Origin of the sequence: Candidatus Cardinium sp. TP, from assembly GCF_025215055.1 — a bacterium.
Lineage (GTDB): Bacteria > Bacteroidota > Bacteroidia > Cytophagales > Amoebophilaceae > Cardinium.
In genome coordinates, this window is record NZ_JANAVR010000001.1 from 57672 (window position 1) to 111418 (window position 53747).

The 53747-nt window shown below is 40.0% G+C and carries 40 protein-coding genes, 1 other RNA gene and 1 pseudogene (1 of these 42 only partly in view); 18 read left to right on the forward strand and 24 right to left on the reverse strand.

What is annotated here, in order from left to right:
* The 3 genes from NLX65_RS00280 to NLX65_RS00290 all read left to right on the forward strand — a co-directional run.
* Positions 1 to 85 carry the final stretch of a ComEA family DNA-binding protein gene (locus tag NLX65_RS00280; RefSeq protein ID WP_260535894.1) on the forward strand. 551 nt of this gene lie to the left of the window's left edge, so 85 of the gene's 636 nt are visible here — the last part of the coding sequence; its start codon lies beyond the left edge, outside the window; it ends in the stop codon at positions 83 to 85.
* A 128-nt stretch (positions 86 to 213) separates the two neighbouring features.
* Positions 214 to 1644: a sodium:solute symporter family protein gene (locus tag NLX65_RS00285; protein WP_260535898.1), complete on the forward strand. Its 1431-nt coding sequence runs from the start codon at positions 214 to 216 to the stop codon at positions 1642 to 1644.
* A 546-nt stretch (positions 1645 to 2190) separates the two neighbouring features.
* Positions 2191 to 5763 carry a sodium:solute symporter family transporter gene (locus tag NLX65_RS00290; RefSeq protein ID WP_260535901.1) on the forward strand — a complete coding sequence of 1191 codons (3573 nt, stop codon included), beginning with the start codon at positions 2191 to 2193 and terminating at the stop codon, positions 5761 to 5763.
* Positions 5764 to 6500: 737 nt separating this feature from the next.
* Here the strand turns inward: NLX65_RS00290 and NLX65_RS00295 are convergent.
* Positions 6501 to 7187, reverse strand: coding sequence for an ankyrin repeat domain-containing protein (locus NLX65_RS00295; RefSeq protein WP_260535903.1), 687 nt, complete (start codon positions 7185 to 7187; stop codon positions 6501 to 6503).
* Positions 7188 to 7794: 607 nt separating this feature from the next.
* On the opposite strand from NLX65_RS00295, the gene NLX65_RS00300 reads away from it, so the two are divergent.
* The 3 genes from NLX65_RS00300 to NLX65_RS00310 all read left to right on the forward strand — a co-directional run bounded on the left by NLX65_RS00300 (position 7795) and on the right by NLX65_RS00310 (position 11619).
* On the forward strand, positions 7795 to 8097 hold the full coding sequence (locus NLX65_RS00300) for an iron-sulfur cluster assembly protein (RefSeq protein ID WP_260535905.1): 303 nt from the start codon (positions 7795 to 7797) through the stop codon (positions 8095 to 8097).
* A 56-nt stretch (positions 8098 to 8153) separates the two neighbouring features.
* A complete protein-coding gene (locus tag NLX65_RS00305) occupies positions 8154 to 10556 on the forward strand; it encodes an FtsK/SpoIIIE family DNA translocase (protein WP_260535907.1) in 2403 nt (800 codons plus the stop codon).
* Between the two features lie 172 nt (positions 10557 to 10728).
* Entirely contained in the window at positions 10729 to 11619 is an 891-nt protein-coding gene (locus tag NLX65_RS00310; protein ID WP_260535909.1) for a hypothetical protein, read from the forward strand.
* A gap of 22 nt (positions 11620 to 11641) precedes the next feature.
* Here NLX65_RS00310 and tsaD read toward each other — a convergent pair whose 3' ends face one another.
* Both tsaD and NLX65_RS00320 read right to left on the reverse strand, forming a co-directional pair.
* The gene (tsaD, locus tag NLX65_RS00315; protein WP_260535911.1) at positions 11642 to 12694 is read right to left on the reverse strand and encodes a tRNA (adenosine(37)-N6)-threonylcarbamoyltransferase complex transferase subunit TsaD; all 1053 of its coding nucleotides are present in this window, start codon (positions 12692 to 12694) and stop codon (positions 11642 to 11644) included.
* Between the two features lie 179 nt (positions 12695 to 12873).
* Positions 12874 to 13482 carry a C2H2-type zinc finger protein gene (locus NLX65_RS00320; protein ID WP_260535913.1) on the reverse strand — a complete coding sequence of 203 codons (609 nt, stop codon included), beginning with the start codon at positions 13480 to 13482 and terminating at the stop codon, positions 12874 to 12876.
* 502 nt (positions 13483 to 13984) lie between these two features.
* On the opposite strand from NLX65_RS00320, the gene lepB reads away from it, so the two are divergent.
* The 4 genes from lepB to NLX65_RS00340 all read left to right on the forward strand — a co-directional run bounded on the left by lepB (position 13985) and on the right by NLX65_RS00340 (position 18216).
* Positions 13985 to 15088, forward strand: coding sequence for a signal peptidase I (lepB, locus tag NLX65_RS00325; protein WP_260535915.1), 1104 nt, complete (start codon positions 13985 to 13987; stop codon positions 15086 to 15088).
* 8 nt (positions 15089 to 15096) lie between these two features.
* Positions 15097 to 15488: RNase P RNA component class A (gene rnpB, locus NLX65_RS00330), an RNA gene on the forward strand.
* Between the two features lie 23 nt (positions 15489 to 15511).
* Complete coding sequence (gene proS, locus NLX65_RS00335; protein WP_260535917.1) at positions 15512 to 16984, forward strand: proline--tRNA ligase; 1473 nt, start codon at positions 15512 to 15514, stop codon at positions 16982 to 16984.
* 2 nt (positions 16985 to 16986) lie between these two features.
* Positions 16987 to 18216 carry an ABC transporter permease gene (locus NLX65_RS00340; RefSeq protein WP_260535919.1) on the forward strand — a complete coding sequence of 410 codons (1230 nt, stop codon included), beginning with the start codon at positions 16987 to 16989 and terminating at the stop codon, positions 18214 to 18216.
* A gap of 238 nt (positions 18217 to 18454) precedes the next feature.
* Here NLX65_RS00340 and NLX65_RS00345 read toward each other — a convergent pair whose 3' ends face one another.
* From NLX65_RS00345 to NLX65_RS00355, 3 genes are all read right to left on the reverse strand, one after another.
* Complete coding sequence (locus tag NLX65_RS00345; protein ID WP_260535921.1) at positions 18455 to 19072, reverse strand: hypothetical protein; 618 nt, start codon at positions 19070 to 19072, stop codon at positions 18455 to 18457.
* Between the two features lie 41 nt (positions 19073 to 19113).
* Positions 19114 to 19317, reverse strand: a complete 204-nt coding sequence (locus tag NLX65_RS00350) for a hypothetical protein (protein ID WP_260535923.1) — start codon at positions 19315 to 19317, stop codon at positions 19114 to 19116.
* A 142-nt stretch (positions 19318 to 19459) separates the two neighbouring features.
* Entirely contained in the window at positions 19460 to 21070 is a 1611-nt protein-coding gene (locus NLX65_RS00355) for an ABC-F family ATP-binding cassette domain-containing protein (RefSeq protein WP_260535925.1), read from the reverse strand.
* Between the two features lie 224 nt (positions 21071 to 21294).
* Between NLX65_RS00355 and lipA the strand changes: the two genes are divergently transcribed.
* A complete protein-coding gene (lipA, locus tag NLX65_RS00360) occupies positions 21295 to 22161 on the forward strand; it encodes a lipoyl synthase (RefSeq protein WP_260535927.1) in 867 nt (288 codons plus the stop codon).
* A gap of 373 nt (positions 22162 to 22534) precedes the next feature.
* Here the strand turns inward: lipA and NLX65_RS00365 are convergent, their stop codons facing one another.
* The 6 genes from NLX65_RS00365 to NLX65_RS00390 all read right to left on the reverse strand — a co-directional run bounded on the left by NLX65_RS00365 (position 22535) and on the right by NLX65_RS00390 (position 30885).
* Entirely contained in the window at positions 22535 to 23827 is a 1293-nt protein-coding gene (locus NLX65_RS00365) for a hypothetical protein (protein WP_260535929.1), read from the reverse strand.
* Between the two features lie 217 nt (positions 23828 to 24044).
* Positions 24045 to 24368 (reverse strand): MerR family transcriptional regulator, encoded by a 324-nt coding sequence (locus NLX65_RS00370; RefSeq protein ID WP_260535931.1) that lies wholly within the window; start codon positions 24366 to 24368, stop codon positions 24045 to 24047.
* A gap of 120 nt (positions 24369 to 24488) precedes the next feature.
* Positions 24489 to 25388 carry an Rpn family recombination-promoting nuclease/putative transposase gene (locus NLX65_RS00375; protein ID WP_260535933.1) on the reverse strand — a complete coding sequence of 300 codons (900 nt, stop codon included), beginning with the start codon at positions 25386 to 25388 and terminating at the stop codon, positions 24489 to 24491.
* A gap of 112 nt (positions 25389 to 25500) precedes the next feature.
* Complete coding sequence (locus tag NLX65_RS00380) at positions 25501 to 26472, reverse strand: M23 family metallopeptidase (protein ID WP_260535935.1); 972 nt, start codon at positions 26470 to 26472, stop codon at positions 25501 to 25503.
* 219 nt (positions 26473 to 26691) lie between these two features.
* Positions 26692 to 28608 (reverse strand): molecular chaperone DnaK, encoded by a 1917-nt coding sequence (gene dnaK, locus NLX65_RS00385; RefSeq protein ID WP_260535937.1) that lies wholly within the window; start codon positions 28606 to 28608, stop codon positions 26692 to 26694.
* 165 nt (positions 28609 to 28773) lie between these two features.
* The gene (locus tag NLX65_RS00390) at positions 28774 to 30885 is read right to left on the reverse strand and encodes a MutS-related protein (RefSeq protein WP_260535939.1); all 2112 of its coding nucleotides are present in this window, start codon (positions 30883 to 30885) and stop codon (positions 28774 to 28776) included.
* A gap of 171 nt (positions 30886 to 31056) precedes the next feature.
* Here NLX65_RS00390 and NLX65_RS00395 point away from each other — a divergent pair, with 171 nt between their 5' ends.
* The gene (locus NLX65_RS00395; protein ID WP_260535941.1) at positions 31057 to 32553 is read left to right on the forward strand and encodes an NTP/NDP exchange transporter; all 1497 of its coding nucleotides are present in this window, start codon (positions 31057 to 31059) and stop codon (positions 32551 to 32553) included.
* Between the two features lie 363 nt (positions 32554 to 32916).
* Here NLX65_RS00395 and mnmA read toward each other — a convergent pair whose 3' ends face one another.
* The 6 genes and pseudogenes from mnmA to NLX65_RS00425 all read right to left on the reverse strand — a co-directional run bounded on the left by mnmA (position 32917) and on the right by NLX65_RS00425 (position 38738).
* Positions 32917 to 34029: a tRNA 2-thiouridine(34) synthase MnmA gene (mnmA, locus tag NLX65_RS00400; protein ID WP_260535944.1), complete on the reverse strand. Its 1113-nt coding sequence runs from the start codon at positions 34027 to 34029 to the stop codon at positions 32917 to 32919.
* A gap of 660 nt (positions 34030 to 34689) precedes the next feature.
* Complete coding sequence (gene tsf, locus NLX65_RS00405) at positions 34690 to 35523, reverse strand: translation elongation factor Ts (RefSeq protein ID WP_260535946.1); 834 nt, start codon at positions 35521 to 35523, stop codon at positions 34690 to 34692.
* A gap of 190 nt (positions 35524 to 35713) precedes the next feature.
* Positions 35714 to 36439 (reverse strand): annotated as a pseudogene (gene rpsB / locus NLX65_RS00410) (30S ribosomal protein S2); the annotation flags it as partial.
* Between the two features lie 36 nt (positions 36440 to 36475).
* On the reverse strand, positions 36476 to 36865 hold the full coding sequence (rpsI, locus tag NLX65_RS00415) for a 30S ribosomal protein S9 (protein WP_260535949.1): 390 nt from the start codon (positions 36863 to 36865) through the stop codon (positions 36476 to 36478).
* A gap of 10 nt (positions 36866 to 36875) precedes the next feature.
* Positions 36876 to 37325 (reverse strand): 50S ribosomal protein L13, encoded by a 450-nt coding sequence (rplM, locus tag NLX65_RS00420; protein ID WP_260535951.1) that lies wholly within the window; start codon positions 37323 to 37325, stop codon positions 36876 to 36878.
* A gap of 156 nt (positions 37326 to 37481) precedes the next feature.
* Positions 37482 to 38738, reverse strand: coding sequence for a M16 family metallopeptidase (locus NLX65_RS00425; RefSeq protein WP_260535953.1), 1257 nt, complete (start codon positions 38736 to 38738; stop codon positions 37482 to 37484).
* 381 nt (positions 38739 to 39119) lie between these two features.
* Between NLX65_RS00425 and NLX65_RS00430 the strand changes: the two genes are divergently transcribed.
* Entirely contained in the window at positions 39120 to 39815 is a 696-nt protein-coding gene (locus NLX65_RS00430) for a ComF family protein (protein WP_260535955.1), read from the forward strand.
* Between the two features lie 22 nt (positions 39816 to 39837).
* Here NLX65_RS00430 and NLX65_RS00435 read toward each other — a convergent pair whose 3' ends face one another.
* Positions 39838 to 41049 (reverse strand): formylglycine-generating enzyme family protein, encoded by a 1212-nt coding sequence (locus NLX65_RS00435; RefSeq protein ID WP_260535957.1) that lies wholly within the window; start codon positions 41047 to 41049, stop codon positions 39838 to 39840.
* A gap of 158 nt (positions 41050 to 41207) precedes the next feature.
* Positions 41208 to 41789, reverse strand: a complete 582-nt coding sequence (locus NLX65_RS00440) for a hypothetical protein (RefSeq protein WP_260535959.1) — start codon at positions 41787 to 41789, stop codon at positions 41208 to 41210.
* Between the two features lie 345 nt (positions 41790 to 42134).
* Between NLX65_RS00440 and rpmH the strand changes: the two genes are divergently transcribed.
* From rpmH to fabG, 4 genes are all read left to right on the forward strand, one after another.
* Positions 42135 to 42293 carry a 50S ribosomal protein L34 gene (rpmH, locus tag NLX65_RS00445; RefSeq protein WP_260535961.1) on the forward strand — a complete coding sequence of 53 codons (159 nt, stop codon included), beginning with the start codon at positions 42135 to 42137 and terminating at the stop codon, positions 42291 to 42293.
* 24 nt (positions 42294 to 42317) lie between these two features.
* Entirely contained in the window at positions 42318 to 42719 is a 402-nt protein-coding gene (gene rnpA / locus NLX65_RS00450) for a ribonuclease P protein component (protein WP_260535963.1), read from the forward strand.
* A gap of 150 nt (positions 42720 to 42869) precedes the next feature.
* Positions 42870 to 46208, forward strand: coding sequence for an HD domain-containing protein (locus NLX65_RS00455; protein WP_260535965.1), 3339 nt, complete (start codon positions 42870 to 42872; stop codon positions 46206 to 46208).
* Between the two features lie 768 nt (positions 46209 to 46976).
* Positions 46977 to 47723, forward strand: coding sequence for a 3-oxoacyl-[acyl-carrier-protein] reductase (fabG, locus tag NLX65_RS00460; RefSeq protein WP_260535967.1), 747 nt, complete (start codon positions 46977 to 46979; stop codon positions 47721 to 47723).
* Between the two features lie 465 nt (positions 47724 to 48188).
* Here fabG and fabD read toward each other — a convergent pair whose 3' ends face one another.
* Both fabD and trhO read right to left on the reverse strand, forming a co-directional pair.
* A complete protein-coding gene (gene fabD / locus NLX65_RS00465) occupies positions 48189 to 49064 on the reverse strand; it encodes an ACP S-malonyltransferase (protein WP_260535969.1) in 876 nt (291 codons plus the stop codon).
* Positions 49065 to 49101: 37 nt separating this feature from the next.
* Complete coding sequence (gene trhO, locus NLX65_RS00470; RefSeq protein ID WP_260535971.1) at positions 49102 to 49905, reverse strand: oxygen-dependent tRNA uridine(34) hydroxylase TrhO; 804 nt, start codon at positions 49903 to 49905, stop codon at positions 49102 to 49104.
* An 899-nt stretch (positions 49906 to 50804) separates the two neighbouring features.
* Here trhO and NLX65_RS00475 point away from each other — a divergent pair.
* Entirely contained in the window at positions 50805 to 51374 is a 570-nt protein-coding gene (locus NLX65_RS00475) for a DDE-type integrase/transposase/recombinase (protein ID WP_260535977.1), read from the forward strand.
* Positions 51375 to 51558: 184 nt separating this feature from the next.
* Here NLX65_RS00475 and NLX65_RS00480 read toward each other — a convergent pair whose 3' ends face one another.
* Together NLX65_RS00480 and NLX65_RS00485 are read right to left on the reverse strand one after the other, a co-directional pair.
* Positions 51559 to 52767 carry an HD domain-containing protein gene (locus NLX65_RS00480; RefSeq protein ID WP_260535973.1) on the reverse strand — a complete coding sequence of 403 codons (1209 nt, stop codon included), beginning with the start codon at positions 52765 to 52767 and terminating at the stop codon, positions 51559 to 51561.
* Between the two features lie 129 nt (positions 52768 to 52896).
* Entirely contained in the window at positions 52897 to 53532 is a 636-nt protein-coding gene (locus NLX65_RS00485; RefSeq protein ID WP_260535975.1) for a hypothetical protein, read from the reverse strand.
* Positions 53533 to 53747: the final 215 nt, after the last annotated feature.

Genomic DNA, 53747 nt, shown 5'->3' on the forward strand with positions numbered 1-53747 from the left:
GTTTACCGCTCTAGCGGCTATTCAAAGATTACCCGGTTATCGCTCCGATTGGCGAGATAAAATCATGCCTTACCTCATGCTTTAATATGGGAAAAATATGGCTAGGCCTACTTTTTTCTTCGACCTATTTGTTGCATTTTTAAATAAAAATTCTTAAAATAAGTACTTGTGTATGAGCCATATAGCTCTTTTTTAGCTTAACGACTTAATTTTATGATTTCCTTTGATGCCCCCCTATGTATACTCTCCGCTTTCTTATTACTCACCTTGGTTGTAGGTATTCACTTTAGTAGAAAAAAAAACACCTTTCGCACCTATGCAGTAGGGAATAAACAGTTTGCTACCGCTACCTTGGTGGCTACAGTATTGGCTACTGCTTATAGCGGAGGTGGGTTGGCCCGTAATGTAGAACAAGTACATGAACTTGGGCTTTATTGGATTATCGTATCCATTTTAGGAGATTTAGGTTTGTGGGTTGTGGGTTGGCTAGCACTACGTATGGGTGCATTTATGCATAACCTCTCTATGGCAGAAACCATAGGCAGCATCTATGGCAAGTGCCCCAGGGTTATTGTGGCGCTTTGCAGTATCGGTTCGTCCGTTACAATGGTTGCGATGCAAGTGCATGTAATGGCTTCATCTATTGGTATATGCATACATACAGTTGACCCTAAGCTCATTACAGTCTGTTCTACTTTAATCTTGATTTTCTATTCCTCTTTTGGAGGTATACGTACCGTTGTCTTTACCGATGTGGTACAATTTATGACTTTTGCTGTGATTCTACCTTTTTTTTCTTGGTTTATATTTATGAAGTTGGGCAAACCATTTTCAGAAATTTTTCCACTTTTACAGGAACAAGATACATTTCAACTCAGTACCATATTCCATTACGATATGAATCTAATCGCCATGGTTGCGCTGGTTTTATCTATCCTTGCATCTTATATCGACGCACCTATTTTACATAGGGTGTATATGTCTTCTGGACCCACACAGGCTAGGAATGTTTTCCGGTATGCTGTTTTTTTTGGGATATGCATCAATATGGTTATATGCTTGATTGGATTATTTATTTTTATAGGTGCACCAGAGGCCTCAGCAGTCAAGGTTTGGGACTATATCATGACAGATATTCCACCCGTGTTTAAAGGATTGCTTTCTGTTAGTTTACTAGCTATGGCTATGTCTACCGCTGACTCTTGTTTACACTCAGGCGCTATTGCAGTTGGTCATGATATGCTAGAATCTATACGTGGTACAAAAACCTATCCTTATCAGCTCCAGTTGACAAGGATTGCGTCAATTTTTATAGGGCTATTTGCTATGGGACTAACCTTTTACTACAGTAATTTATTGGATTTGCTCAAATTAAATCTTGGGCTTTATCTACCTATAACCGTTGCCCCCTTCATCTTAGCTGTTTTTGGTTTTCGGGGTACATCCCATACAGTTTTAATCGGTATGGCTTCAGGTGTACTCACTATTTTAGCTTGGAACAAATGGGTTGAACCATCAACAGGGATAGACGGTTCTTTCATTGCTATGGCAGCCAACGGCTTGACTATGGTAACCGTCCACTATCTACTTAAAATAATGAGGAAGTACAAATTAAGTTGTGCCAAAGCAACAAACTATCTATAATGACTTGCTCACCCTGCCACCCCCAAGCAACAACCGGATGCTATGGTGCCATTCCATATTAAGTTATAGTATCTGTTCAAGTCACTGGTTTTTTGCGTTAAAAGAACAACGCCCGTGTAAAATGACACTTTCAGCCGCTTTTTGCCCGGGGCTGCATTTTTTGTCCACTTTTTTATCAAGAATAAAGTAAAAAACGTGAGTTTTGGATTAGATTATTTTTTAATTTAAAAATCAATTATAAAATAATTAACAAAATTTATTTTGTATATAGTTTTATAAAGCATACTGATATATGAATTATTCTGGTTATCAGATTTTTATGTTGTATATTACTTGATTTTATCAAGTAATATAGCTGATTTTTTAGTAAAAATATCAATAAAATACTGTGTTAAAATTCCTGTAAATCAATTAGATAAATCCAGAACTCACGTTAAAAATAAAACTGCCTTACCAACCACTGTCGTGAATAGACACTTATTTTGAATTTTAGTTAAAAAAACTTATTATAATAGATATTATTATAATTTTTTAACCACTTTCGCTATGCTTTGTTTCAACATCTCCCTATTTATAGTGGCCGCTTTTTTATTGCTAACCTTGGTTGTAGGTATTTACTTTAGTAGAAAAAAAACCACCTTTCGAGAATATGCAGTGGGAAATAAACAATTTTCTACAGCTACTTTAGTAGCTACTGTGTTGGCTACTGCTGTTGGAGGAGGCGCCTTGATACGGAACGTAGAGTGTGTACATGCATTGGGCTTATGGTGGATAATTGTTAGAATTTTCGATTGCTTTGGTTTGTGGGTTATCAGTAAGTTAGCATTACGTATGGGGCCATTTATGCAACACCTCTCTATAGCAGAAACGATAGGCAGTATCTATGGTAAGTACCCGCGAGTTATCGCTGCGCTAGTCAGTATTTGTGGTTCTATCATTGCAATTACTGCTCAAATCACCGTAATATCCCAGGCGATTAACATGTGTATTGGCTTAGATAATCATGCTGGCACTACTATCCTTGCCACTTTACTTCTTATTTTCTATTCCACATTTGGGGGGATTCGTGCCGTTACCTTTACAGATGTATTACAATTTGTAACCTTCTCGGTTATCATTCCTCTTTTGACTTGGTTTATGTTTGCAAAGGCAGGTAAACCATGTGCAGCAATCGTTCCCATCCTACAAAGTCAAAGTAAGTTTCAATTTAGCAACCTATTCCATTTTAATACTGAGCTAATAGCTCTCTTGTTCCTTGTACTAAGTAACTTAGTGTCCTATATAAACCCGCAAATTATACAACGGGTCTATATGAGTTCTGGTCCTACTCAAGCCCAAAAAGTTTTTACATATTCCACCATTTTTGCCATTATCATTAAAATTCTTGTGATTCTAATTGGCTTATTTGTTTTTATAGAAGCACCAGGCTTACTAAAATCTGAGGTGTGGAGGTATGTAATGACCCATATTCCCCCTCTTTTTAAGGGATTTATTTCCATTAGTTTAATCGCTATGGCTATGTCTACAGCTGATTCTTGTTTGAATGCCTGTTCTATTATGGTCAGCCATGACATCGTAACAGGACTACAGAGTAAACAAAAAATGGCAGACACATGCCAACTTAAAATAGCCAGATGGACTACACTCATAGTGGGCTTATTTGCTATGGTAGCAGCTTTTTACTGTAAGGATCTCTTGAAACTAATGTATTGGTCCCTTGATTGCAAAATACCTATACTGCCTGCTCCGTTGATCTTAGCCGTTTTTGGCTTTCGAGGCACCTCCCGAACGGCTTTGATGGGTATGGCTACAGGTGTACTCGTTATTTTAAGTTGGAACAAATGGGTCAAACCTGAAACAGGAATGGATGGTTCTTTTATTGCTATGGTAGCCAATGGCCTAGCTATGATGGTCGCGCACTATCTCTTCAAACAGCCAAAAGAGATAGGTTGGGTGGGGCCAGATCCACATTTTAAACAAATACAACAAGCACATGCACGTAAGCAAGCAGAACGAAAAGAAGCGATTAAAAATGGTTGGGCCAATAGAAAAATCACTTTGACTAAACTGGTACCCAACCATACTATCATCGTATGTGCAGGGATTTATGTAGCCATCACTAGTTTGATGGCTTATTTTATAACGCCTATTGGGCATCATGGCTGCTGGCTTATACTGCAACTATTTGGAGCAGCTTGTTGTTTAGGCTATCCATTCCTCTATGATATCTTCCAAAAGATACGGGGCATTCCCAGTTGGTTTATTGGTCTGTGTTGGCTAATGGGATTAGCTGTTTATCTTCCTTTCAATCTATTTGCTACCTGGTGGAATCTGACAGACCCGGTTTTTTCGGCATCTTTGTCTTTGGCCCATTGTGGTGTAATCTTATGGGGATTACCCCTTTATCTAGGAATAGGGGTCACAGCAACTGCATTACTCCTGTCGATTTATCCTATTGCTACTGGGCCCTACTTTCCCCTCCTATCTTCTTTGTTACCGCTATTTATAGTGAGTCTACTACTCCTATTCACTATTATCATTTTATTTAAAGTCAAACAAAATTACTATATTGATCAAATTCTTTACCTAAAAAACCAAGAAAAGATTGCAAGGGATCGCAAACTAAAAGCATCGCTCTATGACTCGGCCATGGTGCCCGTTACTACGACGAACACTGCAAAAGGCTATGGCGCCATTTTAACGCAAGTAATAGGGAAAATTGAGGAATCCATCTCTTTTTTAGATAGCAACGTACCACTTTATAAGCAAGATTTTCAGAGTATTATTAATAAGCTTTATGATTGGGTAACCTATTTCAATAGAAGGGCAAAGGCAAAAAAGCACGCGCTACTACAGCCTACTCAAATTACTTTCGATCAATTGATACGTAAGGTAGAGTTGGCATTATCCCAAGAGGTAGTCGATCCACCTAGACTACTGGTAGAGAAGATAACGCATCCTAATGGGGGACCATGCCCGGGTATGGTATGCGATATCAACCAAATCGTCTATTTGCTGGTGCAAGCTGTTTTACGTATTGGTAAGCTAGAGGGTAATACTGTACCCATTGTGAAGATACAACTGCATAGCACCACGCTGCAGTTTAAGCAAGCTGACCCTATTGACAGCAGCTGTCCTGTATACATGCTCTTTCAAGCGACTGCCCTGGTATTCAGTCAAGCTACTACTGCCCCTGAGGCATTGCCTAAAGTGCAGGGTATCTATGACGATGGAGTAGATGCTATAGAGAATCCAGGGGAACAAAAAACGCCACCATTTACAGACCTCCAACAGGAAACCATATCCAGTATTGTTGGAGCCCACTATGGCCATTTGGAAATATGCGATGACAAGCAACAACCCACTATGCTACTGGTACTGCCTAATGATGTGACGGACATACTGAGTAAGATGACCGCTAAGCTACCTTTAGATTGCTTAACCTCAGAAACCCCTGTTTCCCCTAAAGAACAAGCTGATTCCATGATGGCTTTAATGCAGTTCCATGACTATATATGCCAGTCTTCTCATCAATCTGATCCTATTGACATAGGTACGATTTCAGGTTTGATCTTATTACTTCGGAAACACTTTGGCTTTAAGCGACATGCCTCGGGTCAATTATTTTATGTACGCGCAATAGGGATTGCCACGTTAGTAGTAGAATGGGTCTTTCACTCCCCTAAAGTAATTTATGCTGCTTTACTCTATGAGCTGGTGCGACATACCTGCTTGCCGCTTTCTTATGTCAAGGAACATTATAACTTAGGCGTCTATGCCTTTGTATTGAATGTAATAAGTATAGACAAACGCCAAGACTTAGATCACCCTTCCTTGCTTTATGTGCAGAATCGATTGAAAGAAGCGATTAAAGAAGAGCATGTACAACTTTCTGTACTGTTTATTAAGCTAGCCGAACGGCTCTATGACCTACGCCAGGCACCAAATTATATCCATCTAACAGAGGTGCACCATATGGCACAAGAAACCTTAGCGATAGATGTGAAACTAGCCCATACTTACTTGGGTCCAGAGATAGGCGCTGCATTAGAAAATGCAGCTAAAGAGGCACTAAAGATTGAGAAGGATACAGATAGACATAAAAAAAGAAAAAGTTAACAAAAACAAGTAACAAAAAACCCAGGCCCTAAACTGAATCCGCTGTAGTAGTCAAGCTCTAATCTGACAATTTTTAAATTGTAATGGGTTAGAGGATAGATTAGGAACAGGAAAAGATAACGCCAATACCTCGCCCCCCCCTTCACTCAAATCTAATGCTGCTTACATATCGAACACGGCAATTTTCAATAAATGTATTAATATATGTAAAGATAATAAACCAAATTTAAAGTATCTGTTCACGTTACTGGTTAGTAATGAATTTTATCCCACTTTTTTCTTGATAAAAAAGTGGACAAAAAATCAAGCCCTCGGCAAAAAGTCTCTGAAAGTGTCATCTTACAGATGGAGAAACAGGAAGCACCCCCAAAGGGGGCTTCAAAGGAAACTGTTTTTCCTAATCATCTGTAAAATGCCACTTTCTACACCGCGACTTTTTCCAGGGGCGTTGTTCTTTTAACATAAAAAACCAGTAACTTGAACAGATACGTATATTTTATTGATTGTTAGGTATAATGTATCTGTTCGGAACACTAGAAGAACACGTGTTCTTTCCTAGTTTTTTACTAAAAATAGGAATAAAACTTGTGCGTTTTCGATAAAAGAGTGCCATATAAAGATCGCTAAAACAGACCGAAAAGAAAATTCCTGCCACAGTACTGAAAGGAAACACCTACACAGGAAGTGTGCGCTGAACAGATACACCCGTCCAATTATAGTGATCTAATAAGACGCTCTTAGTCCGATTTAAAAGACTTTAAATTGGAGTTTCGCTTACCACTCCCATAGAAACATTTTTTCAATAGGTTTATTGTCTTGGATCTCTTGAACCAATCCATGATCGACCCGCTCTCCTTTTCCCGCTCTTCTTGCACTCTTTTATACATATACTCGTAATCTCCGTTGTCTAGAAACAACATGATAATATCTATCAAGACATCAGAAAACCTTAAACAGCATCTACTCATCCAGTAGCCTCTGTAAGCGAACAAGCGTGCAGTACAGAACAGCTTTTCAAATCGTTTCTTATCATTAGTAAGAAGGCTTGGGTTCACCCCACATTCTAATAAATATTTTATCATAGTATATATATTATCAAACCTCATCAGTGGATTCTCATCATTCATGCTGATATATTCATATTTCATAATTATTGTATCCATGACGTCTTGGAATAGAAGCTCCTTTTTGACACGCTCTAATATACATCCCACAACCTCACTATTCCTGTTTTCTATGGCTATTTCAAAATAATTGTATGCTGAGGGGGAATTACGATGCACCGGATTTGAGCCAGCTTCTAGATAACGCTTAACGGCTTCTACATTACCTTGAAATGCTGCTACTAGCAAAGTGTCATCTAGACTAACCTCTATAGACTTTACATCATTGCCGTGGGAACCAGTTCCAAAGATTATTGTCATTAATTTTTTAGAGGATGACACTCCTAATTCCTTACAAGGCCGCACTCCTAATTCCTTTAGATTTGCTTTAGTATCCGATACACGTATTTTATCATCGCTAGCTTTAGACTGAAAATTTGATCGGTTGAAACTATTACAAGCCATTGTTATCAATAGTATAAGACTACCACACAGCATGGTTATTATCTGTTTAATAGGTCATTTTCTATTGCCTTGCTGCGCTGTTATTGTACAATCTAATTTTACCATAATCATTATTAAGTTATAATGGCTACACTCTATTGCTATTATGCTAACAAATAGAGCACAGTAACCAAAAACTGCTCCAATTTAGGAGAACTTTAAACCATAGGCTTAAAGTATTATCACTTGTATACTAGCTTATTTTTTATACAAAAGCAATGACTAATGATTGTTATAAGCCGTTCAGATTAAAGAATGTTTTAATTAAAACAACCTATCTATTCAGACTATAACCTAATAGGGCAAGATAAACCCATCTAAAACTCGAACAGACCATTTTTTTGTTCCTTATTGCAATGACCTTAAGTTGATAGTCTTATTTTTGGTTATATTACAACCAATTAACCACTCAAAGCAACCAGCTATGATTCAAAAAGAACAGGTCATAGAAGCCATTAAACAAGTTTATGATCCAGAGATACCAGTAGATATCTATGAACTAGGGCTGATTTATGACATTACCATTTTACCACTCAATAATATTGAAATCTTAATGACGCTTACTTCTCCTAATTGCCCAGCAGCAGACGTTATACCTAGTCAAGTAGAAGAAAAAGTGAAAGCTATAGAGGAAGTCAATGCAGTAAACGTGCATATTACCTTTGAACCACCTTATACGATAGATCGAATGTCTGAAGCAGCTAAATTAGAATTGGGATTTGCTTAAATTTACCTTGCTTAACCATACCTACTTGAGATTCTTTATTTTTTTATATTGATGCAATGGCCCCAAATAATTATAAAGTTCAGCCAGATACGCCTAAAAAACCAGCGGCACGTAACCCATGGATATTGGATCAACGTACCAAAATAACCATTGGATTTTTACTACAGGGGATCAGTATTTTTCTAGCATGTGCCTTCTGTTCGCATCTTATGCATAGCCATAAAGATCAGGCCATTATTGAATCTGCACGCACATTAGGGATCAAAGCATCTGGTATGGCCATCTGCAACTGGTTGGGTTTTGCAGGCGCTTTTGTAAGCTATTATTGTGTATATATGTGGTGGGGCATTACTGCCTTTATCTTTTTGCCTGGCCTATTTTTAATCGGCCTCAAAATGATCACACAAAAAATTTGGCCGAACCTTTCCTTATTAAAAGTGATGATGGCCTCCATCTTTCTTGTATTATGGTCTAATGTTTTACTGGGCTATCTAGCCACCCTCTACCCGACCGCTACGCTGCTGACCAACCAGCTGGGAGGCGTTGGCTATACGCTTGGTACCTGGTTTAAAGAACTGCTGGGCTATGGTACATTTATCTTGCTTTGTACTACTTTGATCATCTTTGCGGTCGTATGCTTGAATATTACCTCTTTACCGACCATACGCCTATTTGTAGGTAAAAAAGCCAAAAAAGATGCGGTATGCTTGGGTGATCAGGAAATGAATAGGAAGCCATTGGACGCGGAAAGTGGGGAACTCTCTAGTAAAAAAAAAACGAATCATAGCGCAACCACCACAGATGTCCATCATACCCACACGCCACCTGCTATAGAAGCTACAAAGAATGTTGACTTTGAAGTAGTGGCTCCACAGGTCCAAAATTTGCCACCAGCAGCCCCCCCTGCACCTCCCAGGCCCATGTCTTTACATCCTATTCGAAGCGAAAACTACGACCCAACTTTAGACCTGTCTACCTACAAATATCCCGCTTTAAACCTATTGGAACGGTATGAACAAGCACAACTATCGGTTACACAAGAAGAATTGGAAATCAATAAAAACAATATTGTACAAACTTTACAAAACTTTAAAATCAATATAGCCAAGATTAAAGCTACAATTGGCCCTACGGTTACCCTCTATGAAATCGTACCCGAAGCAGGCGTAAAAATTTCTAAGATTAAAAACCTAGAAGATGACATTGCCCTAAACCTGGCAGCACTAGGCATCCGCATCATTGCGCCCATACCGGGCAAAGGGACCATTGGCATTGAAGTACCCAATAAAAATAGGGAGGTCGTACCGCTTCAGGAGGTACTCACCTCTGAAAAGTTTTTAAAAGGGAAAATGGATTTACCTATTGTATTAGGCAAATCCATCTCCAATGAGCTGTTTATCGCAGACTTAGGCCGCATGCCGCATCTACTGATTGCAGGTGCTACCGGTCAAGGCAAATCGGTGGGGCTTAATGTGCTCCTGACCTCTTTGATTTATAAAAAACATCCCTCCCAATTAAAACTGGTATTGGTAGATCCTAAAAAGGTAGAACTCTCATTGTATAATAAATTAGAGCGTCATTTTCTAGCGAAATTACCCATTAGTGAAGAACCCATTATTACAGAAACCAAAAAAGTAATCCATACCCTGAATTCCTTATGCATTGAAATGGACCACCGCTACGAATTATTAAAGGAAGCCGGGACGCGTAATATTAAGGAATACAATCAGAAATTTATAAAAAGAATCTTGAATCCTCAAGAAGGTCATCGGTTTCTACCCTACATTGTATTGGTGATAGATGAATTTGCGGATATGATGATGACCGCAGGCAAGGAAATAGAAGTTCCCATTGCACGGCTGGCCCAATTGGCACGTGCCATTGGCATTCATCTTGTATTGGCTACACAGCGGCCTTCTGTAAATGTGATTACAGGGATCATCAAGGCCAATTTTCCGGTTAGGATTTCCTATAAAGTAAGTTCACGCATTGACTCTAGAACGATTCTAGATGCCAGTGGTGCGGAACAACTGGTCGGCAATGGGGATATGTTGCTCTCCATGAACTCTGATATCATTCGGTTACAAACGCCTTTTTTAGATACCGCAGAAGTGGAACGGGTCTGTAGCTATATTGGGGCGCAACAAGGCTACCCATCTGCCTATCTATTACCTACTTATGATGAGGAAGACAAAGAAGATAACACAACCGTAGATCTGCAATCAACCGATCCCTTATTTGAAGAAGCAGCCAGATTGATTGTATTGCATCAACAAGGCAGCACTTCCCTGATCCAACGCAAACTGAAGCTGGGCTATAACCGTTCTGGAAGACTTATAGATCAATTAGAAGCGGCAGGCATTGTAGGGCCCTTTGAAGGCAGTAAAGCAAGAGACGTATTGGTATCAGATGAAGCTGGTTTAAATGAAATCTTAGAGAGATTGCAGCAAAAAGGCTGAAATCCATACACCAATCAAGAAGATAATTTTGATAAATATATTTTTTATAGTAGATGTCAAGACATATTAATATTTTTGTGCATTAAGCCGTACAGCCATTTATTTAAATCCGTTCAACCTACTATTATGAGCAATATCCTATTAAAAAACCTATCCTCATCTAAGGTCTGTTATGCTATATGCTTGTGCTTACTATATATCTGTTTTTCAAACTGCAGCCTATAGAAACTTTATGCACGGAAATGATATACCAACACGATGCAATGCAGCCACAAACCATGCTCAGGAAACTTCTTTAACTATTGAAAAGAATAACACCATGTTAGTATGTTTTGATGTTGATTATTCTATACTAGAGGGGCATATGCATAATGCACTAACAGTAATAGGCAGATGTAAACCTTACGCGTCAGATAATGGCCTTTGGGTAATCGAAAAGGGTCAGATACAACTACAAGATGATGGAGCGCAAACTAATCCAAAATATAATCCAGATCATGTGAAAAACATGGCTGAACTCTTGTTCTTGTTTAACAAGATTCCGATCCGTGATCAAGAGGGTCTAAAAAGCCTTATTGCTAAGTTATTGGATGAAGGACACCAGGTTGTTATTACCACTTTTAGCAGCTACCCTGATTCAATAAAGGTACTCCTACAACAATTAGGACTTGAGCAAGAACAAATAAACCGTATACCTATAATAGGGGACTTACCTAAAATGGATTTCAAGGACCCTAATCGTAAAATGGAACACATAGAAAAAGCTAAGGCGTCAACTGGTATAAGTTGTAATAGTAATGTCATACTAGTAGATGATAGCAAGGATAATATTAACGCAACAGTGAAAAAAGGTGTTACAGGTATCGATGTAGGCGATAACTTCTCGTGGATTCAAATAGAAAACGAAGCAAATAATTTAGTCGCTTCACTTGATGCACAATGCCATGACCAAATGCCTACCACTTCACGCAATGAAGATGATCAGAAAACTCCGGGGACGCAATCAGGAGACAAGTTGAGTAACCTATGGCAGGCGCTTGAGTTCACCACATGTCTACTCTAGGTATAAGTAACACAAAAACGCCTTATCCAATTGGATACCTAGGCAACGATTTAATACTCAAATCAGCAAATTCATTCAACTGATATTTATAATAAGCCGCTATAGCTACCATAGCAGCATTATCTGTACAATAGGGCATAGCGGGTATAAAAATATGCCAATGGTGTTGCTGTGCCAGCGTCTTGAGCTGCTGCCGCAAATAGCTATTGGCGGCTACCCCTCCAGCCAATGCAACGGTGGCAATACCACTCTTTTGAGCCGCCTTGGTGAATTTATCCAATAACATACGCACCAGAATAGCTTGAATGCTGGCACAGATATCGGCCCGATGGGCCAACAGAAATTCAGGTGTCTGCTTGCGCATAAACAGCGCAAAAGCGGTTTTGATGCCGCTAAATGAAAAATCAAACCCGGGCATATGGGTAGCTGGAAAAGCAAATGCTTGGGGATTACCTCCTTGGGCATAGTGATCTATTAAAGGACCGCCTGGATAACCTAGCCCCATTAAACTGGCTATCTTATCAAAGGCCTCTCCTACAGCATCATCTTGGGTCTCTCCTAAAACCTCCATAGAGAAATAATCTTGCACTAAGATAATTTGTGTATGCCCCCCACTAACGGTCAAACAGAGAAAAGGGAACGTGGGCTTAGGATCATCAATAAAATTAGCCAATACATGTGCTTGAATATGATGGACAGCTATAAGCGGTATACCCAGCGAAAAAGCAAATGATTTGGCAAAACAGCTGCCTACCAAAAGTGGACCCAATAACCCTGGACCTTGTGTAAACCCAACGCCATCTAATGCACACTTTTGTATGGCGGCCGCTTCAAGGGCAGCGGTTACCACAGGAATCATATTGGTTTCATGTGCCCTTGCTGCGAGTTCTGGAACCACACCACCATATTTTTGATGCATCAACTGGCTCATGACTACATTGCTAACTATCTTGCCACCACGGATTACAGCAGCAGCGGTTTCGTCGCAAGACGATTCAATACCCAAAATGGTTAATGGATGGTTCATTTGAACAGATATGACCTGGTTTTTTGATGCATCCCCCAACTGCAGCATCTATATAATGGAGGGATTGCAACTGATGAATGTTATAGACTACTGCTAATATAAATAGAATAGAGCAATCTACTACAGCGCTCTATGTAATCTTATAGCTTTAGTGGCCCACACGCTATACAAACCAAACCATTGCGCATGTGTACATCACCTTTTCACCTCCCGCAGTAAAGCCATCCTTATACCGGTTTCCGCCCATCTGTTTTTTTATCTATTTCATGTGTTTTTAACTCGAATTTTGTAACGAAACCTTTACTACAGGTAGGACACACGTACGATTTGTCTCCTCTGTGTCTTTTTTCATGGCGGATTAAGTTGCTTTTTTGCAAAAATATTCTACTGCATACACCACATTCGTACTGCTTTTTTCTTGTGTGCGTATTTTGATGTCTTAGGAAGTTACTAGAATCATTGAATGTCTTACCACAAGTCGAACATGCAAACCGGCATCCTTCAGTACGTTTTTGGTTGCATGTGCGCAAATAATTTTTATGCCCCAAACTTTTACCACATAACCCATACGTGTCCCGTTTTTTTTCTGTTGGCCTCTTTTGATAAAATGAGTGATTGGAATGGAGCGTTTCTAATTCTGGAAGCGCCATATAACCTAATTCGGTCACTCCCTCTTGAGTCGATTGAGCTGGATCAGGTAGCGCTGTACCGTCAACTATATATGCTAAACCTTCAACCAGATATTGACCAGATGAATCAATGGTAATTGCACTAGCGATTGCCGTCATATCTACCGCTGCCAAGTCTGGTGGATACCCTACTGAATCTTGAAGCATAGATCCACATTCCTACGGACTGCCTACATACAATGCAGCATAGCCTTCGTGCACTGCACTAGCACCACAACCTGCCTTCACCGCCATAGTATCGTTGTGGTTCAACCTGACGATGGTACTACAGCCGTATATACAACGTACTAAAAACAGATAGCAAAAAAGAACATAAATCCTATTGTTTAAATTTATATTTATGTATATTCCAATAATTTTTTTATTCAAACAACTTGTTGGTTTAAATAGCTGTTCCAAGCCAACATACAACGATAGCCATCAGCTACACTTTCCTTGATAAGAAATCAAAAAAAATCTACAAAATTTATTGAATAGCGCATTAGTATAGTATGACTATACCACCCTTCAATAATCATTTGAACAAATCGTAGCAAGGTGGTATGGATTGATGTTGGGTTTAAGTAGCTTTTTTTGGCAAAATTCCCAATAGTGTATTATATTGCACCTTAACCAACTATAGAAGCTATTATTATAACGAAGCGTACGAATGAAGACTTCTTTTTCAGCTAAAAAACAGGATAGAATTGGTTCAGCTATAGGTGCTGTTCGGGATTGGGTAAGTTCTGTTTTTTTTGCCGCTATGGCAGCTGCCTTCATTCGTTGGATGGTGATCGGGTTATACGTGATCCCTTCTGGTTCTATGGAGCCCACGCTTTTGACTGGAGATTTTGTATTGGTCAGTAAGATCCACTATGGTGCCCGGACACCCGCTACACCATTGCAACTTCCCATTACCCATCAAACCATTCCAGGTACAACGATTCCTTCTTACCTTGACTGGATTCAATTGCCTGCCTATCGTTTGCCTGGGTTGAGTAAAGTAAAACGCAATGATATTATTGTTTTTAATACTCCAGTAGGTCATGAGCCTCCTGATTTACGCGCGTATTGGATCAAACGTTGCATCGCACTGCCTGGTGACTTAGTGCATATAATGCATAAGCAACTTTATGTTAACCAGGAACCAGCAGATCCAGCAAATAGAACGCAATATTGCTATTTTATGAAAACCAAGCGAATCTTAACGGCTACTTTTTTTGAAAAAAATGACATTAAAAATCCTATACGCAGTACGGTTCCGGGGCGTGAAGGCTATACAATTTATACTACACCAGAAAAAGTGAAGCAACTTACTACGATCTTGCCTACTTGTATTCAATCTGTAAACCCAGTAGAAGAGGAAGGGGAGCTGCGGTCCAGTGTCTATCCATTTAATCCTGCCTTAGGGTGGACCAAGGATAATTTTGGCCCCCTTCGGGTGCCAAGTAAGGGCATGGTGCTGCAGATGGACGCACAAAATATTATATTGTATGGTCCTACCATACAAAGATTTGAAGGGAAAAAAAATATTCGGTTTACGAAAACCGCATGTTGGATAGATGGTCAGGAGGTAGCACACTATACATTTTGTAAGAATTATTATTTTGCGATGGGAGACAATCGTGACCAATCTGGTGACTCTAGATTCATTGGGTTTATTCCAGAAGATCATATTGTGGGTAAGGCGGTGATGGTGTTGTTGTCTTCAGATAGGAATCAATCGTTTTTTAGCGGTATCCGTTGGAATAGGTTACTCCACATGGTAAATTAGAAATTAGAAAAACAAGCTGGCTTGTCGCTTTGGCGATTAAAGGCTAAAGAGGAAAGTCCGGGCAATGCAGAGCACCCTACTTCCTAACGGGAAGGCATATCTTTCATATGACAGCAAGTGCCACAGAAAACAAACCGCCCGCTTCAATTAAATGAAGAGGGTAAGGGTGAAAAGGTGAGGTAAGGGCTCACCGCTCTATGGGTGACCATAGAGGCAGGGTAAACCTTAGGGATTGCAAGGCCAAATAGCCATGTCTACGCAATGGCGTAATGGGCTGCTCGTTCATTTTTAAGACATGTGGGTGGGCCGCTAGAAGTTATAAGTGATTATAACTCCAGATAAATGACAAGCAGTGCGCTGTAGCGCACTACAGAACCCGGCTTATAGGCTTGTTTTTCTTTATTGATCCATATATTTTTAAATATGACGTCTGCACCTAAAAGAGTATCTGATTTTTCTGCTTGGTATAATGCATTAGTCGTCCGTGCAGGTCTGGCAGAAAATGCTTCTGTACGGGGTTGTATGGTTATTAAGCCTTATGGTTATGCCATTTGGGAAAGTTTACAAACAATTTTTGATAGGGCTTTTAAGGAGACAGGCCATGTAAATGGTTACTTTCCTCTCCTGATTCCAAAGTCTTACCTGAGCAAGGAGGCCGGCCATGTGGCAGGCTTTGCCAAAGAATGTGCGGTTGTAACCCATTATCGTTTAAAGATGGCCGAAGATGGCCAAGGTGTGGTGGTCGACCCTGCGGCTAAGTTAGAGGAGGAGCTTATTGTACGCCCTACTTCAGAGGCGGTTATATGGAGCACCTACAAAAACTGGATTCAATCCTATAGGGATCTACCTATTTTACTGAATCAGTGGTGCAATGTAGTACGCTGGGAGATGCGTACAAGGCTCTTTTTACGTACCACAGAGTTTTTATGGCAAGAGGGCCATACGGCCCATGCTACGCAGGAAGAGGCTGAAAAAGAGGTTTTACAAATGTTACATTTGTATGAACGCATCGTTAGAGACTATATAGCGATCCCTTTGATCAAAGGGATAAAAACAGAAAGCGAGCGTTTTGCTGGGGCGGAAACAACCTATACCATTGAAGCGCTGATGCAGGATGGGAAAGCACTGCAAGCTGGTACCGCGCATTACCTAGGGCAACGGTTTGCGAAAGCCTTTGAGGTAACTTTTACCAATCAGGCGGGTATACGTGATTATGTATGGGGTACTTCTTGGGGCATTACTACACGGTTAATGGGTGCATTGATTATGATCCATTCGGATGACGATGGCTTAGTATTGCCGCCTAAAATTGCCCCTATACAGGTGGTGATGGTGCCGATTTATAAAACAGAGCACGAACGTACAGCCGTAATAGCCCAATTAGCTGCTTTGCAAAAACAATTAAACAGCCAAGGGGTACGTGTCAAGCTAGATGATAGGGATACCCGTAAGCCAGGGTATAAGTTTGCGGAATATGAAGAAAAGGGGGTGCCGATTCGTGTAGCCTTAGGGCCTCTTGATTTGCAAAACCATACAGTGGAATTGGCACGTAGGGATACCAAAGAAAAATGCACAATTCCTATGGGCGATTTGTCCCAACAAGTTGCGGATTGGTTGGAAATGATTCAGGCGCATATCTACGAACGGGCACTTTCCTTGCAGCAACAACGTACCCTACTGGTGGATGATTATGCTACTTTTAAAAAGCTGATGGCTACTAAAGGCGGGTTTTTACTGGCCCATTGGGATGGGACTACCGAAACAGAAGCAAAAATTAAAGCGGAAACCAAGGCCACGATCCGTTGCATCCCATTAGATGGAGATAGAACACCTGGCTATTGTATCTATTCAGGTAAACCCTCCAAAAGACGCGTCGTTTTTGCGCAGGCCTATTGATCATGTGCTCTTTTCAGACCATTTCTTGGATTGCCTTTATGGCCAACCGAGTGCGGCAACGGAATAGGCGGGCTTTTTCTGCTTCCATAGATACCATCGTAACGTTAAGCATTACGATAGGTACTGCTACTATATTGATTGCTGCAATGGTGATGTTGGGCTTTCAAAAAGCAATTAAAAAAAAACTAACTGCTTTTACTGGAGACTTTGAAATTACGAAATATAGTGGTGCCCAGAACCCTTACGCACCTACATCTGTACATGCTGCACAAGTGTGTCGTTTGATGGCTGATTTACCTGATGCGATTGAAAGCGTCACCCCATTTATCCAAAAGCCTATGCTGATCCATACAAGGGTAGGTGTAGCGGGCGTCTTATGCAAAGGCATCGATCCTAAAACATTGTCAGACTACCTCATCGCAGGTAGGTTGCCTGATCTTACCCAGAGTAAGCATCAAAATGAATGGTGTATTAGCCATCATTTGGCCCAAAAACATGCGCTTAAGCTAGGCGATAGCGTAGTGGTCCATACGGTAGATCCCAACGCACGCTACCGGAAGTTAAAGGTGGTGGGCCTCTATCGCACTTATTTAAGTGCGATAGATGAACATTTGGCTTTTTGTGACAGGCGTCTGATGCAGCGGTTAAACAATTGGTCTTCAGAAACCGTCAATGGCTATGCGATCTTTTTGAAGGACCATGTGTCCGCTACAAAAGCATTGCGAACGACTATTTTAGGGCGTATAGACGACGACTTGCGCCTGATAAGCACCCAACAGAAGTATAGTAGTTTGTATGATTGGCTGGCTATTATTCAAAAGAATACGACTATTTTTATTGTTTTTATACTATTGGTAGCGGGATGCACGATGGTAGCTACTGTTATGATTCAACTTATGGAGCGTAGCTATATGGTAGGGGTATTGAAAGTTTTGGGTGCCTATGATGGGCAGGTAGATGCGATTTTGCTCTATAATAGTTTACGGACCCTCTGTTTGGGTATGGTATATGGCAACATCTTAGGTATAGGATCTGGTTTTTTACAAGCACACTATAGGTATGTTACACTTGAACCAGCGCTCTATTACATGCGTTATGTACCTGTTTATACCCATTGGACGGTTCTTGTAATCCCGAACCTACTGATACTCGGCAGCCTCTCTGCTGCGTTATACCTTGCGATACAGCTGTTAAGGCAGAAAAGGCTTATAGAGGCGTTACAGGAAGGGTAGGTCCCTAACATCGCCAATCAAAACGACACTAAGTATCTGTTCGCATTACTGGTTAATAATGAATTGTATCCCACTTTTTTCTTGATAAAAAAGTGGACAAAAAATCAAGCCCTCGGCAAAAAGCCGCTGAAAGTGTCATCTTACAGATGGAAAAACAGGAAGCGCCCCCAAAGGGGGCTTAAAAGGAATCTGTTTTTCCTAATCATCTGTAGGATGACACTTTCTATACCGTGACTTTTTACCGAGGGCAGTTTTTTTTAACCAAAAACACCAGTGACTGGAATAGATACAAAGGGGAGGCCAGGTATGAAGCATATAACTTAGCAAAATTATAGCCAACAGATAGATGAAAGGCTTGTACATTAGGCCGAAACTCCTTTTCATAGTTTAGTAAATTATAAGGAGCCATGCCTTTTAGTTCCAGCAGCAAACCACTAGAAAACTCTAAAGAGGTGCCATATATAAAGCCATATTTAAATCTTTTTTCGCCTTTACTAAAAGGGATGTCTACAAAACCATTCGTAGATTCAACTTTGGTACCGTCCTCGAATTTTATTATTTGGACTTTTTTACCGTTAACCATTAGCTCCTGTTTTAGATCACGCTTAACAAGATAAAAACTGTGCAGCCCTACGAAAAGACGACCAAGGAAATAATCTTTTTTGAAATCTGGGCAGATCAAAGCAGTCCAGTACCATGTAAAGAGCACAGGAAGTCCAATGGTATGAGTGCATTGCAACATATTGATATTATACTTTTCTGTTCCAAAAAGAATTTGTTGTTTTATTAAACCATCAAATCTATTATACAGCAGCTCTATGCCTAATCCTATATGCCTGTTAAGGGCATACTCCATATATAAGGCATCCCCAAACCAAGGGTTCCACTTACCATATTCTAGCTTATTTTGGACTTGTCCTTAGGATTAATCTGATACTGAGTTTTTTTATTAACCTCTTTTACAGCTGTAGGGGAAAAGGTCATAAAAGAGTTAGCCGCTCCTATTTTTATACCATAGCTCCATTCATCTGCGGCAGCTTTTGGTGATGGCATAAAGGACAAAGCGATCAAAAAGGTGATGCTTTTTTTAAATGCATTCATTTTAGATCAAAGTTATTGATTGAGTGATTAAATGCTGAACTATTCGATAGAAAATAGGCAAATATTTCCACTAAGAAAAATAAATTATCTAACTATCAATCGTTTTATTCAAACTAAATACCTAAATGCCAGTCGATATGCTTTAACTTAGGTTGACTACTTCTTTAAATTCTTCATAACTGCCGGGAAATACCTTGACCTTTTTGTTTTCGATATACCAAATCTTATTGGCCACTTGTTGGATAAAATTACGGTCATGGGATACAAACAAGCAGGTGCCTTCGTATTGCTGTAGGGCTTGCCCAAGTGTATCTATAGACTGAATATCTAAATGGTTGGTGGGTTCGTCGAGTAATAGAAAGTTGGCTTGAGAAAGTAGTACAGTTGCTAAGGCCACGCGTGCTTTTTCGCCACCGGAAAGCACATCTATTTTTTTAAATACATCATCTTTGGTGAAAAGAAACATCCCAGCTATGGTACGCAACGCTTGTTCGGTACGTTCGGCTCCACTACTGCTGCTATGGGCACGCAATGCTTCTATAATGGTATGTTCTAAATTTAAGGCCTCCAACTGATGTTGGGCATAAAAAGCCATCTCCACATTATTACCCAAACTCCTTTGCTGCTGGTCAGCGGCTTCATGCTCGGCTATAATACGCAATAGGGTCGTTTTACCACGCCCATTGGCACCGATTAAAGCAATTTTATCGCCTCGGTTGATTTCTACAGTGGCATCTTTTAGAATCGATACGGAACCATAGGATTTGTTCATTTTTTCTATTACGGCAATAATCTTGCTGGGATTTTGCTTGATGGAAAACTGAAACTTAATGGTTTTACGCTGCGCAGAAGGGGCCTCTACCTTATCTACTTTATCTAATGCCTTAATCCTAGACTGAACGAGCTTGGCTTTACTGGCCTTGGCTCTAAAACGATCGATAAACTCTTGTGCGTGTTTGAGCTGTTTTTGTTGATTGGCATAGGCATTTTCCTGCAATACACTCCTTTCGGATTTTTGTATTTCGTAGTCACTGTAGTTGCCTATATAAATGGTAAATTTTTTATCGGCAATCTCTACAATTTTAGTGGTCGTACCATCTAAAAAACTTCTATCGTGTGAAACGACTATAAAGGCACTATCGTAGTTTTTTAAATAGGCTTCTACCCATTTAATGGAAACCAAATCCAAGTGGTTGGTGGGTTCATCTAATATCAACAAAGAAGGTTGCTGCAAAAGGAGCTTGGCAAACATAACCCGCATGCGCCACCCTCCTGAAAATTCAGAAAGTGAACGATCCAAATCTTTAGTGGAAAAACCCATCCCTTCTAACATTGCCTCGGTTCTGGACTGCATGTCATACCCGCCTATTCTTTCAAAGGTTTCTTGTAAATTCGATAACTGGGTCAACAAATCATCGGAATAGTTTACCTCCATCTGTTGACATAAAGCTTCAATCTTTTTTTGCGTTGCCAAGGCTTCACGGAAGGCTTCCATGGCTACATTCCGAATGGTGTCCTGGGATTGATAGGAAAGTAAGTCTTGGTTCAAAAAGCCAATGGAGCATTCTTTCCTTCGGGTTACTTTACCACTATCTGGCGTCAGGTCACCGGTGATAATCTTTAATAGAGTAGATTTTCCGGCTCCATTAGGGCCTATTAGGCCAATTTTATCTTTGGGTTTAATATGCAATGAAGCTGCATCATATAAAGTGCGCTTGCCCAAATGATAGGTAAGGTCGTTGATTACAATCATGGAATTTTATTGGCTTTTTTCGAGGGTATAGCTAGAGACCATACCGCAGGAAATGGTATGCAAACCGTTCTATGGCATAAGCTCCAAATATAAGATAATTTTCACTATTATAGCATGCTGATTACATAGTTATTTTATATAACCTAAGCCTTAACTTAGAGAGGAAAGTTAAATATTGTAGCAGTTTTTGATATATTGGGTTTTCTAAGCTATAAACCACTCTTATGAAAGAAACCACCTCAGTGATGCCCGCCCCCCCCCAACGCCCAGATTGGTTGCGGGTTAAATTACCAATAGGTAAGCACTATAGAGCGGTGCGTGCTATTGTCGATCAACACAAACTACATACCATTTGCACCAGCGGAAATTGTCCGAATATGGGCGAATGTTGGGGAGCGGGTACGGCTACTTTTATGATATTAGGGAATATTTGCACGCGCAGTTGTGGCTTTTGTGCGGTAGCTACGGGAAGACCTACGGTATATGATAAGGAAGAACCCAAACGGGTGGCACAAGCGATTCATCTGATGGGAGTGAAACATGCGGTGCTTACCTCGGTAAATAGAGACGAACTAAAGGATTGTGGCGCAGAGATTTGGTACCAAACGGTTAGGGAAATCAAGGCTTTGAACCCTACTACCACTATAGAAACGTTAATTCCAGATGTGAAGGGGATTTGGTGGGCACTAGAAAGGATGATTAGTGCGGGTCAAGAGGTGGTTTCACACAATATGGAAACGGTAGAAAGGCTCTATAAAAAAGTGCGCCCGCAGGCCAAATATGCCCGAAGCCTAGAGCAACTTAAACGGATTAAAGCATATGGGAAACGATCTAAATCGGGTATTATGCTCGGATTAGGTGAAACGGATGCAGAGGTCTATCAGGTGATGGATGACCTACGGGCGCATGGATTGGATGTCTTAACGCTGGGGCAATATCTACAACCTACCAAGCAACATCTTGAAGTGGCTGCTTTCGTACATCCAGACAAGTTTGCCCACTTTAAAGAAGAGGGACTCAAACGTGGATTTGCTTACGTGGAGTCCGGTCCACTTGTACGCTCGTCGTATCATGCAGAACGGCATCTGTAAGGCACCTTCAGCTCACAATGGAGACTTAAAGAAAATCTATACTAGTACAGAGGTTCAAAATGAAAAAGTCGCTGAAAGTGGCATCTTACAGATGATTAGGAAAAACAGTTTCCTTTGAAGCCCCCAAAGGGGGCGCTTTCTGTTTTTCCATCTGTAAGATGCCACTTTCAGCGACTTTTTTCAGGGGCGTTTTTCTTTTAACGAAAAAAAACAGTGACTGGAACAGATACTTTGGCACTTGAAGTAAAACTTTAATCCTTATCAACAGCTATAAATGGGACAGGATATTCACCATCTATAAACCGCTTTTGCACCTCTGTTCTACCATACATTTTTCCTTAAGCTGATGCGATTGCCTGAGCAAATAGGTTGCTTACTGCCCAGATGGAAGACGATATGTTATTGATATGATTTGTTGCTCAGTGCTACCTTTATTGTCAAAAACAAATTCTTCATCATTAGTAACATCACTACAAGGTTTAGCAGAAAAGCTGCAAGGCAATTTGAATCTTTTTAAGAAATCTTTTGCAAAAAGAGAGTTTTTAACATAGTTGTTAAGATCTTCATAAAAATCGCGTAATGTACTAGTACCGAATTTTTCTATAAAAGTTTCCTTATCATTGTAGCCATATACTTTTACATATTCTAGAGGAACACAATCTATTGGAATATCCTTTATTATATACGAAGAATAACCTTCTTCAAAGTCCAAAGCCGTCGTTAGTAGCTTGCGTTTAGATCTTTCCCTTTCATTATAAAAAGTATAGAATTCTCTTCTAGAAATCAAAGCTATATCCTCTATTCCAAGCATGCAAAACAAATCTTTAAAAGACTCCTTATACTCATTAGGCACCACTATAGCTCTAAGGTTTACCCTCTTGTAGTTATATTCACGATACATACTATGATCTACCAAACCAACGCCATCCCCTATAACTATTATCGGTAGATTACTTAATGTTGTATACAACTGACACATAGATTCACCACAAAACAATTTATTTAATGCTTCTATGCCTATCCCAGGTATGCCTTTACCTATTGCAAAAAGTTTTTCCTTAAACACATCATAGCTATCAGGAAAAGATTTATATGCGTTATCCAGATATAAATAATCCACGAGTTGAAAGTTCGGAGCGGAATGTTGTAAGTTCAGAATTGATACAAAATACTGGGAATCATTATGATAATAGACTTTAGATGTCGAGCACTTTGCCTCACCGGTTATGGTAGGTATGCCTCTTTTATCCCTTTCATTACTTGGTAATAATTGCTTACCTGTTAAAAGTGCCAACAAGCAACTCATACCATCAGTACCATGAGCAGAAAGAGCATCTGCATCTATTTCACTAGTTCTATCGAGACGAACCTTTATGGAGTCAGATAAAGTAACTAATGAACTATTTTCAATGCCTTGTCCCATTAAAATCAAAATTTTATCATAAAATTGCTTTAGCTCATCTACTTTTGCAGTTTCTAACCATTTTTTAGAGACACAACCAGTAGCAGAAATAAGCTCACCCTGGCTACTTTTATGTTCCACATTCATATTACTTTTGATTCTATTACATGCGGCTAAAGCCCATATAAACAAAAAATAAAAGCATAGACTTGTTAATAGGCTTTTTGTACTGCCTCTCACTTTTGAACTTACATTGGTTTTCATACAATTAATTTTTAAATCATAAGGTAACAAAAAAAACCATTTTATAGTTGATAACTTTATCTATTGCATTAGATGGGACAATATAATGTCTTTTAGACAATACTGCAAACCATTCGGCGTATCTATTCAGGAAATGGCGTCAACTTAAGGACTATCTATTCCAACAAAGAGATATTCCTTAAGTTAACGCCATTGCCCAAACAGTAAAAATGTGTAGCTAATCTATCTCTTTTTTTAACGCAACCAAGAAAGCACGTAACGCCTGTAACCGTTGCACAACATCTGCTGGTGTAATGGTAAGCGGACGACGATGTTTCTGGATTACTTTGCGTGCACCGGCTAAACTATAGCCTTTTTCTTTCACCAGTGTATAAATATAACGCAACTGAGTGATATCTTTTGTTTGATACCTTCTGGCGCCCTTGCTATTCTTGTTAGGCTGTAGAATGCCACTAAAGGCTTTTTCCCAAAAACGTATTAAAGAAGGCGCCACATCAAAATGACGCGCTACCTCCTGAATGGTAAAATATTTTTTTTGCATAAGACCTCTTTCAACCGCTATTGATAACGCTTAAGAACCAAACAGGAGGCATTATACTAGATGCATTTGAAGACGGATAGACACAGAGATAAAAATCCCAGTAGGCCATAGCAAAAAGGTCTATCTGACTCCCCCAGAGGAAACGCATACAAGCTCCTGGATATGCGCGCTAGATAAACCAGTCAGCAGCACAATATCATCTATAGGATAACCCTTTCCAATCATAGCCTTAACGATTTCTATCTTACCCTCTAGCTTGCCCTTTTCTTCCCCTATTTGGATGCCTTCGTTGCGCGCTTTCTCTATTGTACCCGCTTTTATTCTCAACCATTTCAAGCGGTCCTCATAGGCCATGCTTTCCTCCTCTGTAAAGTTTAACGTTTCTAAAACATGCAAAGCCTTTTTTAGGCTATGGTTAGCCAATGGACCGGGTAAGCGATCTTTATTGAGTAAATCATTACGGGTCAGAAAAGCGGTCCAAATGTCTAGCGCACTTTTGATCTTTTGCAATAAGGTGTCTAGCGTTTCCTTGGGATCGTTACTGAACTTAACCAGCTCTATGGTATGCAATTCTAAATCGGAAAAGTAGGCCATACCACTCTCTTTTTCCTTGATATGGAATACATTATGATACTTCGGACTATCGGTTATAGAAGTAAAGTTAAGGATATGAATCCCTATTGCTTTATTTAAAGTGGAATAAGTCTGTGAAGCCTTTAATTGATCTGTGTACAACTTGGCCCAGTAATATAAGGCACGTTTGTCATAATCTGCCTCATCTATGATTTGGATGTCTATATTAAACCTTTTCCCTGTTTCACTTACGGCTTTTACATCTAGTATAGATAACTTATCCGTTCTAAAATTTTTAGGGTTATAAGGGTTTAAGAGGGTCACATCTACCACTTGATCTGCTGGTGAAAAAGTAGCATTGATCAAGGCAATCAGCAAATCTTTATTTTCTTCTACACCAAATATTTTTTTGAAGGCTAGGTCTACTTTTGGGGTGATTTTTTCCATAGCTTATGCTCTTGCTTTAGTCGTAAATGAAACAAACGCAAGTCAACCTATAAGATAGCTTATTTTTAAATACTACCCGAAAATAAGTACACACAATCCTATGCAAAACCTGCTAAAAATTGGAGCAAAGGGCTTGTGTTGGATGGGTGGCTTGCTTACGAACCGCTTCATATTCAGCAGCAGTAAGCTCTCCTACAAAATATTGAATGGGATCAACACGATGTCTATTGCTGTATACTTCATAGTGGAGATGAGGAGCAGTTGAATCCCCTGAATTACCCACTGTACCAATCTGCTGCCCTCTGGTGATGCGCTGCCCTTGTTTAATGATTATCGTATGCATATGGGCATAATGGGTTTGAAAACCATTGCCATGCTCAATAAGAAGATGGTTCCCATATCCTTTTTTATCATTTTTAACCCACTTAACATGGCCATCCGCAGCAGCATAAATCGGTGTATGAATAGGAGCGGAAAAATCAACGCCCTCATGCATCTTACGTATATGATAGATTGGATGGGTACGCATACCAAAATGGGCTGATATTCTTTTTAAATGTTTTTTAGAAACGGGTGGAAAGGTAGGTGTGGAAGCAAGCTTAGCCATCTTATGCTTGGCAAGCTCACGTAATTGCTTGTAAGATTGCTGCTGAACCTTCAACTTACTATCGAGTTGCTCAGCTTTAGACAATGTTTGGGCAATTAATGTGTCTTTCCCCAAATGGGCATATGTATTTACACCTCCCATGCCCGCATTGCGCTCTGCAGCAGAAAGGGGGGCCGTATTCAACAATAGCCTATATAGTTCATCATCCTGCTGTTGCAAACGGGTCAAAAGGGCTACGCTACCTTCTATCTTTTTTTGTACCATATGGTAATAAGCCTTAAGCCGCTCATTCTCTTGTAGCAACTTAACCTCCGTGGGAGAAATAAAACGAACTCGATAATACCTCCCCATTAGTACCGCTAAGACGACCGAAAAAAATATATAAAGAGCACTACGTATAATAAAAGTGGATATAGATCGCTGTACACGCTCATAGCTACAAGTAGCAGGGTTATAATAATATTTGGTTCTCAGCATAAAAATATATAATTATAGAATATGTACAGCCAAACTAATTTAATTTAATAAAATTGAAGAGAATAGTCAACTATTATTTGGCTTTAAGTGGTTTTTCGTGTTATGTTTTCATCATAAGTGTGTTGCACAAGTGGTTTATTGCCTTAGAGGCACAATATAAAAAAGCGACTTTCTAATTGGTTTTTAGAAAGTCGCTCCTCATAGAAGCAGCAAAGCCTACTACTTTACTTCTTCAAATTCAGCATCTGTCACATTACTGCCACCTTCTTTCGGCTTTTCCTGTTCCCCACTGGCAGCGGATGTTGCTCCAGCAGCTTGCGATTTTTGGTAGACCTTAGCCATGACCTCACTCCAAATCTTGTTTAGCGTTTCTAATGCCTGATCAATAACAACCACCTCTTTTTCTGCATGTGCTTTTTTCAAATCTGCTAAAGCAGGTTCTATCTTTTTCCTATCTTCTGCCTCAATTTTATCTCCCAACTCTTTGAGTTGTTTTTCTACTTCAAATATAAATGAATCCGCTTGATTGACTTTATCCATTTGCTCCCTTTCTGCTTTATCTGCTGCTGCATTGACTTCTGCCTCCTCCCTCATGCGCTTGATTTCATCTTCGGTCAAACCAGATGAAGCCTCGATGCGAATTTTTTGTTCCTTGCCTGTACCCCTATCCTTTGCAGAAACATGCAATATGCCATTGGCATCTACATCAAAAGCTACCTCTATTTGTGGAACGCCCTTGGGAGCGGGTGGTATATCGGATAAGTGAAACTGACCAATGGTACGGTTGTTCTTGGCCATCGGCCTATTGCCTTGCAATACATGCACCATAACAGAAGACTGATTATCTGAAGCAGTAGAAAAAACTTCTGATTTTCTTGTCGGAATCGTAGTATTGGCTTCAATTAACTTGGTAAAAACACCACCTAATGTTTCAATGCCTAAGGATAGTGGAATAACATCGAGCAATAAAACATCTTTTACTTCTCCAGTCAACACACCGCCTTGAATAGCAGCACCTACAGCTACTACTTCATCAGGATTAACGCCCTTGGAAGGCTTTTTACCAAAAAAACGCTCTACTTCTTCTTGAATCTTTGGTATGCGGGTAGAGCCACCTACTAAAATCACCTCATGAATCTTGTTCTGTGGATCAGAGATATCGCCAAAGGCATCTTGTAAAGCTTTCCTACAAGGGGCTAAGGTACGCTTTACCAAGTCATCAACCAATTTTTCAAACTGTGACCTAGAGAGTTGTTTGACCAAATGTTTAGGGACACCATCAATAGCGGTAATGTAGGGGAGATTAATTTCTGACGTGGAGGCACTAGAAAGCTCAATTTTAGCTTTTTCAGCTGCCTCTCTTAAGCGCTGCAGGGCAGTTGGATCCTTTCTTAAATCAACACCCTCCTCCTTTTGAAAATTATCGGCAAGCCAATCTGTTATTTTTTGATCAAAATCATCTCCACCTAAATGGATGTCTCCATTGGTAGACTTTACCTCAAAAACGCCATCACCTAATTCTAGAATAGAAATATCAAAGGTACCTCCTCCAAGGTCAAATACAGCAATGGTGATATCTTTATTTTTTTTATCTAAACCATAGGCTAAAGCAGCAGCAGTTGGCTCATTGATAATACGTTTTACGGCTAAACCAGCTATTTCTCCTGCCTCTTTAGTCGCCTGTCGCTCTGCATCATTAAAGTAGGCAGGAACGGTAATCACTGCATCTGTAACGGTAGTACCTAGGTAGTCTTCCGCCGCACTTTTCATCTTTTGTAAGATAATAGCGGAAATCTCTTGAGGCGTATAGAGCCGATCACCAATCCGGACACGGACGGTATTGTTGGTACCATTTTCTACCTTATAGGCCACTTCGTTGATCTCATTGGCCACACTGTCATACCCTTTACCCATAAAACGCTTAATCGAGCTTATGGTATTATGAGGATTTATAATGGCCTGACGCTTAGCAGGATCACCTACCTTGCGTTCCCCTTTTCCACCATTTAAAAAAGCAACTACAGATGGTGTCGTTCTTTTACCTTCATTGTTAGGAATCACTACTGGTTCGTTGCCTTCCATAACGGCAACACAGGAGTTAGTGGTTCCTAAATCGATTCCAATTATTTTTCCCATATCTAATTTCTATTTTGTTTGTATTGGATCACTCCTCTTATCGTACAAAGACCTATTTAACTTTAGTGGAGGTACTACAAAGTCTATGCCAAATGCATTACCTTGCTGCAGTTTATGTCAAAATGGCATAAACTGCAGTAGGATATTGGAGCGAAAGTAGGGGTGCTATTTTGCAAAGCTTTTCTTATACTTTTCTGGATGGCTAATAATATCTCTGGCTTGCTGCAACATTTCAGTTGCATACCCCTGTTCAGCCAATATATCTATGGCAATGGTTTGATTAGAAGCACCAGGCACCACCTTATAGGTATATTTAATTTTACCATCTTTGCCCATAGATTTAATAAAAACCTTATAGTTTTTAAACCCTTTTTGAGGCTCCCGCTGCTCTAAAAGCATAACGATTGGACTATGGGTGGCGACAATATTTAGCGCGTTGCTATATTTTGCAATATAATTTAATACGGAATATAGTACTGCTGCGCCTTCTACTGGATTCGTTCCACTAAAGGGTTCATCAAAAATAGTGAAACTAAATTTTCCTTGTTTTAAATCCTCTAATAACCTTAAATGGGATTGAAATCGATCCACTTCTGCCATAAAAAGTGACTTCCCAGCTGCAATATCATCGGTAACATCGATATAGGTATTTATTTTACTAAATGGTGTCATTTCACAGGATTTGGCAGATGCAATACCAAAGGTTTGACTTAATATAACAGTTATGGCCAGACCGGTTAAAAAGGTAGATTTACCGCCTGCATTAGGACCTGTCAAAATAATATTTTGAGTTGCCCTATCCATGGTTACATCATTGCCCACTGCTTGCATAGGGGTTAACATGGGGTTCCACATTTCAACAAGCGACAAGCGAGGTTTTGTATGTGATTGAGGAGATAAGAATTTCGTAAAGGTATAGGCATGTGGCCCATTGATTGCAGCTGTTTCTTTCATAAGGGTGGCTACAGACGTAAAGGCATCTAACTCCCCTAAGGCATACATGGCATCATGGAAAACAGCTTTATGTTCGACAAAAAGCTTATAGCTAGCGAGTAGCTTACCCGCATTATTCCCTAGATAAGACCAAGAACGAAGGGGTAGTGCTTCTAAAAAACGCAATAAGTCACCTACCTCAGATGATTCGTTAATACGCGCTAATAATGTCCTTATCGGTTCAAGTTGGCCAGCATAGAGGGCTGCTACATCAGGATATTGTTCAACCAATGCATTGACTTTTTTAACCGTCATCAAAAAGGTTTGGATATCAGCCATACGCAATGCAAGGTTTTTCAATACGCCTGCATACTCCTTGTAGTTACAGTAGCCCTTATAGCCTTGGTAAAAGGAATGGAGGGTAATGAAAACAGGTATACCGTACAAAGATATAGTACCACCAGCTCCCTGACCGTCTACATTTTTTAGCTGGCTAACATGATAGATATTGTATCCAGGCAAGAACAGGGGATAAGATCGTCTAAAAAGGGTTTTAAATGAGTAATCTGTACTATTCGCAAACATATAAGACAGACCTATACTGGCAGGTCCAATTATTAGGGGATACCAAATAAAACTAGAATAAATATTCCAAACATCTCGTAGCCATAGTTTTTTGACTTGCAACACACTAGCTAATTTATTGGAAACAGCAGAACTGGTATAAAATAGTCCTGTCAAATATTTATCATACTCTTTGACATAGAGCGGCTCTGTTGCTGTCCAAAAAGAGAGCATGGCCTTTTCAGATGTTTTGTAGTTTTGCAGCTGACTTTTTAAGTCAAGATAAAGCTGGGTTTTTTGACGCAAAAAATCTATAAATCGCTGACGCTTCCTAAGGGTTTCCAGATTGGCAGTAGGTGCAGCAATAAGTGAAGCAAGCGCCGCCTCCCCTAAAACGGTAATGGTCTTGTTAATACGAGATAAAAGATGATAAGCTGGTGTAGTAGTGGTGCCACAAAACAGATGCAAGTCATTCCAAACATATGGGTTCAATAGATTGTTGCCTTGTTTATACTGATCCTCATAGTAACTACTTTTGGCAAAAATCTCATTGAATACTATATTCCGTTCTGTTCTTGGAGAAAGATGGATAGCTGTAATATCTGTATGTGATGCTTTTTCTTTTTTAGCCTGATCAGTTTTTGAAGAAGTCTTTTCTACTTCATTATCAAATGATTTTAAATAATAATTAGCTAACTGTGTAGCTATGGAAGAAGAAGCGCTAACGGTTACGGACCCTGATAAACAAAGTGCAAATGCGAGCGATGTAATGATACGCATGAAAAATTAAATTTATAATTAAACTTGTAGCTTATAGTGTATGATGGGGATAAAGTTATGTAAAAAAAAACGAATCGCATGGAGGAGCTATTGATTTAACCATACAAGCATATGGGATATCTATAATTTTATACTACATTGCATGTGCAATGTAGATCTATCAAAGCCACTATGTCCGAATATACATCTTTATCGTGGTTTAAAAAATGGTTACAAGTTATTTTTCCCGTCCAAAAAGGGGAAAAGCAAAAAATATTTCTTCTCCTTTTTTTAAAATTCCTGATTTCTTTTGTTTACTGCATTTTAGCCGCACTCAAGGATACGGTTTTGGTAACTGCAAACCACTCTGCTGCTGAGGTTATCCAGATTATAAAAGGGTCTATTATCTTTCCTATTTCGATAGGAGTGGTCTTATTGTACACAAAGCTACACAATTGTTTCAAGCAGTCTACCCTGTTTTATGGTACCATCCTCTTTTTTTTAGCGCTGATCCTTCTATATGGTTTTGTATTATATCCTAATGCCAAGCAAGTAAGCCCTTATGCACTGGCAGACTGGTTAAGCAGCTATACAGGGGGGAGAGGGATGCATTGGATTACGGTATTCCGGCATTGGATTCATGTACTATTTTTTGTAGTGGCAGAGCTTTGGGGCCAGATGGCACTGATGTTGCTCTATTGGAGTTTCGTCAATAATGTTTGTAAGGTTCAGGAGGCCAAACGGTTCTATGCTATTCTGATTGCTGCAGGGGATGTAGCGCTGATTATTACGGGACCACTGGTCCTAGCCTATACTAAAAAGTATAGCCATAGCGATTTTGTATATACCGTTCAAGCTTTAATAGGGTATGTGGCCTACTGCTGTTTAGCGATTCTTTTTACTTACTGGTTGACCAATCATATCATAAAACCCGATGGAATGCGTGTGCACCGTGATGCGCCCCCTCCAACGTTACGGCTCTCTCTATGGGATAGCCTAAAGCATGTGGCTGCTTCTCGCTATTTAAGAGATATCGCCATTATGGTGGTTGCCTGCGGGCTCTCTATAAATATTGTAGAAGGGACTTGGAAATCTTATGTAAAAGAAGCTTTCCCTAAAGCAGTAGATTACCAAAGTTTTGTATCAGAACTTAATTTTTGGACAGGGGTTATTGCCTTGGTGATCTCTCTTTTCTTTAGTGGCGGTATGCTTAGAAAATTTGGGTGGAAAGCTACTGCACGCATTGCACCCATAATCATTGGCATTATGGGTAGTCTCTTCTTTTTAATGAGTTATAGTAAAAATAATGCGCCTTGTTTAACGCATTGGGTGGGTACGAAACTGCTCCTCTACATCGTGCTCTTTGGTGGCATCCACAATATAGCCGCCAAGTCTATCAAGTATGCTTTTTTTGATAAAACGACCCAAATCGCTTATATTCCACTGGATCTAGAAAGCAAAATTAAAGGGAAAGCTGCTGTAGATCTATTGGGTTCCCGTTTGGGAAAAGCAGGATCCTCTTGGGTACAAATTGCCTTACTCGAATTCCTGCATACCAATAGCATTCAACCGCTTTCAGGGGTATTATTGATCTTTTTAATGATAACGACTATTGCTTGGTACCGCGCTACTGGTAGGGTCGATAAGCAGTTACAAATGCTGGAAGCGAAAGAAACGAAGGAAGTGTAAATACCCCGCTACAAGGCATTTTTACTTTTTTCTTGATAAAAAAGTAACAAAAAATCAAGGTATCTGTTCACGATACTGGTTAATAATGAATTTTATCCCACTTTTTTCTTAATAAAAAAAGTGGACAAAAAATCAAACCCTCGGTAAAAAGCCGCTGAAAGTGGTAGCTTACAGATGGAAAAACAGAAAGCGCCCCCAAAGGGGGCTTTAAAGGAAACTGTTTTTCCTAATCATCTGTATGATGCCACTTTCTACACCGCGCCTTTTTACAGGGGCATTTTTTTTGACGCAAAAAAACAGTGACTTGAATAGATACAATCTATATGGTTAAAGTAATGGTATATAATTCTATATTATAGAATATTATTTACTTTTTTTTTGAAAAGCAGAGGCAATCCATCCACCTCCTATTACATCTTCTCCTTCATAAAACACAGCTGCTTGGCCAGGTGTAATGGCATGAACACCAGTGCCAAAAAAGACATGCATTTGATCTCCTACCTGCTCAATAACAGCAGGAGTGCCTGGGTCATTATATCTTACCTTGGTAAGGGTATCTATCTTTTTTCCCTGGAGATCTACATACTTAGATAAGTTAAGTTGGTGTACCACCATACCTTCTCGACGCAATTGATCAAAAGTGCCCAATACCACTCGATTGGTTTCTTTTTCTATGGCGGTTACATATACTGGATAGCCTAAAGCAATAGGGACTCCTTTCCGTTGACCAACAGTATAAAAAGGATAGCCTTCATGATGCCCTACTACGGTACCATCTTCTAATACCAATTCCCCTCCTTTAACGGCTTCTTCCAATCCAGGAAGCTGTCGTTTTAAAAAACCACGGTAGTCATTATCGGGAATAAAACATATTTCATAGGATTCAGATTTATTCACCAAGTCTGTAAATCCACGTTCAGCAGCAAAGGAACGAATAAACGATTTGGTAAATCCACCGAGCGGCAATAGAGTCTTGCTCAGGCTCTCTTGAGAGACCCCCCATAGGGCATAGGATTGGTCTTTCTTAGGATCTAATCCCTTAGAAATAATATAACGCCCACCCTCTACGCGTACTTTTGCATAATGACCGGTTGCGAGATAATCACAATCTAATTTATACGCACGTTCCAAAAGGGCATCCCATTTAATATGGGTATTGCACAACACACATGGATTCGGTGTTCTACCAGCTAGGTATTCAGCTTTAAAATGGTCAATGACATGCCCTCCAAATGCCGCTCTTATATCCACCACAATATGAGGGAAACCCAACTCAACCGCTACATTTCTTGCATCATTGATGGCATCTAAGCTGCAACAGCCTGTCTCTTTTTTCTTGCCACCACTACCGGCATAACTCCATGTTTTCATAGTAATGCCTACTACTTCATACCCCTGCTCATGCAACATCATAGCGGTTACAGAACTGTCTATACCCCCACTCATGGCTACCAACACACGGCCTTTTGTACGCATTTTAAGTAAATCTGTTATGAATTGAATGCCTATTCAGGCTAAAGTTGCTAAAGCATACAAATATAAAAAGATATCGCAGGATTAGCTTATCGGAATCTACGAAATAGACACCCCAATGGGTAGAAGTTATAGCAAAAGAAAGCATTACCTAAACAACGGTTATATTGCAAAATCAACTTTTTCTTTCTAAGCTCTTATAGGCGGTTAGTCCCTGTAACTATAGTCGTTGGCTTAAGACAACGGTATATGGCGAGGTGCTGCTATCCGCTGTGACGCCTTAGCCTGCACAAAATGCAGAGTGCGTTTCACTGTTGATAAATAATAATGTTGCGTATCTGTTCACGATACTGGTTAATAATGAATTGTATCCCCCTTTTTTCTTGATAAAAAAGTGGACAAAAAATCAAGCCCCCGGCAAAAAGCCACTAAAAGTGGCAGCTTACAGATGGAAAAACAGAAAGCGCCCCCTGCGGGGGCTTCAAAAGAAACTGTTCTTCCTAATCATCTGTAAGCTGGGACTTTCTATACCGCGCCTTTTTACATGGGCGGTTTTTTTTGACGCAAAAAAACAGTGAGTTGAACAGATAACTAATAAAAACCACTGCGCTGAACACACAGCTTACTTTCAGGTAGCGTGGATACAGGCCGTAAGGTAGTTATTTACTCCCCTATGCCAATGCGTTTGAATGCCGTAACGGTCAAAGATGGGGCAATGATTGTCAGGTATTGGGCCACAGTCAACTTACCATTTTTTACAAATGGCTGCTGCAAGAGGGTGTTTTCTTGAAAAAACTTATGCAACCTACCTTGTGTTATCTTCTCGGCTTTAACACCATCATACCCTTCATCCATAAGCTGCGCTTGGATAACGGCCGCTTCCCTTTCTACAACAGCTGGGTCCACTTGATCTTTATCCACCGCTAGTGGATGCATGGCCGCTATCTGCATAGCTACATCTCTACCTGCAGCGATTACCGCCTCCCCCTGGGCACCTTGTAAGGCTACTAAAACGGCTAACCGATTACCTGTATGAATGTAGGGAACCGTTACCGCACCAGCTAAGGTGACATAAGTAGAAAGCGTAATTTTTTCACCCGTGGTGCCAGCAAATGAGACAATAGCCTCTTGAACCGTCCCATCGCCCAATGGTAAGGCATGCAGCGCTGCTACAGTACCCGGCTTGTGTGCTACTGCCACCTCCAAGATGGTTTTACCCAATTGCACAAATAATTCATTTTTAGCCACAAAGTCAGTCTCACAGTTCAATACCAATAAAAACGACTCCCTATGATCCAAGCTTGCACAAGCAAAAACAGTGCCCTCACTGGCATGATGGGACGCGCGGTCTGCACATATTTTTTGCCCTTTCTTTCTAAGTAAATCAATGGCTTGCTCCAGATTACCCCCTGCCTCAATCAACGCTTTCTTACAATCCATCATCCCTGCACCGGTCTTTTTTCTTAGTGCAGCTACCTCTTGTGCTGTAACCATCATATATTATAGAATATTGCTATTTTTACTTTTCTGGTTGCTCCTTAAGTGGTGGAGCAGCTGCAGTCACCTGCTCCTTAGCTACAGGCGTAGCCACTTTACCCTTTGCAACTACACCCTTCTTGATGACTACCCCCTGTACCACTTTTATGCCTCTCTTAGGAAGGCCTTTAGCAGCTACATTACTGATGGGCTCTTGCTCTTTTTTAGGCACGGCTTCTGCTTTCTCTTTTTTATAGGATGCAATGCCTTCTTCAATCGCAGTAGCAAGGTAACGCACTACAATATCTACCGAACGGAATGCATCATCATTACCAGGAATAGGAAAGTCAACCATATCTGGATTGGTATTGGTATCTACAAGGGCAAAAATAGGGATACCCAATTTGCGCGCTTCCTCAACAGCAATATGCTCTTCCTTAATGTCAATTACAAATAGAGCAGATGGTAGCCGCGTCACATTAGCTAGACCCTGCAAAATCCTATTGAGCTTTTCTTGCTCCCGCGCAATGATTAACCTTTCCTTTTTTGCTAAGCTTTTATATGCAGCTAGCTGCATATTTTTTTCTATGGAAAGCATCCGCTTTAATAATTTCCGCGTATTGACAAAATTGGTCAACGTACCGCCCAGCCAGCGCTCTGTTACATAGGGCATACCTAAATCTTTTGCGGTCTGCTCTACAGAAGCCTTAATTTGCTTTTTGGTCGCCACAAACAAAACCTTTTTCCCAGCTTGAGCCATTGCATTAAGCTGCAAAGCAGCCGCTTGCATACAGGTAATGGTCTTGTTCAGATCAATGATGTGAATGCCATTCTGCTTCATAAAAATAAAGGGAGCCATCTTAGGATTCCATTTCCTAGTGAGATGACCAAAATGGACGCCAGCATCCAGTAGTGCTTTCAATTCTAATTTTATCATTATGGGTAATAATAAATAATAACTATAAAAATAGCCTTAACGCTTGGTAAACTGGAACTTCTTTCTCGACTTTTTACGGCCATACTTCTTACGCTCCACAACCCTAGCATCCCTGGTTAAGAACCCCTCTTTCTTCAAGATAGGCCTATTGTTTTCTACATCTAACTTACAAAGTGCCCTAGCAATCCCTAAGCGAGTGGCCTCAGCCTGCCCACGCAATCCCCCACCTACAACATTAATTTTTAGATTATATTGACCTGCCCTATCTAATTTCTCCAAAGGTTGCTTAACAATTAGATTAATTTCTTCTACTGGAAAATAATCCAAAAGTGGCTTATGATTAATGATAATATCTCCTGTCCCAGGTACAAGATAGACCCTAGCGACGGCCGTCTTTCTCCGACCTACTGCACTGACTGTTTCCATCCGTTAATAATTAGTATTTTAGGGTTATTGAGGTTGGCTTTTGAGCTGCATAGGGATGCACAGACCCCTCACAAACATGTAAGTTGTGCAATAACCTTCTGCCCAATCTGTTTTTAGGCAACATGCCCTTCACCGCATGCTCTACCACACGCTTGGGATGCGCAACGTGAACTTCTTGAAATGTAGCACGCTTTAACCCACCAGGATAGCCCGAATAAGTGGTATAGATCTTTTTTACCGATTTATTACCCGATACAGCTATTTTATCCGCATTCAAAACGATCACATGATCCCCGCCATCTACATGAGGCGTAAAATCGGGCTTGTGCTTGCCACGAATGAGGTAAGCAAGTTGGCTAGCCAACCTACCCAAGGGCTGAAATGAAGCATCAACAACCACCCATTGCTTGTTAATGCTTTGCTTATTAGCATATTTTGTCTTGTAACTGATATAATCCACGCTTTTTAAAGAAAAGTTGAACCAACAAAAAAATTGAGCACTGTATATAAAGCCAACGGCTTCAAATATACCCCCTTATTGCATCAAATGCAAATTAAAGCCTACTAAAGGAGGCCATACAAAGTCCCCCCCCCCCATATCATACAGTTAAGCGCATTAGCGCACCACTACTTCTGTAAAGGAATCTAAAGATAAGTATTTTCGTGCTAAAGTTCTAACTTCTAGAGGGGTTATGTTGCGCACCTGCTGGTAAAATCTAGTATAATAATCTTGGTCTAAACCATGGAGATAGGCGCATTGAAACTTTTGCATAATAGAAAAAGGATCGTTAATGGTTGTTAAAAAATGGCCCAATAGGTAATTTTTAACATTTTGCAAGGCTGCTTCTGAGACTAATTCGTCTTGCAATAGGGCGATTTCTTTATAAATTTCTTGGATAGTCTCTTTAGTAACGGCTTGGGCTACTTCTGTTGTAATCGCTAGATAACCGGCTTGCAAAAATGATACCATACTGGAATGAATCCCGTAGGTATAGCCTTTATCTTCTCGAATATTCCGCATCAGCCGAGAACCAAAATAGCCGCCTAAAAGGGTATTGACGACAACCATGGGTAAAAAATCTAGATCCTTTTTGACCAATAGCTTTTTACCGATTACAATGGCAGACTGTAGATGTTGCCCATCCACTAAGTGGATTTTTTCAGGCAGCGTACGACAGGGTATTGGATTTGCTTGCAGACTTGTTTGGGGGGTGATATGGGCTAGGGCTTGTTTGATGCATTCTAAGGCTGCTGGCGTGACTTGCCCACTCACAAAAGCAGCACCATGCGCAAAGAATACTTGATCATAATGGTGTTGCAAATGATCCCGTTGAATCTTATCAACATCTTGCACGGTAAGCTTCCTGCCATAAGGATGCGCTGCTGTAAAGAGCGCTGTACAAAACCGCTTATAGGCTACTTGACTATTCTTTTTATCGGCCATTTGAATGGCTTGTACCTTTAGCTTTTTGAGCCTTTGGAGTGATTTTTCAGGAAAACTAGGGGTCAACAGGAGTTCTACCAATAGATCTAATACTGGACGAAGGTGTTTCGAAAGTGTGGAAAGAGAAAGGGTGCAAAAATCTTTCCGCACATGGGTGGAAATAGTGGCGCCATAATAATCAATCACATGAGCAATAGCTTGGGCATTTTTGGTTGCCGTACCTTCTACTAACATAGCAGCCGTAAAATAGGCGGCACCTGGCTGTAACTCATAGCAACCACCAGATTTAAAAATCAATTCTAATTCTATAATGGGCTGATTGCCCATGTGGAGCAGATACAATGGCATCTGAAGTGTATTCTTTTCTGGCCATGGAAACTCCATGGCTTCAATCTCTTGAAAGTTAGGTGGAATGGTTCTATCGAGCATAAAAAATAGATTTAAAATATATTAAATTCAGAAGGAATATGCCTACTACACTGTAAGCAACCCATAGCATACTCATTTCTATATGTATCTGTTCACGACGTTACTGGTTCATAATGACTTTTATCCCACTTTTTTCTTGATAAAAAAGTGGACAAAAAAATCAAGCCCTCGGTAAAAAGTCGTTGAAAGTGTCATCCTACAGATGGAAAAACAGAAAGCGCCCCCTTTGGGGCTTGAAAGGAAACTGTTTTTCCTAATCATTTGTATGATGCCACTTTCTATAGCGCAACTTTTTACAGGGGCGGTTTTCTTTTAATACAAAAAACCAGTGACTGGAACAGATACCTAATAAAAACCAATGCGCTGAACACATACTTCTATATGATGAAACGATTGATCGCTGGGCTATTGGATTTATTTTTTCCACCCCTATGCGTAGGGTGCAACCATAAACTGGTTCAGGGAGAAACATGGGTTTGTACCATTTGTTTGAGTTCATTTCCAGAAACCAACGCGCATAGATTAGTAGACAACCTTATTACCAACCATTTTATAGGTAAAGTGACCATAGCCTATGGATTTTCGCTTTACAAGTTAAGAAAGAAGAGTCATCTTGAACAACTACTCTTTGCCATGAAGTATAAAAACCAACCCAAAATCGGCCAGATGCTAGGGCAACACTATGGCCAGATCTTGCATCAGGTGCCGATGATCTCATCCATCGACGGGATTATAGCGATTCCGCTGCATCCCAAAAGACTCAAAGAACGGGGCTATAACCAAAGTGATTTTTTTGCAAAAGGGCTTTCTATTGCATTAAAGATGCCTTTATACACAGCATGCATAACACGGATCCGTTATACGCCCTCTCAAACAACCAAAAATAAAATAGAACGTATCGCCAATCTTAAAGATGCCTTTAAAGTTATACAACCAGGTGTACTAGCAGGCAAACACCTGTTGCTGGTGGATGATATTCTGACTACAGGAGCGACGTTGACCTCTTGCGCCCATGCGCTTTTAACCGCAGGTGTAGCCCAGGTAAGCATTGCCACCATAGCGGTAGTAGAAGCCTAAAAATAAGTTGGCCAATCGCCTGTTACCGTCCTAAGCTAGAAACCACACACCGGAATCCAATGGTAGCCGCAGCCGCATCTTTATTCAAATACCGCCGGGTGCCTATTTGTAAAAAATAGGCACAGTCTGCCCAAGAACAGCCTTTATAGACTTTCGCATCATCATTCACCAGGGAAGCTTTATGGGCCGCACTATAGTGCGCAGCAGAGTCCAGCAAGCCATCACGCCTAACAGGATTTAAATCACTTGTATCTTGTACCGGTCTATAGGTATCATATACCCAACAACAGACATTACCCACCATATCATAGAGACCCAGTAGATTGGGAGGGTAGGCATAGACGTTAGAAGTCGGTGCCGAATGGTCAGATTCACCAGCCATCCCCTTATAATTTCCTTTACCGCGCTTAAAATTAGCTAAAAACCGACCATCTTTTCCTCTTGGAGAAGAGCCATCCCAAGGGTAGTTGCGTTGATGACTTTGTAAATAGTTTATATCGGCTACGCCCACTACAGCACGCGCAGCATATTCAAATTCTGCTTCAGTAGCCAATCGAACGATAGGGAGCCCATCTACTACTTCCTCACTTGCATGCGCACCTACACGCTTTGGTTCATCTTCACCATTCGAAGATCCCTCAGCAGTCTCGGTAACTGGGCTTCCTTTGCGTTTCTTATTCTTAATTGCCTCATGAAGTTTCTGGGTCCGCCACGCACAATATTTCATAGCTTGCTCCCAACTCACGCCCACAACAGGATAGTACATAAAGCCAGGCGCATATAAATAATTGTCTACCAATGGGTCATTGTAACTAAAGTTCTCTATAAAAACCTGCTGATTGGGCATAGCAGCCTGATATTGTTCCATCAAGCCACGCTGTTTCAAATCATAGAGGTATTCTCTATAGGCCAAATTGGTAATGGGTGCTTCATCCATCCAAAAAGAATTAACGGTAACAGGTTGGGCAGAACACCCCCCTGTACCCAACTTATCTTCACCTAAGTTACCCATGATCATATACCCTCCCTCAATATAGACCATGCCTGGAATAGGTGGCGTTGCCTTACAAGGAACTACCGAAAGGGTATCTGGCTGGTTAAAAGGACGCCCTGTCGTCTGGCTTACCTTACCGGGAGATTGACTGGTAGGGTGATTGCGGCGACGACCTGCAAAACAGGTAAATACGAACCATATAAAAAACAAATATCTGAACCGAAAGATACCAAAAACCATAGTTATATGAATAGATTAATCCCTATCAGGGGGCACCATAGCCACTGTAAAGGGGTGATTTATTGCGCTGGCACAAAAGTGCACACCGATATGAGCTCAAAAATAACCAAAAATATTGAATAGCGTGCATGATTAGATTAAATGCATCCTTACCACCATTATTTTACAGGCAATGCATCACCTACTATATCCTTGGAGGAACCAGCGGCATGAGGGCCTAGATTAACGGCTAAGTAGGCCTCCCTAGTGCGCATAGAAGGTCGAATCATGGCATGCGTTATTTTGCTTACTACACTCAAATAGACCAAATAGGCCTCTAGGCGATCTAAAAAAAACCCAAGTTGAACGGTATAATGGGGTTGCCTGTAATGAAGCTTAGCAGGGTAGCAAAAGGTACGCCCCAACTCTTGTGCTTTTAATGCTGCGGTTCTACTAGGACCCATATAAAGCTGTATGGTATACCCTTTAAAGCTATGCATATGTAGATAGGCTGCCTTACGTTGTGCCAAACGTTGTGCCAAATGGCCACTTTGGTCCAATGGACAGACCAATGGCATACGAGGTGCTTTTTTGACCGCTTTAGGCTGTTTGAAAAATTCAATCCTGTATGCCATAAGATTTTCTTCATAGATGTCTTTCTTTAACTTCTTCAAAGTAGAGGATGGCGCCGCATAGACCTCCACCCATACCACGAGGCCCATCAAAAAGGACGATGCCAACTGCTTTATTTTATATTGCATCGAGATGCATCACTTAACATTAAATTTAAAAGCGTAAAATGCTAGCACATGAAACAGATGTAAGCCTACAACAGCCTATCATGCTAATGCGCAACAAACATAAACCAAACCTGCAATAGCGGCTACTGAAAACATAAATAGTACTGATTATTAAACAATAATATATTTCCCCATCGATACTTGACATGCCCCCTCGCTTGCGGTCGTTGATACAAGTATTTGGATTCTACCACGGATTTACCTAAATTGCTAGGGGCAAATCTAATGTCGATCACTTTGCATTGCAAGGGCAATATAAACATAAAAGTCTGATTTATCTAAAATCTATAAGGTCATTAAGCAACTATGAAAAGAACATTTCAACCCTCACTTAGAAAAAGAAGTAATAAGCATGGTTTTAGGGAGCGTATGTCCACACCCAATGGCCGTGCGGTATTGGCCAGAAGGCGCGCCAAAGGAAGGGCGAAGTTAACTGTTTCTGATGAACCTAGACATAAACGCTAATATTTTTGCCTACCGCTATTGGTTATGGGGAAAAATAACCTGTCCAAGTGCCATAGATTAACCGATCGAAAGCATATACAAATGCTTTTTCAGGAGGGGCACAGGTTTAAGCTACATCCCTGTAGCGTCTTTTACCTGCAAAAAAAGCAAGAACAATTTGGAGGTAATCAAGTTCTTTTTGCTGTTTCTAAGCGGCACCTTCGTTCTGCTGTACAGCGTAATAAAGTAAAACGCTTGCTTAGAGAAGCCTATCGCATCAATAAATATCTATTGGATGATGTTTTAGCGCCTACCGAGTTTGCCTTTTTAATAGGATATGTGTATACTGGAAAAGAGGAAGAGATCCACTATCCTATTTTAAATAAGACTGTTATTAGGTCGTTGCAACACCTTAGCGCTTTGCTATCTCAGAGACTATCTAAATAGTTTTTGAATAGTTTCGCTAGCTCTTCCATATGGTTTTAAAATGGGCTGCCAAGTGCTTTATCTTGCTTACCTAAAAGATTTGATAGGTGACTGTGGAGCAAATTCTTATAAAAACGCATATTGTTCAGCAAAATAATTACAGTACCGGTAATGGACTTAGACAGTATTATTTTTCTTCTTTTTTTGTTAGCTTACCTATTCGTTAGCATCCGTGCTATTAAACATCCCCCCCGCCCATATGCGCACTTTACGGCAGCGCATACTATAACAGCGATCTTAGCGGTAACCTATGGAGGAGAGGTCTTGTGTAATCCGCTGCATATAGATGGCTTATTATATTGGGCAGGCAGCATGCTCAGCTATTTTATAATAGGCAACCTGCTGGCCAATCGGTTCCATCTTGTTTTAAATACTGGATCAGTAGCAGAAATAATGGGGCGGCTCTATGGCAACCCTATTCGAAAAATAGTCGCCCTATCTGGCATCTTACATAGTGCTGCAGTAGCTGCTATGCAGTGCAAACTACTTTCCATGGCTATAGGTTGGTGCTTTGCCATGCAATCACATTATAGCCTGCTGATCGCCGCACTCTTAATCATGTTGCCTGTTGGGTCCAACCAGATACACTCGCCAACATTGGTACGTGTAGCACGCTGTGCGGCCTTTGGCATATTGCTCCCCCTCATCGCTTGGATTTTATGGAATGGTATGGCAACCCACCCCCATGGGGATCAAACGCATCTTACTTTAGCCATTAAAGAGTGCTGGGATCGTTTCCGTCATGCGGCTCCACTGAACTATATGGTGTATGGTATGGCTTTTGCCCTACCTGCTTTCTACCCTGCCCAGGTAGCACCTATTTTAATTGCTGAAAATGCTACGCAAGTAAAACGGACTTTTAACAGTGCAGGTTTATTGTCATTAAGTATCAATTTGCTCTTACTATGGGTGGCGCTGTTGGCACAAAAAAACGCAGGCAAATTAATGCCATCGGTCATGACCTCTTTTGAAGCTTATCTAGGGTTAAAAGGGTTATTTATGATAGGTGTTGCCGCATTAACTCTCTCTACAGCAGGTACAAATTTGCACGCCGCCACACGTTTAATAACCAACGATCTCCCAGATCTGTTCAAATGGGTAAAAAATCCGATGCTGTATCAGGCAATGGTAGGCATGATGGCCATGCTTATTGCCCTATACACGCAAGAACAACTGATAGCAATGGCTATTATTTTGTTTAAAACGATGGTAAGCCTACCCTTATTGCTCTCATTAGTCGGCATTACGCTGCATCCCTATGCGGTTTTAGCAGGTATGCTAGCAGGTGGTCTAACGACTATAACCTGGTCCTGTTGTATAGCTAACCCAGGTATGTGGAGTCTACTCCCAGCTATGGTGATGAATCTACTTAGTATGCTAGTGATTCAATTTTTCAAGGGTAAACGAAGTGCAAACCCACCGCACTGCACCAATAGGTTGGCCCAAGATCCGGTAGTTAAACCACCACCGTTATGGAAGCGATTGTCTAAGCATATCTTGACTAGACCATTTAATCTTGGAGATTACCCATCCTTACCCAAGCATCATTTGCCCTATATACTGTTTGGTTTTTATATCCTTCTAACAGGTTATGGTTCCTTGTATACTTTTACCAGTCATCCCATATGGCATGCAAGGCTAGAAGCCTTTATTCTTTTACCCAGCCTCTTTGTAGCCACACTTTTTTTTATCCACCCCTTCATTGCGCAACGACCCTATATCCGCAAAATAGCATCAGTAATATGGCCATTAAGTCATGTCTATTTTCTTTTTTTAGTAGGTACGGGCATGGCTACCCTGAGTAAATTCAGCTACTTATATACCACCATTTGTATACTCAACCTACTCTTATCTATTTTTATTACCCCATTGATCGTGCTACTCACTGGCTGTATCATGAGTAGTATAGTCGTGTGGACCTTGCGCCACTATATGGATGGCACTGTTGCATTGATCGATTACCCTTTAGACCTGAATCTGCATATTGCCTATGCTCTACTCATGCTCTTCATCTTTGTGGGCGGTTTTTTGTACCATACGCATGGGTTAGGCAAGCGCTTATCGATCATACAAACATTAACCAGTGAAAAAGAAGAGCAAAATGCCAGGCAATTTTTTAACAAACAACAAGTAGAAGTACTGGCTTATGAAAGCAATTGGATTATCTCCCAATTGAACCACCAACTCATGCGATTGGATCAATCTGAGGAACGCCCCCTTGCCTATACAGATCAAGCACTTAGATTAAAAAAGTATTTTAACAGCATTTTTCAACATTTGAAATACAACCTCCATTTAGTTACGAATTGGATTAGCATTGATCAACTATTAGCTGAATGTTTTGATACAATAACAATCAGCAATATATATGACACGCCCTATGTAATGATCAATACCAAGCACCTCTATATACAGTGTGCAATAGAAAGCATTAAAAATCTAATCATTAGTAGTTTATATGCCTGTAGCACACATGAATCTCTACATAGCGATCAAAAAAAGGATATCTATATACATATAGATGATACACAGTTAGGTTATCGACTCACACTGCTACAAGGTAAGTTACAAAAAATCAATGCAATCAGCTTTTGCATCACCACTGCCACACGATTGCCTGCCATAGCCCCCACCTATAAAGTGGCAGAAATGGCAGATATTCAAATCTTAGATGCGCATGAAGAAAAAATAGATTCAGAAAATCAGCATATTGTACATGCACATTACGGGTACTATGAGCGATTCTGCTCTGCATCAGAAATCACCCATTTATACGTAATACCTGTCAACGTGCAAGAAATTACGAAGGCATTTGCTACACTTTCACCTGTCGTTTATACACAAACGACGGTCTTGGACCCAATAAGTATACAAGCAGAAGCGACTTTTCTAGAAAAGGTTAAGCAGAAGAAAGGACTTAAAGTAGATGCAGTAATGGATGCACTGCAATTAATTAAAATCTATTATACCACGCAAAGAAGAAAAACAGGCGAACTTTTTTACTTACATCCTATGGCAGTAGCCTCCATTTTACTGACGATAACGGAAGACACCAATGTAATTATTGCGGGTTTAGTCCATGATGTAGTACAAAATACACCATTTACAGAAGCAGGCCTAACGACGCTATTTGGCCCTGCTATTACAGAGACGGTATGGGCGGCAGCACGCTTAGAAAAAGAATTACCCAACAAAAAAGAGGATTATGCTACCTATATCGAACAAATCATAGGTCATACAAAACAGGATGCTATACTGGTTAGGCTAGCAGATGTGTTGCATAATGCAAGAACGATTGCTGGTCACGCCATCGAAAAGCAGCTAGAGAAAATAAGATTAATTCAACACTTTTATCTACCATTGGCTATACAACTACAACTGGTTGATATAACTGATGAACTGCAATTACATGCTGAAAGGGTATCAAATATACCAATGGTGAAGCCTTAAGGGAAATATATTTGATGGCCGCTGTCTACATAGTATGCGTTCAGTGCGATGGTTTTTTGCGTCAAAAAAACCGCCCCTGAAAAAAGTCGCGGTTTAGAAAGTGGCATTTTACAGATGATTTGGAAAAACAGTTTCCTTTGAAGGCCACGAAGGGGGCGCTTTCTGTTTTTCCATCTGTAGGATGACACTTTTAGCGGATTTTTACCAAGGGCTTGATTTTTTGTCCACTTTTTTATCAAGAAAAAAGTGGGATAAAAGTCATTATTAACCAGTATCATGAACAGATACGTCTAGATAAGCCATGGACATTGTTTAGCCCCATCTTACTCAAGCGTTTATGGAAGGAGATGATCCATTCGTAAATTTGTTATATTACACCAGATGATCAAATCAAGCAGAAGCAACAGTTGAGCATGATGAAATATTTCATGCAATACATTCACACCCGTGAAAGGCTCAAGCTATGGGAGCAATTTTTATAAAACTTTCCATCCTGTTATGCTACTAGATAAGGAAAAAGGTTATATTTACAGGGCAGCCCCCAAAGGGGGCGCTTTCTGTTTTTCCATCTGCAAGATGGCACTTTCAACGACTTTTTGTCGAGGGCTTGATTTTTTGCTTACTTTTTTATCAAAAAAAGTAAAATAAAAATGCATTACTAACCAATGTCGGTGTATAGACACTTTTATTTATTGAACAGGCAATAACACATATACGCCTTAAGCCAACACCATTGGCTGAACAAGGAGATAGTGAACGTTTTTTATTATGGATCTAAAAGGGAAAAAAATATTTATTACAGGCGCTTCACGGGGCATTGGTCAAGCGATTGCCCTTAAATTAGCAGCAGCAGGGGGTGACATTGCTTTTACCTATTGCGGGTCTGATCCAGAAACGGTTCAAGCTACAGAAACAGCATTACGCGCCTTAGATGTGCAAGTCAAATGCATCCATGCAGATGCCTCTGACTTTAAGGCTACGCATCAAGCCATAGAGGAGGTAGTAGAGGCATTTGGCGGACTAGATGTGCTGGTAAATAATGCAGGCATCACTAGAGACAACTTACTACTACGCATGTCAGAAGCGGATTGGGATGCAGTATTAAATATCAACTTAAAATCTATTTTTAACACCGTACAAGCAGCCACAAAAACCTTTCTCAAGCAACGCAACGGGTCTATTATCAATATATCCTCTATTGTAGGCATCAGTGGCCATGCTGGACAGGCGAATTATGCGGCTTCCAAGGCAGGCATGATTGGATTGACGAAATCGATTGCTTTAGAGCTAGGCAGTAGAAACATTCGTGCCAATGTGATTGCACCAGGCTTTATAGCAACCGCTATGACGGACCAGCTGGACGCATCCCTACAGAAAGGCTGGGTCGACAAGATTCCACTTAAACGTGCGGGACTTCCAGAGGATGTGGCCAACTGTGCGCTTTTTTTAGCTTCTGATGCATCAAGCTACATTACAGGACAGGTGATTCAGGTAGATGGCGGGTTGCTTACATAGTCTAGCGTAAAGAAATGATTGAACGCTATAGTGGACTGGTTTATTAATAAAAGTTTTGTATTTGTTCAGCGCAGTGGTTTTTATTAGGCATCTGTTCAATTTACTGTTTTTTTGCGTTAAAAGAACAGCGCCCCTGAAAAAAGTAGCGGTGTAAAAAGTGGCATTTTACAGATGATTTGGAAAAACAGTTTCCTTTGAAGCCCCCAAAGGGGGCGCTTTCTGTTTTTTCATCTGTAAGATGGCACTTTCAGCGACTTTTTACCGAGGGCTTGATTTTTTGTCCACTTTTTTATCAAGAAAAAAGTGGGATAAAATTCACTATTAACCAGTATCGTGAACAGATAAAGTTCATCACTAACCAGTAATGTGAATAGATACCTATAACCGGGATCAATCATTTAAGCGAGATGCTTTAAAACCAAAAAGCAGTCGGATATTTGCAATTATATGTATGGCAAATTTTAGTTAAAGAGGGCCAATCGACAACGTAGGGGCGATTTTGCGGACCAACCCTTGTAAAACCGTTCCTGGCCCACATTCTATATATTCCGTAATCCCATCTTCCATCATATGGTGAATGGTTTTGGTCCAATAAATAGGTGCGACCAATTGCTGCAGTAAGTTTGCCTTGATGATTTGGGGATCAGTAACAGGGCGTCCAGTCACATTCTGATAAATGGGACAAATCCCTTTAGCAAAAGGAATAGATGAGAGTACCGCGGCTACACTTTCCTGGGCATGCGCCATCAGCGGAGCATGAAACGCTCCTTCTACTTGTAGAGGTATAACCTTCCGCGCACCCGCCTTACGTAAAGCTTCTGTCGCCAATGCGACACCTTTCTGGCTACCGGAAATCACCAATTGCCCTGGGCAATTGTAATTAGCCGGTACAACTACTTCCTTTGTAATCTCTGCACAGATGGCTTCCACCACCTCATCTTGCATACCTAATACAGCAGCCATGGTACCAGGGCAAAGCTGACAGGCTTTTTGCATCGCTTTAGAACGGACTGATACCAAATGGAGCCCCTCTTCAAATGAGATGACTTCAATAGCGACTAGGGCAGCTATTTCACCTAAGGAATGGCCTGCCACAGCTGCTGGACGAAACGTGTCACTCAAAAAAGCAGTTGCAACGGCATGTAAAAAAACAGCAGGTTGTGCCACAGTAGTGGCCTTTAACGCTTCCTGTGTACCTTCCAGCATCATACGCGTCAGATCAAAACCTACTATTCGATCAGCTGTTTCAAACATTTGCCGTGCTCGCCCACTGTGTTGATAGAGCGACCTACCCATGCCTATGTATTGACTGCCTTGACCAGGAAATAAATAGCCTTTCATATATGATAACGTGTGTTATGTTGGATTTAAAAAGCATCTAGTGTTTTACACAAAATTTACACCGGACACCAGGTTGGTAATCTGCATCTATATCCTCCTCTGTTAAAGGCATACGACAGCCATAGCAAAGTAGGCTATTGCCTTTTTTTAATCCATGGCCTAGGGATATGCGCTCATCAAAAACAAAACATTCGCCTTGCCATCTGGATTGTGCTTCATGGGTATGCATTAAATATTGTAGGATACCGCCACTGAGTTGATAAACCGTTTTGAAGCCATTGGCCAACATATAGGCAGATGCTTTTTCGCATCTAATGCCTCCCGTACAGAACATAGCAATGGGCTGCGCTTTATAGGGAGTTAAATGGGTTTCAACAAAAGCAGGGAATTGGCTAAAGTAGGTTGTTTCAGGATTTAAGGCACCTTTAAAGCTGCCCAACCGACACTCGTAATCGTTGCGCACGTCCACTACAACAGCTGCTTGGTCTAGGGTTTTATTCCAATCAGCAGCTAAGACATGCTGACCCCGTAATTGCATAGATTGCACCTCTGGTTGGTGCATGGTGATGATTTCTTTTTTAAGCCGAACCTTTAGACGGCGAAAGGGTTTATGACCCGCTTCAGAATATTGGTACCACAAGTCATTAAACGAAGGGATAGCCGCTATCTGAGCCATCGCATAGTCTAGTAAATCAGCCGGGCCCGCAATAGTACCATTGATTCCCTCTGAGGCAATAAGCAGTGTACCCGTTAACGCACTGCATATAGATTGAAGTTGCTGTTGTAGTAGTGCCAAGTCATGTAAGGGAACAAATTTATATAAGGTTGCTACTTTAAACATATATGGATGGGATTGATCTATGTATTATACTTTAGCTGCTTCAAATTTAGCTAAAATCTTATCATAAATCATACTTTTTATCTTTTGGTAAAACAGCCTATTGGATGTGTAGTGTACTGTCGCTCTAGAATGGCTATAACTTTACTGTTTCAGAAAACGTGTTTATTAAGACAACTGAAATAGCCTCTTAAAACAGTTCATTAATTGTACCATATTTACATCTTAAAAAACAAAATACTATAAAGTCATTATATTTAGAATATATGGCAAAATTAGTGGGATATGTAAGGGGAAGCACCCAAGATGAGAGGATTCGCCTGCAAGTTGATGCACTTGCCAAAGAAGGTTGTGCAACAAATATGATTTTTATAGACTGTGTGATTCGTATAGGTTGTTACAGTAAAGCTGTAAGGTTAACTAACGATTTGTAACAAATTTAAGTATTCTATTTATATTGGTTGGATTTCGTACTTCTCATTAATCGAAAGCTCTAAATACATGGATGCTAAAGTTAAACTTCGGCTGTGTTGGATGCATTTATAGAAAAAATTAGGTCATGCAGGGAAGGTATGTGCACACTATAATATTTCACGTTTTACCTTATGTAAATGGCTCAAGCGCTATGAATCGTTAGATGAAGCAGGCTGAGCGGATCTCAGTAGCAAGCCTCATACTTCCCCTACACAAAAAATAAATGATCTAATAGAGCAACTTATTCTTCACCTAAGAGCAAGTAGAAAGTCAGGTGCAAGGCGTATGCAAACTGAGTTAAAACGCTTACATGATCTCTCTTTTTCATTGGATACCATACATAAAATTTTTAAAAAACATGCAGTAAGTCTTTTACATATTAAAAGAAACGGGTTAAACGTTATAGTTGTAAAATACCAGGAGAGCGTATAGAAATGGATGTGTGTAAAATAGCTTCAGGCTTGTATCAATATACTGCTATAGATGATTGTACCCGTTATAAAGTGCTTTCCCTATATCCAAGGCGCACTGCAAAAAATACACTTGATTTCCTTGAAAAATTCAAGGAAAGAACTCCATTCCCTGTTCAAAGAATTCAAACTGACAGAGGACAAGAATTTTTCGCTTATGAGGTACAGGAATGTCTCAGAGACTGGAGAATTAAATTCCGTCCTATTAAACCATTTGCTCCACATTTAAACGGTAAAGTAGAAAGAACTCAGCGTACAGACCTAGATGAGTTTTATAGTAGTGTTAACATTAAAGATCCTGATTTAGAAGTTAAACTTCTAGATTGGGAAGAATATTATAATAAAGAACGCCCTCATAGTTCTCTTCAAGGGGAAACCACTTGGGAAAAATACAAAGAATTGGCAAACATCATTCCTTTTTTAAGTGAAGTGAAGGGCAATTACATGCCATCAAACGAGCCATTTGTCACGCAAAACTATAAACATGATCAAATTTTAAAATTACTTCGAAAACATAAGATCAATTGAACATGATCTACCTGTCAAGTTTAAACTTCAAAGGACACGTGGAGTATAACAACCCATACGAACCACACAAATTAGTTTGATAGGAATAATTACTTAAATATACTTATCTATACAAATATAATATATTCAACCCTTGAAAGTTACAAAAAAGTATTCAATAGTATTGCACTAAATAACAATTTTTCTAACTATTATTTTCTTTCTTCTTAGTGTTAACAAACTCTAATGCTTCTTTAGCTGCTTTTTCTAATGCGATGCCTATCTCCGGCCCTAAGTAGTTATTGGCTATTTGCACATCTATAGCTAATGTTTCTTGCGCCATATGTTGAACCTCTGTTAGATGGATATAACCTGAAGCATGTCGTAGGTCATAAAGCCGTTCAGCAAGTTTTATAAATAAAACGGAGAGCTGCACGTGATCTTCTTTAATCGCTTCCTTCAATCTATTTTTTACATAAAGCAAAGAAGCATGATCTAAGTCTTGGCGTTTATCTATACCTATCACATTTAGCACAAAGGCATAAACACCTAAATTATAATGCTTCTTGATATAAGAAAGCGGCAAACAAGTACGACGAACCAACTCATAAAGTAAAGAAGCATAAATTACTTTAGGAGAGTGAAAAACCCATTCTACCACTAATGCAGCAATCCCTACAGATCGAACATAAAACAATTGACCAGAGTCATGCCGTTTAAAGCCAAAATGTTTTCGCAATAATAAAATCAAGCCAGAAATTATTTTCATATCAATAGGATCCTCTTTAAGAGAGGATTTGCAAACACAGTCATGGAACTGCATCAATTCCATCATTGAATCAGCTTGTTCCTTAGGGGTAACAGGCGCATCTAAGGTTAAGGAATCTATAGGTAAGGTAATAGTCATCTTACTGAGGATATCAGTAACCTTGTTCGGCAATACTAATAACATAGCTTTTTTGCTAGCATCATCAAGAGCCTCTAAATATCCGTAGTGGGCCTCAATAATCGTAGATAGGGTCTGTTGTTGTAAATCTATGGATGGCGGAACTTCTTGTTTACCTTTTGGTCCCATATAATCCATGAGATCGTCATATTGCTTCTTTACTTTAGGTAACGCTTTCGAGTCAACGGTAGAATGGCTGATAACCAGAACAGTAGCTTTAAAATCCATAAAGGTAGGATAGCTGTTATCGATACGATCCGCTTGTATAAAGCGCAAACTAGTAGGATGTAGTTGTATACAAATAACTGGTGAAATATCGTTCTCTATTTTACTAATCCGTAAAACAGATTGAACCAATAAATAAATTAATTGGTTGATATCTCCTATAATAGATAGGCTTTTATCAGCATCGCTTATTGTTTCTAACAGAATCCTAGATGGATCAATAATCTCTTGGGATAATGCCATTTCCACTTTACGAATCAGTTTATCGAAAGTAATCTTAGTAGGCTGTAACAGCGCATGGTCCTTATATTTTTTTCTCTTATTGAAATAAGCTATCCAATCATAAAACTTATTGATAATACTTTGTAAATCTTACTTATAAATTGGAATATTCTTATCTAAGAAGGAGATAGATTCCTCAATCTTACCAACTACTTGGTTTAAAATAAATCCATAACCTTTAGGGGCATGGGAAGCAGAACCATTTGATGGAACCATTGCTGCATCATAAAGGGAGGCTTTTACTCGTTGGGATTCTCTGATTTTTTCTTGATTTTTTAGGTAAATGTTTTGTGTGGTAATATTACCCACTTTGATTTTAAAGCAAATAATAATAGAAAATACCAGTATACCCATCATACATAATGGTAATAAAGAGCCTAATAAAGGAAAATAGCATCCAACATAAATCGGATAAATAGCTACTAATGATGTAATGGCAACAACCCTTATACCTATATAAAGAGGAAAAATCCATAAGATTATGAATAAATGGGAAAAAGATAAGGATAATGTAAAGATAAGATCATGAGGATACCACCAGGTAAAAAGTAAACTTATAGGAATATAAACTGATAAACCCACTAGCCAGTATAGGCCAATAAACCAACTTGGAATAGACCTTATTTTTTTGGAAATATCATAAAGAAACGGATAGCCTAAACAACAAGCTGATCCAAATAACTGAATAGTAAGCCAACATCCATCATGATCCGTAATACGAATCATAGAATAAGTAAACAAACTAGTAATGGTAATATATAATCCTATATACCATCGTAGTGTGCCTCGGCATCAACTTAGCTGTAGTAGTTAGGATTTAATCTGACAATTGTTAAATTATGATGATATAAATCTTAACTACTATGAACTTACATCAAAAAATTATCAAGCCTAAATTAGGGTTATTGGAACTAGCTAAAACATTAGGCAACATCTCCACT

Coding starts and splice junctions, on each gene's coding strand:
- NLX65_RS00285 (WP_260535898.1), top strand. CDS start 214: ATGATTTCCTTTGATGCCCCCCTATGTATACTCTCCGCTTTCTTATTA.
- NLX65_RS00290 (WP_260535901.1), top strand. CDS start 2,191: ATGCTTTGTTTCAACATCTCCCTATTTATAGTGGCCGCTTTTTTATTG.
- NLX65_RS00295 (WP_260535903.1), bottom strand. CDS start 7,187: ATGACAATAATCTTTGGAACTGGTTCCCACGGCAATGATGTAAAGTCT.
- NLX65_RS00300 (WP_260535905.1), top strand. CDS start 7,795: ATGATTCAAAAAGAACAGGTCATAGAAGCCATTAAACAAGTTTATGAT.
- NLX65_RS00305 (WP_260535907.1), top strand. CDS start 8,154: ATGGCCCCAAATAATTATAAAGTTCAGCCAGATACGCCTAAAAAACCA.
- NLX65_RS00310 (WP_260535909.1), top strand. CDS start 10,729: ATGCTATATGCTTGTGCTTACTATATATCTGTTTTTCAAACTGCAGCC.
- tsaD (WP_260535911.1), bottom strand. CDS start 12,694: ATGCTGCAGTTGGGGGATGCATCAAAAAACCAGGTCATATCTGTTCAA.
- NLX65_RS00320 (WP_260535913.1), bottom strand. CDS start 13,482: ATGCTTCAAGATTCAGTAGGGTATCCACCAGACTTGGCAGCGGTAGAT.
- lepB (WP_260535915.1), top strand. CDS start 13,985: ATGAAGACTTCTTTTTCAGCTAAAAAACAGGATAGAATTGGTTCAGCT.
- proS (WP_260535917.1), top strand. CDS start 15,512: ATGACGTCTGCACCTAAAAGAGTATCTGATTTTTCTGCTTGGTATAAT.
- NLX65_RS00340 (WP_260535919.1), top strand. CDS start 16,987: ATGTGCTCTTTTCAGACCATTTCTTGGATTGCCTTTATGGCCAACCGA.
- NLX65_RS00345 (WP_260535921.1), bottom strand. CDS start 19,072: ATGGAGTATGCCCTTAACAGGCATATAGGATTAGGCATAGAGCTGCTG.
- NLX65_RS00350 (WP_260535923.1), bottom strand. CDS start 19,317: ATGAATGCATTTAAAAAAAGCATCACCTTTTTGATCGCTTTGTCCTTT.
- NLX65_RS00355 (WP_260535925.1), bottom strand. CDS start 21,070: ATGATTGTAATCAACGACCTTACCTATCATTTGGGCAAGCGCACTTTA.
- lipA (WP_260535927.1), top strand. CDS start 21,295: ATGAAAGAAACCACCTCAGTGATGCCCGCCCCCCCCCAACGCCCAGAT.
- NLX65_RS00365 (WP_260535929.1), bottom strand. CDS start 23,827: ATGAAAACCAATGTAAGTTCAAAAGTGAGAGGCAGTACAAAAAGCCTA.
- NLX65_RS00370 (WP_260535931.1), bottom strand. CDS start 24,368: ATGCAAAAAAAATATTTTACCATTCAGGAGGTAGCGCGTCATTTTGAT.
- NLX65_RS00375 (WP_260535933.1), bottom strand. CDS start 25,388: ATGGAAAAAATCACCCCAAAAGTAGACCTAGCCTTCAAAAAAATATTT.
- NLX65_RS00380 (WP_260535935.1), bottom strand. CDS start 26,472: ATGCTGAGAACCAAATATTATTATAACCCTGCTACTTGTAGCTATGAG.
- dnaK (WP_260535937.1), bottom strand. CDS start 28,608: ATGGGAAAAATAATTGGAATCGATTTAGGAACCACTAACTCCTGTGTT.
- NLX65_RS00390 (WP_260535939.1), bottom strand. CDS start 30,885: ATGCGTATCATTACATCGCTCGCATTTGCACTTTGTTTATCAGGGTCC.
- NLX65_RS00395 (WP_260535941.1), top strand. CDS start 31,057: ATGTCCGAATATACATCTTTATCGTGGTTTAAAAAATGGTTACAAGTT.
- mnmA (WP_260535944.1), bottom strand. CDS start 34,029: ATGCGTACAAAAGGCCGTGTGTTGGTAGCCATGAGTGGGGGTATAGAC.
- tsf (WP_260535946.1), bottom strand. CDS start 35,523: ATGATGGTTACAGCACAAGAGGTAGCTGCACTAAGAAAAAAGACCGGT.
- rpsI (WP_260535949.1), bottom strand. CDS start 36,865: ATGGAAACAGTCAGTGCAGTAGGTCGGAGAAAGACGGCCGTCGCTAGG.
- NLX65_RS00425 (WP_260535953.1), bottom strand. CDS start 38,738: ATGCTCGATAGAACCATTCCACCTAACTTTCAAGAGATTGAAGCCATG.
- NLX65_RS00430 (WP_260535955.1), top strand. CDS start 39,120: ATGATGAAACGATTGATCGCTGGGCTATTGGATTTATTTTTTCCACCC.
- NLX65_RS00435 (WP_260535957.1), bottom strand. CDS start 41,049: ATGGTTTTTGGTATCTTTCGGTTCAGATATTTGTTTTTTATATGGTTC.
- NLX65_RS00440 (WP_260535959.1), bottom strand. CDS start 41,789: ATGCAATATAAAATAAAGCAGTTGGCATCGTCCTTTTTGATGGGCCTC.
- rpmH (WP_260535961.1), top strand. CDS start 42,135: ATGAAAAGAACATTTCAACCCTCACTTAGAAAAAGAAGTAATAAGCAT.
- rnpA (WP_260535963.1), top strand. CDS start 42,318: ATGGGGAAAAATAACCTGTCCAAGTGCCATAGATTAACCGATCGAAAG.
- NLX65_RS00455 (WP_260535965.1), top strand. CDS start 42,870: ATGGACTTAGACAGTATTATTTTTCTTCTTTTTTTGTTAGCTTACCTA.
- fabG (WP_260535967.1), top strand. CDS start 46,977: ATGGATCTAAAAGGGAAAAAAATATTTATTACAGGCGCTTCACGGGGC.
- fabD (WP_260535969.1), bottom strand. CDS start 49,064: ATGAAAGGCTATTTATTTCCTGGTCAAGGCAGTCAATACATAGGCATG.
- trhO (WP_260535971.1), bottom strand. CDS start 49,905: ATGTTTAAAGTAGCAACCTTATATAAATTTGTTCCCTTACATGACTTG.
- NLX65_RS00480 (WP_260535973.1), bottom strand. CDS start 52,767: ATGGCATTATCCCAAGAGATTATTGATCCATCTAGGATTCTGTTAGAA.
- NLX65_RS00485 (WP_260535975.1), bottom strand. CDS start 53,532: ATGATTCGTATTACGGATCATGATGGATGTTGGCTTACTATTCAGTTA.